Genomic DNA, 54826 nt, shown 5'->3' on the forward strand with positions numbered 1-54826 from the left:
GCCGGCGAGATCCTTGAGATCGGTCATGGTCTGTTCGTCAGCCATTATGCACCCACCTTGTTCTTGCGGTTCATCGACGCGACGTCGATCACTTCGGGGTTCTGCCCGGCGTGCGGATGCTCGCTGCCGGCGAAGACGCGCAGGTTGCGCATCTGCTGGCGCCCGAGGGGGCCGCGCGGGATCATGCGCTCGACGGCCTTTTCGAGCACGCGCTCGGGAAAGCGGCCCTCGAGCACCTTCTGCGCCGAGATTTCCTTGATGCCACCGGCATAGCCGGTGTGCTTGTAATAATTCTTGTCGGTCAGCTTCTTGCCGGTGAACTTCACTTTTTCGGCGTTGATGACGATGACATTGTCACCGCAATCGACGTGCGGGGTGAAGCTCGGCTTGTGCTTGCCGCGCAGGATGTTGGCGATGATCGTCGCGACGCGGCCCACGACCAGGCCGTCGGCATCGATCAGCACCCATTTCTTTTCGACCGTCGCGGCGTTCGCCGACTGGGTCGTCTTGGTCAGCGCCTTCATGGCACGCTCCTTGACAGAGATGGAACCGGGCGACGGAACCGGCCGCCGCCCCGAAACAAGCCGCGCCGCCTGCCCGCAAGGGGCGAAGCGGCGCTTCGGAGCGGGCCAATGGCGGGAACGGTGCGGAAAGTCAAGTATCGCGCGGCCTTGCCGACAGGTATCATGATACCTTGATCAGGAAACGTCGGGTTCGATCGCGCGAATCCGCTCCTCGACGAGCGTGCGGGCGCCGCCACCGTCCCCAACGATCCAGCTCTGCCGCTGCTCGCGCAGGACCAGTCCCGTCGTCCGGTCGATGGTCCACAGGCTCTCGACGGTGAGCGGCTGCGCCGCGGCGGTCGCAGCCTCGACCTTTGCCGCCGTTTCGCGCGTGCTGTCGCCGTCCGGAGACACGGTGCCGCCGATCCGGCTGGCGGCGTTGGCGGGCGCGAGCAGCGCGCGGATGTCCGCGCTCGCGAGCGCCGCGCGCTCATCGGGCGAGAGCGCCGCGACCAGCGCCGCCAGTTGCTTCGCCTCGGGCTGGTCCGCAGCGGCGGCAAGCGCTGCGGTGCGCGCCATCGCGCGATCCCACAGCCGTTCGGCGTCGATCAGGTCGATCCGGCCGCCATCGGGCGCGACGAGATAGGTCATCGCCTCGCCGACCAGCGGCTGGAGCACCGCGGTCAGCGCGCGCACGGCGCGGGGCGGCGCGTCCGAATCTATCCGGCGCAGCGTCGCGACCAGCCGGTAGCCGCGCCCCGCGCGCTGCCATTGCAGGTCGTAGAGCAACGAGAAGCCGAGCAGCCCGCCGTCGCGCCCCAGGCGGCGGGTCGTCACGCGATAGCGCATCGGCCGGTCGAGCGGCGGCGCAAAGACGACCGATGCCGCAGGCGCCGGGACGACGACGGGCGGCGGCGCGGATGCCGGGCCGGCGAGCCACAGCAACGCGGCGGCGAACATCATGCGGTGCGGCGGCCGAGCCGATGCAGCGCCGCCGCCGTCACCGCGACCAGCAGCGCGCCCGTCAACTGGTGCAGCACCGCGATCCACATCGAAATGCCGCTGACGACGGTGAGGATGCCGAGCGTCATCTGCGCCGCGACGACGAGCAGCAGCAGCGCCGGCTCGACCCGCGCGCCGCGCCGCGCCAGCACACGCGCCAGCAGCAACAGCGCAAGCGCGGCAACCCAGGACCACCAGCGATGCAGGAAATGCAGCAGAAAGGGGTCGTTGGTGATGGCGAACCAGACACCGTTCGACCAATCGATGCCGCGCGGCACGAAATGATCGTTCATCATCGGCCAGTCGCTCGCCACATAGCCGGCGTTGAGCCCCGCGACCCAGGCGCCAAGCAGAAGTTGGACGGTCAGGATCAGCGCGACGGCGATCCCCGGCCCGGTCAACGGCGCGGGCCGGGCAGCGGGATCGCGCGCGAGGGTGCCGAGATCGCGCGCGGTCCAGACCAGCGCGGCGAGCAGGAAGAGCGCGGTCAGCAGATGGGTCGCCAGACGGTAATGGCTGACGTCGGTGCGATCGACGAGTCCCGAGGCGACCATCCACCAGCCGATCGCGCCCTGCAATCCGACGAGCGCGGCCAGCGCCAGCAACCGCCAGCCATAGCCCGCGGGAACCGCGCGGCGCCACGCATACCAGGCAAGCGGGACGAGCAGCGCCAGCCCGACGAGCCGGCCGAGGATGCGGTGCAGCCATTCCCAGAAGAAGATCGCCTTGAACGCGGCGAGCGACATGCCGAAGTTGATCTCCCGATATTCGGGTATCTGCTTGTATTTCTCGAACTCCGCCAGCCAGGCGGCGTCGGTCAGCGGCGGCAACACGCCCGACACCGGCTTCCATTCGGTGATCGAGAGCCCCGATTCGGTGAGGCGGGTGATGCCGCCGACGGCGACCACGGCGATCACCAGCAGCGCAACGGCCCACAGCCAGCGCGCGAGCGCCGCCGGGCGGGGATGAACGGGAGCCTGCGTCATCGCCCGCCCTATCGCCGCTTGCGATGCGATAGGCAAGGGCCCGAAGGGAGGAGGGTGGCGCCATCTGGCCTTGAGAGGCGCACTTGTCTTCCTCGGCCGGGTCTCCCTCTCGCTAGAGCATCGTGCGTTAAATCTGAACCATTTGTCCTGAGCCTGTCGAAGCCTGTCCTGAGCGCCTGCAAGGCAGTCGAAGGGGGCCGTCCTTTCTCTTGGCGCCGCAAGAAGAACGACGGTGCTTCGACAAGCTCAGCACGAACGGCAGAAAGGATGATGCAGGTTTAACGCACGATGCTCTAGCGAGAGAGATCGGGCGGGCCAGCGGCATGGCCAAGGCCCACCCCGCTGCGCGTAGCGAGCAAGCTCGCAACGCTCGCTGCCCCCTCCCGCGAGCAGGAGGGGAGCGATTCTGAAATTCATGGCTGCGACAGGCGAGGATTGATAGGGCGGACCGATGCCGCGCGTCCGTCTCCTCCTGCCCATCCTGACCGCCTTCGCCGCCAGCACCGCCACGCCCGCGGTCGCGGCGACACCCGGGCCAGCCGGTCTTTACGACCAGCTCGCGGGCCTCGAGGCGCGGGTCGCGGCGATCGGCTTTCGTCTGACCACCGCCAATGCGGCGTGGTGCACCGCGCAGCAACCGCAGTTCGGCTGGATCTGGGGCGATCCGCGCCTCTATGACGCGAACCGGCGCCCCGCCGCACTCGCCGCCTATGCCGCACCCGACGCCGACACGCCCTATCTGGCCGCCGTCGCGCCCGACTCGCCCGCCGCGCGCGCCGGACTGCATCGCGGAACGCCGGTGTTCGCGATCGACGGCATCCCCGTGCCGCCCGCCGATGACGCGGACCCTTTTGCCCGTATCGCCGTTTTGGAGACGCAAGCCGCCGCGCTGCCTGTCGAGGCGCCCGCGGCGCTCACGATCGCCGACGGACGGGATGCGGAGGTCATCCCCATCGTCGGCTGTGCGAGCGATTTCCGCGTCGAGGCGGCCGACCGGCCTGCCGGCGGCGCCGACGGCCGGCTGGTGCGGATCAGTGCCGGGCTGGCGAGCTTCGCGACCGACGATGCCGAACTGGCGGCGGCGGTCGCGCACGAACTGGCGCACAATATCCTGCGCCACCGCGCGCGGCTCGACGCGGCGGGGGTCGATCGCGGCCTGTTCAAGGAACTCGGCCGCAGCGCCCGCCTGTTCCGCCAGACCGAGGCCGAGGCCGACCGGCTGTCGGTCTGGCTGCTCGCCGGTGCGGGTTACGATCCCGAAGCCGCGGCGCGCTTCTGGCGCAAGTTCGGCGGACGCAAGGGGCGCCCGCTCTTTCCGGCGCTGACCCATCCGGGGTGGCGCGACAGGGTCGCTTCGGTCGAGCGCGAAGCGGCGGCGATCGCGGCCGCGCGCGCCGCCGGCGAACCGCTCCATCCGCCGCTGATCGACGACATGCCGCCCTTGGAATAGCGGGCGCGGCCTCCTATCTGAAGGGCCTCCTCCCACTCTTCGCAAGGATGCCCGCCATGCCCCACGACACCGCCGTCTTCGCCGGAGGCTGTTTCTGGTGCACCGAAGCGGTTTTCCAATCGCTCGCGGGGGTCGAGCGCGTCGAGAGCGGCTATACCGGGGGCAGCGTCGCCAACCCGACCTACAAGCAGGTGTGCAACGGCGACACGGGCCATGCCGAGGCGATCCGCATCACCTATGATCCCGCCGTCATCGCCTACGACGATCTGCTCGACGTGCTTTTCGCGACGCACGACCCGACGCAGCTCAACCGTCAGGGCAACGACATCGGCACGCAGTATCGCAGCGCCGTCTTTCCGCTGAACGACCAGCAGGCCGCCGCAGCGCGCGCCGCGATCGACCGTGCACAGCCCAACTGGCCGCAACCGATCGTCACCGCGATCGAGCCGGTGTCTCCATGGTATCCGGCGGAGGATTATCACCAGGCCTATTGGAACGGCGAGGGACAGAGCAGCCCCTATTGCCTTGCCTCCATCCCGCCGAAGCTCGCCAAGCTGCGCAAGGGCTTCGCCGACCGCCTGCGCGAAGACTGAGGCCGCGCGCGACCGGCCCAGTGTTGCATTCGAGTCGCATAAGGTTAATTTTCATTGACTTTACCGCCGTCCGGACTAGCGGACCCGGTTCTGCGCGGGCAGGATGACCCCGAAGCGCAGTTATAGGGTCGCGACAGGGTGCTGGCATCATTGTTCCTGATAGGAGCGGCGGTCACGACGCCGCAGATGTCGGTCCAGGCCGCCAGCCAGACCATCGTGGAGGATGGCGCCGCAGGCGTGGCGCGCGCGGTCGACCGCATGATCGGCGGTATCATCAGTTATACGCGCTGGCCGGGGAACACGCCGGACGCGCCGCGGACGATGTGCGTCGTCGGCGCGCCGCGGCTCACTGTCCGGCCTGTCCCGGTCCTGCCCGGCGGCGGGGCCGTCGTGGTGCGGAGGACAACCACGGCAGCCGCGACCGGCGGCGGCGACTGCGACATCCTCTATCTGGGCCGCATGCCCGCCGAAGACCGCCGCCGCCTGATCGCCTGGGTGCGCGACCGTCCGGTGCTGACGATCAGCGACGACGACCCCGACTGCCTTTACGGCGCGATGTTCTGCCTCGCCGCAAAGCCGGGAGGCATCGGCTTTTCGGTCAATCTCGACGCTATTGGCCGGGGACCGCTGCGCATCGACCCGCGCGTGCTCAAGATCGGCCGATCCGACGGAGGCGCCCCATGACCGCTCCGACCCGGACGACCCTGCAGAAGCTGCTGTCGCGCTTCCACTTCGGCGTCACCCTGTTCGCAGTGGCGCTGTCGGGCCTCACCATCCTGCTCGCCGGCGTCGCCGCGCTGCGCGGCTATGCCGACCGCAACCTCGAACTGGCGGCGCAGCTCGGCGCCTATGGCGTCGAACCGGCGCTGGTCTTCAACGATCCCGAGGCGGCGCGCGAGGGTCTCGATCCGCTCACCCATATTCCGGGGATCGCCCGGCTGCTCGTGCTCGACGACCGAGGCCGGCCGCTGACCGAATGGACGTCGCCCCACGCCGACCCGGCGCCGCTGCTGACCGATCTCTTCTTCGGCAAACCGTCCACGATGACGGTCCGCCGCAACGGGTCGGCGATCGGGACGATCGAGGTGTGGGGCGATTCGTCGACGCTGACCGCCTATGTCCGGATCGGGCTGCTTGCGGGGCTCGGCTGCCTGCTGGTCACCGCACTCGGCACGATCATCCTCGCCCGCCGCTTCGAATATGAGCTGGTCAAGCCGCTCGGCGAGATCGCGACCGTCGCCCACGACGTGCGGCTGCACCGCCGCTTCGACAAGCGCGTCCAGCCGCTCGGCATCGCCGAGCTCGACCGGCTGGGCGGCGACATCAACGCGCTGCTCGACGAATTGCAGGGGTGGCAGGGGCATATGGAAAGCGAGCATCGCATGCTGGCGCACCGCGCGTCGCACGATCCGCTGACCGCGATGCCCAACCGCGCCGCCTTCGACGAACAGCTCGCGCAGCGCATCGGCAAGGCGGGGGCCGACGGCACGCGCTTTGCCCTGCTGTTCGTCGATGCCGACAATTTCAAGCTCGCCAACGACAGCTTCGGGCACGCCGCCGGCGACGCCCTGCTCGTCGCACTGTCCGAACGGATCAAGGCGACGCTGCGGCCCGGCGATTTCGCGGCGCGGATCGGCGGCGACGAATTCATCGTGCTCGTCGATCCGCTCGACATCGCCACCGATCCGGAAACGCTCGCCGGCCCGATCCGCACGGGCATGGCCGATCCGGTCGTTCTGCCGGGCGGCGACACCTATCGCCTCGCGGTCAGTATCGGCGTCGCCGCCTTCCCGACCGACGGCGCCGATCCCGCCGCGCTGCTGACCGCGGCCGACGCCGCCATGTATGCCGAAAAGCTCGCCAAACGTTCGCAGACATGATCATGGAGGTCCGATCATGACCCTTTCTCTCCCCATCGTCCGCCGCACCATCCTGGCCGCCGGCATCGCCGGCCTGCTCGCCGCCTGTCAGAGCGTTCCGGTGAAGTCCGGCTTCACCCCCGAACAGATCGCCGTCCTGCAATCCGAAGGCTTCGTCGACACCGGGCCCGACTGGGAGCTGACGCTCAACGAACGGCTGCTCTTCGGCGTCAACGAAAGCGCGCTCCGCCCCGAGCAGATCGAGCGGATTTCGACCATGGCGCATCGCCTGCAGTCGGTCGGCATCGCCACCGCGCGGGTCGAAGGCCACACCGATTCCACCGGCAGCGACGCCTATAACCTGACCCTGTCGCAGGCGCGGGCGGAAGCGGTCGCCGCGCCGATGCAGGCGAACGGCATGCGCTTCACCCCCGCCCAGATCGTCGGGCGTGGCGAAAGCCTGCCGATCTCGCCCAACGACACGCCCGAGGGGCGGCAGGACAATCGGCGCGTGGTGGTGATCGTCGAACCCCAATAAGGCCTTTCGCGCGGCCTTTTCCCGGCGGGCTTTCGCCGCTAAGGCTGCCGCGCATGAAACCGATCCGCAAAGCCGTTTTCCCCGTCGCCGGCCTCGGCACCCGCTTCCTGCCCGCGACCAAGGCAATCCCCAAGGAGATGCTGCCGGTGGTCGACCGGCCGCTGATCCAATATGCCGTCGACGAGGCACGCGAGGCGGGGATCGAGCAGATGATCTTCGTCACCGGGCGCGGCAAGAGCGCGATCGAGGATCATTTCGACATCGCCTTCGAACTGGAGAAGACGATGGCCGAGCGCGGCAAGGACCTGTCGGTGCTCGAACCGACGCGCCTCGGACCCGGCAATTGCGCCTATGTCCGGCAGCAGGAACCGATGGGGCTGGGCCACGCGATCTGGTGCGCGCGCGACATCGTCGGCGACGAGCCGTTCGCCATCTTCCTGCCCGACGAATTCATGCACGGCTCGCCCGGCTGCATGAAGCAGATGGTCGATGCGTATCGCAAGGTCGGCGGCAACCTGATCTCAGTGCTCGAAGTGCCGCGCGAGCAGGTTTCGAGCTATGGCGTGATCGCCCCCGGCTCCCGCGACGACGCGCTGACCGAGGTTCGGGGGCTGGTCGAGAAGCCGGCGGTCGAGGCCGCGCCGTCGAACCTGATCATCTCGGGCCGCTACATCCTCCAGCCGGAGGTGATGCGCGTGCTAGAACGGCAGGAAAAGGGCGCCGGGGGTGAAATCCAGCTCACCGACGCGATGGCGGCGATGATCGGCACGCAGCCCTTCCACGCCGTGACCTTCGACGGCGCGCGCTACGACTGCGGGTCGAAGGCCGGCTATATCCAGGCCAATCTCGCGCTCGCGCTCGAACGCCCCGATATCGCCGCCGACGTTCGGGCCTTCGCTGTCGATCTTCTGACCTGACGCGCGCCGGCGGCCGGAGCCGCCGGCACCGCCGTCATTCGCCCTCGATATTGGGCTTGGGGAAGCTGTCGGCCCCCACCGTTCGGTAAAGCCAGCCGCCCACGAGCCCGCCGAGCAGCGGCGCGACCCAGAACAGCCAGAGCTGCTGGAGCGCGAGGCCGCCGACGACCAGCGCTGGGCCGGTGCTGCGCGCCGGGTTGACCGAGGTGTTCGTCACCGGGATCGCGATCAGGTGGATCAGCGTCAGCGCGAGGCCGATCGCGAGCGGCGCAAAGCCCGCGGGGGCGCGGCCGTCGGTCGACCCCATGACGATCCACAGGAAGAAGGCGGTGAGCACGATCTCGATCGTGAAGCCCGATATCAGGTCGTAGCCGCCCGGCGACCCCTCTCCGAAACCATTGGCGGCGAGGCCGTTGGTCGCCAGATCATAGCCCGGATTGCCGCTCGCGATATAATAGAGCAGGAAGGCCGCGGCGATCGCGCCGACGACCTGCGAGACCACATAGAGCGGGATGTCGCGCGCGTCGAAGCGCCCGCCCGCCCACAGCCCGACGGTGATCGCGGGATTGAGATGGCAGCCCGAGATATGGCCGATCGCATAGGCCATCGTCACCACCGTCAGACCGAAGGCCAGCGCCACGCCGGCGAAGCCGATCCCGAGATCGGGAAAGGCCGCCGCGAGCACCGCGCTGCCGCAGCCGCCGAACACCAGCCAGAAGGTGCCGATGCCCTCGGCCAGACCCTTTTGCATATTCGTCATATGACCCTCCTCCCCGCCGGCGGTCATCGCGCTGCCGGCGCGCGGATCAGCCTAACACAGGGAAAGGGCGCGGCAAGACCTTGTAAACCATGTGTCCCGCGGCGGGATTCGGGGCGAAGGGCGGCCGGGCAATGGCGCGGCCCGTCGCAATCCTCTGGCCCCGGCCGCACGGCCGTGCGATGATACCGGCCGATCCGCCCTCCCCGGAGACCTGTCGATGCGTGCAATGCTTCTCGCCCTTTCGGCCGCCCCGCTGCTTGCCGGCTGCGTGAGCGCGGTGAAGACGGTGGTGACCGCCCCCGTCAAGGCGGTCGGCCAGGTCGCCGACTGGTCGACGACCAGCCAGGAGGAAGCCGACCGCAACCGCGGCCGCGCCCTGCGCCAGCGCGAGGAACGCGTCGGCAAGCTGACGCGCCAGCGCGACAAGGCGGCGCAGAAATGCCGCGACGGCCGACAGGACCAGTGTCAGCGCGCCGAGGTGCTGAGCCACGAAATCGAAGCGGTGATGGCCGAGCCGATGTAGTCGGACCGGCCGGCCCGAGGGGGATGTCTTCGCGGATAGGGCGCTAGCGCACCCGGCGCCCGGTCCATACCACACGGCCGACGAGTTGCACCGCGGTCATCGGCAGATCGTCCCAGCTGCGATAGTGGGGATTGTCGCTGATCACCGAAATCCGCCCTTCCCCCGGCGCGCGCGCGACGCGCTTCACCATCAGCGCATCGTCCATCCGCAGGACATAGATGCCGTCGCGCAGCAGCGTCGCCGCGTCGCTGCCGTCGACCAATATATCGTCGCCGTCGCCCAGCGTCGGCGCCATCGAATCGCCCGCGACGCGGATGATGCTGAGCGCGCGCGGGTCGGCGCCCAGGTCGCGCAGCCAGCGTGGGTCGAACGCCACCGCGCCTTCGACCGGCTCGCCGTCGATGCTCGCGCCCGCGCCGGCCGAGGCGCCGATCGCCAGTTTGGGCACCAGCACCATGTCGCCCGCGCCGCGTTGCAACGCCGGTGCGGCGACGCGGCGCGCCGGGCCGCCCAGCAGCGCTTCGGCCACGCCCAGATAGGCGGCGATCCGCGCCCGGTCCTCCTCCGCCAGCCGGCGCGGCGAACCGCGTTTGATATATTGCTGGATATAGGCGGGATTGCGCCCGATGCGCGCCGAAAGCTGCGCATAGTCGATCCCCCTTTCCTGCAGCAGGCGATCGAGCGCGGCACGCGGATCGTCGTCGAAATCGGTCATCGGCCAGCGGGCTCCTTCCTATTTCGCATGTAGCAACAGGAATTTTCCTAGACAAGTAGGAAATCCTATCTCAAATAGGAAAAATCCTATTAAAGGCGACTCGCCCGCTACCGGATGTCGATAGGGAGGAACGGAATGGAAAAGACGCTGCTGCAACGGATCGAGGCCTTTCTGACCGAATCGCGGATGCCGCCGAGCGTTCTCGGTCGGGACGCCGTCCACGACCCGCGGCTGATCAGCGACCTGCGCGGCGGGCGCGCAGTGGGGCGCAGCGTCGAATGCCGCGTGGAACATTTCATGAACAAATGGCGCGCCGAGCGGCATGCCGGGCGCATCGGCCCGAGCGGCGACCGCCGCACCCGCGCGATGCGCGCCGCCACGATGGAGGCCCGGCCATGATCCACACGTCCCTCGCCACACCGCGTCCCCATGCATGCCCGCACGGCCGGCTGGGCCGTCTGATCGCGCGCGAGCTGCCGCCCGGCCTCGCGCTCGGCCCATCGACGTGGCGGCCGTGGGCAAGCGCCAGCTTCGTCGGCGCGCGCCATGCGTTCCCCTGTCAGGCGGCAGTCGGCGACCTCGAAGCGATCCGCCGCTCGCTACGCGCGCGGCTGAGCGCCGTCGAATGGCGGCTGCCGGGGCATATCGTCGCCGACATCGCGGTCGAATTCGACGAAGCCGCACGCGGCCTTCGCATCGAGGTGCTGACGGTGGAGGATTGATCGGCCTTGAACGAAACAACGCCGTGTCCCGCAGAGGCGGGAACCCAGAGCGTCCTGACGCCAACGCAGGCTTTGTGCCGCTCTGGGCTCCCGCCTCCGCGGGAGCACGCGGCTGTTCAATCAAAGACGATGATCGATCAGCCGACGGCGCGGCCGGTCATGCGCTGGAGGGTGCTGAGCGCCGCTTCGAGCGCGAAATCGACGGGCGGCTCGGCATCTTCGTTCGCCGGCGGCGTCTCGACCGGAATCGCGGCGGTCGATGCCGGTGCGCCGCGCGCCTGGCGCCGTCGCGCCAGCCCCGCCTCGAAGCGGGCGACCATCGCGCCGAGCGACGCGTCGGCCGGATCGGGCATCGCGGGGCCCGCCGCCTCGACCGGTTGCAGCCAGGGTTCCGCGCCTTCGACGAAGGCGTCGTCGGGCGCGAGGTCGGCAAGGATCAGCGTATCGTCGGCCTCTGCCGCTTCGGCGGGAAGCGGCTCCGCAGGCATGGCGGTTTCGGCCTCGGCAGGCAGCGGCCCCAGCCCCAGCGCCGGCAGGTCGCGCCCGGCGCGGATCGGCGGGCGCGGCGGCGCGTCGGGATGGAGATCGGCGCGGCGGCGCGGCAGCGCGTCGTCGACCGCGCCCCGACGGCGGCGGCGCAGCGCGCCGAGTCCCGCCGCATCGGGGCTGGCAGCGATCAACGCGACCAGCCCGGCGATCAGCGCCGCGACCGCCGCCATGCCGAGCGCGAGCGCAAGCCGGCCGGCATCGCCGACCGGCGGCACGAACAGCTCCGACAGTCGGTCGAGATAGAGGTTCCAGCTGATCCCCATGACCCAGCCCGACGGCATCACCGCGCCGAACAGGAAGGTCAGCGCCGCCGCTCCGATGATCGCGGGCATCGCGGGGCGCAGCGCGCGCCACAATGCGGCCGCGGGGGCTTTGGCAGGCTTTTCGCTGGCGTCGTCCATATCGCTCCAGATCCGCATGATCGCTAAAGGCGCAGCAATCGCTGGTAAACCGGTTCGTAACGTAGAATGTTTGACGACCAGTTACGATGGGTTTCGACGAAGGCGCGCGCCGTCCGCCGCCGCGCGTCCCAGCCCGCCCGGTCGGCGAGCAGCGCGGCGAGCGCCCCGGCGACCGCCGCCGGATCGTCGGGGGCGAACAGCGTGCCGGTCACCCCATCCTCGATCAGCTCGCGGTGCCCGCCGACATCGGACGCGGCGACGAGACGCCCCTGCGCCATCGCCTCGAGCGGCTTGAGCGGCGTGACGAGGTCGGTGAGCCGCATCTTCTTGCGCGGATAGGCGAGGACGTCGGCCAGCGAATAATAATGCTCGACCCGCTCGTGCGGCACGCGGCCGACGAAATGGATGCGGCCGGCGACCGGCGAGGCCGCCGCCTGCGCTTTCAGCGCCGCCTCCCGCGGGCCGCCGCCGACGAGCAGCAGCCGCGCGCGGGGCTGATGCACGGCAAGCGCAGGCATCGCCGCGATCAGGTCGTCGATCCCCTCATAGTCGTAGAAGCTGCCGATGAAGGCGATCACCGCGTCGTCGGCCGCGATGCCGAGCTCGGCGGCGAGCGCGTCGTCGCGCGGGGGTGGGTCGCCGAACAGGTCGAGATCGACGCCGTTGGGCGAGACGATGATCTTCGCCGGATCGACCCCGCGCGCGATCAGGTCGCCGCGCAGCCCTTCGCAGATCACCGCGACCGCGTCGGCGGCCTTGACGACATGGGTTTCGATGCGCCGCGTCAGGCGGTAGCGCGCGCTTCCCTCGCGCCCGGTGCCGTTGCCGACCGCCGCATCCTCCCAGAAGGCGCGGATTTCATAGAGGACGGGGATGCCGAGCCGCCGGCCCGCGCGCAGCGCCGCGAGCCCGTCGAGCACCGGCGAATGGGCGTGGAGCAGGTCCGCGCGCCATTCGCGCGCCAGCGCCTCGACCCGCGCCGCGAGCGCGCCGATCTCGCGCCATTCGCGGATCGGCGACGGCGCCGTGGCGATCGGAGCGGTGCGGTGGAAGGTCAGCCCGTCGACGACCTCGCACGCGGGTCCGGGCAGCGGATGGCGCACGGCGGTGACGCCCGCGACCTCCCACCCCTTCGCCGCCTGCGCCTTCATGATCGCGCGGGTGCGAAAGGTATAACCGCTGTGCGCGGGCAGGCTGTGATCGAGGACGTGGAGGATGCGGGTCATTGCGGTCGCCTATGCCCGACAAGCCTTAACGCCGCGTCAACCCCGATGCTATAGCACCGCCGCATCCGCAGGCGCACAGCAAGGCCCAGCCGTCCATGATCGACAATCTCTCGATTGGCCTCACCCATGCGCTGATGGCGATCGCACTGTGGCGCCTGCTCTATCGCGACGACCTCGACAACGAGGTGAGCCCGCGGATGCTGTGGCAGCGCCGCCGCGACGCGGAGGCGGCGGCCGAGGCCGCGCAGGGGCCGCGCGATGCGTGACATCGCCTTCGTGGCCTTCCTGTTTGCCTTCATCGGGGTCGGTTTCCGCAAGCCGTTCCTGTTCATCCTCTGCTTCTGCTACATCGACATCGTCGCGCCGCAGCGGCTCAGCTATTTCCTGATCAATTCGATCCCGATCTCGCTGATCGTCTTCATTCTCGCGATCGGCGGCTGGCTCGTTCTCGACGACAAGCGCGACACGCGCTGGTCGGGCCGGCAGGTGCTGCTGGTCCTGCTGCTGATCTATTGCGGCGTGACGACGATGTACGCCGATTTCCCGGTCGAGGCGCAGGACAAATGGAGCTGGGTGTGGAAGGCGCTGGTGTGGGCGATCTTCCTGCCGCTGACGCTGCGCACGCGGCTTCGCATCGAATCGCTGATCCTGATCATGCTGCTGTCGGCCGGGTCGATCGCGATCGCGGGCGGCCTCAAGACCGCGGCGGGCGGCGGCGGCTATGGCGAACTGCAACTGCTGCTCAACGAGAATTTCGGGCTTTACGAAGGCTCGATCATGTCGACGGTGGGGATCGCGATCATCCCGCTGATCCTCTGGTACCGCCGCCACGGCACCGTCTTTCCACCCGATTGGCGCGTGTCGCTCTTCTGCTTCGCGCTCTGCTTCGCCTGCATGCTGCTGCCGGTGGGGACGCAGGCGCGCACCGGGCTCGTGTGCCTGGTCGTCCTCGCGGTGCTGTCGCTGCGCGCGGTGCGGCACCGGCTTCTCTATGTCGCCGGCATCGGGATGCTGACGCTCGCCGCGATCCCCTTCCTGCCGCAAAGCTATACCGAGCGGATGGAGACGATCCAGGGCTACAAGGCCGATTCGTCCGCATCCACCCGCGTCGCGGTATGGAAATGGACCTGGGACTATGCGAAGGACCATCCGTTCGGGGGCGGCTTCAACGCCTTCCTCCAGAATCAACTCCGCGTCGAGCGCCAGGCCGGCGCCAATGACGAAGGCGCGCAGGGCGGGCCGATCGTCTACGAGGACAAGGGGCGCGCCTATCATTCGAGCTATTTCGAGATGCTGGGCGAACAGGGCTATCCGGGGCTGGCGCTGTGGCTGCTGCTCCAGGCCGCCGGGCTTGTCCAGATGGAGCGATTGCGCCGCCGCTATCTGAAGACCCGGCGCGCTGAGGAGCAATGGATCGCCCCGCTCGCGACCGCGCTCCAGCACGGGCACATCGTCTACATGGTCGGATCGCTGTTCGTCGGCATCGCCTTCCAGCCCTTCATCTACATGATGCTGGCGCTGGAGATCGGGCTTTCGACCTATTGCCGCCGCCGCGAGCGCGAGGCGGGGTGGCGGCCGCTGATGGCGCGCCCGGCACAGGTCCCGGCCCGCCAGTCCTTTTCGAACGTGCGATCGTAGCGCGCACGTCTCACCCCGGGACCGGGAACCATCGGGCGCCGCCGGACGCTATGCCATCATGCCCCGCGCCCGCCTGATCCATGTCGACGACAGCCTGCCCGGCATCCGCCGCGAACGCTCCGGCGACGGCTGGCGCTATCGCGACGCGAAGGGCCGGCTGATCCGCGATCGCGCCGAAATCGCGCGGCTCGACGCCGTCGCGCTGCCGCCCGCCTATGAGGATGCCTGGTTCTGCCCGGCGCCGAACGGCCATATCCTCGCCACCGGCTATGACGCGCGCGGGCGCAAGCAATATCGCTATCATCCCGATTTCCGGCTGGCGCGCGACGCGGGCAAATACGACCGCTGCGCCGCCTTCGGCCAGGCGCTGCCGCTGCTGCGCGCGCGGCTTCAGGACGATCTTTCCCGCCGCACGCTCTGCCAGGAGCGCGTCGTCGCGGCGGTCGTCCGGCTGCTCGACCTCGCCGCGCTGCGCGTCGGGAACGAGGAATATGCCGCCGCGAACAACAGCTTCGGCGCCACCACGTTGCGCCAGCGCCATGCACGGCTGTCGGGCGCGACGCTGCGCCTCAGCTATCGCGCCAAGGGTGGCGCGAGGCGCGAGGTGACGATCAGCGACCGGAATCTGGCGACCCTCGTCCGTCGGCTGCAGGACCTGCCCGGCCAGCATCTGTTCCAGTATCGCGACGCCGACGGCACCCACGCGGTCGCGTCCGACGACGTCAACGCCTATATCCGCGAGGCGATGGGGGAGGATTTCAGCGCCAAGCATTTCCGCACCTGGTGGGGCAGCGTCGAGGCCTTCGCCTTCCTGTACGAGGCGCCCGAGCCGCCGTCGCTCAAGGCGGTGCTCGGCCATGTCGCCCAGCGGCTCGGCAACACCCCCGCGGTCGCGCGGCGCGCCTATGTCCATCCGGCGATGATCGCCGCCGCACAGGCCCGCGGCGACTTCGCGCAGGCGGCGGGGCGGCTGCCGCGCTCGACCCGCTATCTTTCGCGTTACGAACGCGGATTTTTGACCTATCTGGAGCAGGCGCCCGATGCCGCGACGCTGCTCCGGTCCGCCTGACCCTTTGACCGATTTCGAGGACCGACGTGACCCTGCCGATTTCCGCCGCCACGCCGCCGCCCGCCATGCAGGGGCCGTTCGCCGACCTGCGCGACATGTGGAACGGCTCCATCGCCTGGGTGAACAGCCACTGGCTGCAGATCGCGATCGCGATCGGCGCGGGGCTCGTCATCTATGTCCTGCTGTCGCTGGTGCGCACCTTCGCGCTGAAGCGCGCGCAGGCGGCGCCGGGGCAGTTCACGCTGACCGACATCGTCGGGCGCGTGATCCACAAGACCAAGTCGACGGTGCTCGCGATCGTCGCGATCCGCATGGTCGCGGGCTATGCCCAGCCGCCGGCGACGATCCTGCAGATCATCCAGTTCGTCTTCAGCATCGCCGTCGCGCTGCAGGTCGCGATCTGGGCGCGCGAGATCGCGATCGGGCTGATCCAGCGGCGCGCCGCCGACGGGCACAACGAAACGCTGACCAATGCGATGGGCATCATCCGCCTGCTGATCAGCGTCGCGCTGTTCGCGATCGCGGCGATCGTCATCCTCGACAACATGGGGGTGAACGTCACCGGGCTGGTCGCCGGGCTCGGCATCGGCGGCATCGCGATCGGCCTCGCGGCGCAGGGCATATTTTCCGACCTCTTCGCCTCGCTGTCGATCATCTTCGACCGGCCGTTCCGCGTCGGCGAGACGATCAAATACGACACCAGCACCGCGACGGTCGAGCGCATCGGGCTGAAGAGCACGCGGCTGCGTTCGGTCAACGGCGAGCTGCTCGTCATCTCGAACACCAACCTGCTGTCGAAGGAGATCACCAACTACGCGCATCTCCACCGCCGCCGCGTCCAGTTCTCGATCGGGGTGATCTATCAGACCAGCCCCGCGATGCTGCGCGCGCTGCCCGCGCTGCTGGAGGAGCAGGTAAAGGCGGCGGGCCATGACTTCATCCGGTCGAGCTTCACCGGCTTCGGCCCGTCGAGCCTCGATTTCGAATTGCTGTTCGACGTGCATGCGGACGATTACAACATTGTCGCGGCGGCGCGCGGCGATGTCGCGGTGCGGCTGTTCGAGGCGATGACCGCGGCGGGCTACGATTTCGCCTATCCGACGCAGACGACCTTCACCGCCGCACCCGACGGCACGATGATTCTGCCCTTTGCCGAAGACACGGCAACGCCGAAGGCGAAGCGCACGAAAGAGTGACGCTACGGCGCCGCAGCGTCGAGCCAAGGCTCTTGTGCAATGCGGCATGAACGGCCTAGAACCGCGCCTTCAACAAGCTCGAGAGGATGAGACATGGGCGCGATTCCGCCGCAGGAGATGCAGAAGCTGGTCGGGCAGACGCTCGGCAGTTCCGAATGGGTGCTCGTCGATCAGGAGATGATCAACAAGTTCGCCGACGCGACGGGCGACCACCAGTTCATCCATATCGACGAGGAAAAGGCGAAGCTGACGCCGTTCGGCGGGACCATCGCGCACGGGTTCCTGACGCTGTCGCTGTTCCCGCTGCTGATGGCCAAGTCCGACTGTCCGCGCCCCGAAGGCGTGAAGATGGGCGTCAACTATGGCGGCAACAAGGTCCGCTTCCTCGCCCCCGTCCGCTCGGGCAAGCGCGTGCGCGGCCATTTCAAGCTGCTCGAGCTCGAAGAGAAGCGCCCCGGCCAGTGGCAGCAGACGCTCGAATTCTCGGTCGAGATCGAGGGCGAGGACAAGCCCGCGCTGATCGCCGAATGGATCAGCCAGTTCTTCGTCTGATCCCGTTCAACCGGCCGCCCTCCCCCGAAAGATCCACCGGACCCAAACAAGAGGATTATCGACATGCGTGACGCCGTCATCGTTTCCACCGCCCGTACGCCGCTGACCAAGGCGGCGCGCGGATCGTTCAACAACACACCGTCGCCGACGCTCGGCGCCCATTCGGTCAGGGCCGCAGTCGAGCGCGCCGGGCTCGAAGGCGGAGAGATCGACGACGTCCTCTTCGGCGCCGCGATGCAGCAGGGTTCGCAGTCGCCGAACGTCGCGCGCCTGATCGCACTGCGCGCCGGCCTGCCCGTCACCGTTCCCGGCATGTCGATCGACCGTCAATGCTCGTCGGGGCTGATGACGATCGCGACCGCCGCGAAGCAGATCATCGTCGACCGCCAGGACATTGTCGTCGCCGGCGGCGTCGAATCGATCTCGAAGGTCAGCGGCAGCGGCAAGGTGTTCATCGAGCCCGACGCCGAACTGATCGCGATGCACAAGGACACCTATATGCCGATGATCGGCACGGCAGAGGTGGTCGCGAAGCGCTACAACATCAGCCGCGAAGCGCAGGACGAATATTCGCTCCAGTCGCAGCAGCGCACCGCCGCCGCGCAGGCCGCGGGCAAGTTCGCCGACGAGATCGTCCCGTGCAAGGCGACGATGGCCGTGGTCGACAAGGAGACCAAGGAAGTCTCCTACAAGGAGGTCGTCGCCGACAAGGACGAGTGCAACCGTCCCGACACGACGCTGGAAGGGTTGGCCAGCCTGAAGCCGGTGATGGGCGAAGGCCACACGATCACCGCGGGCAACGCCAGCCAGCTTTCGGACGGGTCGTCGGCCGCGGTGCTGATGGAGGCCAAGGTCGCCGAAAAGCGCGGCCTGACCCCGCTCGGCCGCTATGTCGGCATGGCGGTCGCGGGCACCGAGCCCGACGAGATGGGCATCGGCCCCGTCTTCGCCATCCCCAAGCTGCTCGAACGCTTCGAGCTGAAGATGGACGACATCGGTCTGTGGGAACTGAACGAGGCGTTCGCCGTGCAGGTCCTGTATTGCCGCGACAAGCTGGGGATTCCGGGCGACCGCCTCAACGTCAATGGCGGCTCGATCTCGATCGGCCACCCGTTCGGCATGACCGGCGCGCGCTGCGTCGGCCACGCGCTGATCGAGGGCAAGCGCCGCGGCGTCAAATATGCCGTCGTCACCATGTGCATCGGCGGCGGCCAGGGCGCGGCGGGACTGTTCGAGATCCTCTGATGCGCCTCGACGCGCCCCGGATCGAGCCGGTCGACCTCGACCGGCTCGATGCCGACCAGCGCGCCGCGCTCGAACCCTTCCTTGCCCCCGATACCGGAGCGGTTGGCGGCAAGGTCGGGGGCGGCCGGGTGCTCAACATCTTCCGCACCCTCGCCCACGCGCCGAAGGCGCTGACCGCCTTCCTCGGCTGGGGCAGCTATATCCTGTCGAAGCGCAACGCGCTGTCGGCGCGCGACCGCGAAATCGTGATCCTGCGCACCGGCTACAACTGCCGCTCGGGCTACGAATGGACGCAGCACAAGCGCATCGGCCTCGACAGCGGCCTGTCCGAAAGCCAGATCGAACGCATCAAGGCCGGCCCCGACGCGGACGGCTGGACCGATATCGAGCGCGCGATGCTGCGCGCGACCGACGAACTCACCGGCCGCCATTTCGTCACCGACGCGACCTGGGCGGCGCTCGCGCCGCTCGGCGACAAGGGGCGCATGGATCTGGTGTTCACCGTCGGCCAATATACGCAGGTGTCGATGATCCTGAACAGCTTCGGCATTCAGGTCGAAGAGGGGTGGGAGGTCGATCCCGACCTTCGCGCCTGATCAACAAAGGGAGAAGAATATGAGTGCCATCGGCGTGATCGCGACGCTGCGCGTGCAGCCCGGCAAGGAAGCCGATTTCGAGGCGGCCTTCGCCGAACTTGCCGCCGCGGTGAATGCGGACGAACCCGGCAACAGCTTCTACCGCCTGTTCCGCACCGACGAGACCGGGACCTACAAGGTGCTCGAATGCTATGACGATGCCGCGGCAGTCGAGGCCCATCGCGCTTCGACGCACTTCCGCGAGATCGGCGCCCGTTTCGGCCCCTGGCTTGCCGGCGCACCCGATGTCGAACGGTTGAGCGCGGCCTGACTGCGGCCGTTCTTCTCCCTTCCCGCAGGCGGGAAGGGAAATCGGCGCTATCCTTCAAAGGCCGCCCCCCGGGGCGGACGCGTTGGCGTCACGGCACCTCCGCAATCTCGCCCGCCCGGTCGCCGAGCACGTAGCGCGGCCCCGCGCCGCGTTGCGCCGCCTTGTCCTCGCGGTTGTAGAGCCCGCATTTCTTGAGGCTCAGGCAGCCGCAGCCGATGCACTGGTCGAGCAGTTCGCGCGTACGGCTCAGCGCCGCGATGCGGGCGTCGATGCGTGCGCGCAGCCCGGTGCTGATCCGCGTCCAGTCGGCGGCATTGGGGGTGCGCCCCGCCGGCAGGCGCGCGAGTTCGTCCGCGACCTCGTCAAGGCTCAGCCCCATCTGCTGCGCGATCAGGATGAAGGAGACGCGGCGGATGTCGGCGCGCAGGAACCGCCGCTGCCCGCCGCCGGTTCGCAGCGCGGCGAGCAGCCCCTTCGCCTCGTAGAAGCGAATCGCCGACACCGCGACGCCGGTGCGCGCCGCCAGCTCGCCGATCGCGATCAGGTCGGTCCGGTGCATCTGCTTTCTCCCGTCATTGCGAGCGGCAAAGCCGCGCGGCAATCTCCAGCCACCGGCCTTGCGCCGCATCGGCAGCCGGAGAGCCTGATGACGTCGGATTGACCCGCTTCGTCATTGCGAGCGGAGCGAAGCAATCCAGAGCAGTCTACGCTCACTCTGGATTGCCGCGCGGCTTTGCCGCTCGCAATGACGAACCCAACCGATGTCATCATGCTCCAGCGCCCGCCTCCCGCCCCGCTCGCGGGGGCAAATAAAAGCCTTGATCTAAACCTCACTTTAACTTTCATATTGGTGCGCGTCAACCCGAATCAGGAGAAAATCCGTGACGCGCCCCTTCATCGAGCATGTGAACGTCACCGTCAGCGATCCCGAGCGCAGCGCCGCGCTGATGGCGGCGATCTTCGGCTGGCGCGAGCGCTGGCGCGGCCCGGCACGCGACGGCGGCACGACGATCCACGTCGGATCGGACAGCGCCTATGTCGCGCTCTACACCGGCCCGGGCGGCGCGCATGCCGCGCAGCGCTATCCGAAAGGCGAACCGCTCAACCATGTCGGAATCCAGGTCGACGACCTGGACGCGATCGAGGCGGAGGTGATCGCGGCGGGCCTGGTGCCCTTCGCGCACGCCGATTACGACCCCGGCCGCCGCTTCTATTTCCTCGATCCCGACGGCATCGAATATGAGGTGGTGAGCTATGCCGCGGTGCAGCCCGCGACGGGATGAGCAACATTGCCGCCGCTGCCGCGTTGATCGGTCATCGGGGTGTTTTGGGGGAGGCCGAAAAGGAGTCTCTACCGATGAGCGATATCAAGCAGGATTTCTGGAAGGCGCTCGACGCCAGCCCCTATGTGATGGTCGGCATGACCGGCGAGCACGCGCATCATATCCCGATGAATGCGCAACTCGACAAGGATGCCGACGGCGCCTTCTGGTTCTTCACCGCGACCGACAACCGCCTTGCGGGCGGCGGCGCGGCGATGGTGCAATTCGCGTCGAAGGGCCACGACCTCTTCGCCTGCCTCGCCGGCACGCTGCGTCCGGAAACGGATCGCGCGGTGCTCGACAAGCTCTGGAACAACGGCGTCGCCGCCTGGTACCCCGGCGGGAAGGATGACCCGAAGCTCGTCCTGCTGCGCTTCGACATCGGCGATGCCGAAATCTGGACCGCCGAACCGGGCCTCAAGGGCATGTTCAAGCTCGCGACCGGCATGACGATGAAGGAAGGCGAACTCGGGCAGCACGCAAGGGTATCGCTTTAGGACGCCGTCGCTGATCCGGACAGGCGGGGCCGATTACCCCACCGGCGGCCCGATCCGCCCGTCGCGAAACGCGAACCCGCCTTCGCGGTCGCGCGCGAGCAGCGCCGGGCCGTCGAGATCGACCCAGCGCGCCCGTTGCGCGAGGACGAAGGCAGGGGCGATCGCCAGGCTGGTGCCCAGCATGCAGCCGACCATGATCGACAGCCCCGCCGCATCGGCGGCGTCGGCGATGCGTAGCGCCTCGGTCAGCCCACCCGCCTTGTCGAGCTTGATGTTCACCCCGTCGTAGAAGGGACCGATGCGCGCGACGTCGGCGGCGGTGTGGCAGCTTTCGTCGGCGACGAAGGGGATGGGCGCATAGATGGGATCGAGCAATGCGTCGGCGCCCGCGGGCACCGGCTGCTCGATCATCTCGACCCCCATGTCGGCGAGCGCTTCGGCCTCGCTCAATATGTCGACCTGTCCCCAGCTTTCGTTGGCGTCGGCGATCAGCCGGGCATGCGGCGCGCCTCTGCGCACCCCGGCGACGCGCAGCCGATCGTTCTCGCCGGTCAGCTTGATCTTGAGCAGCCGGTAACCGTCGGCCTCGGCAGTCGCCGCCCGCTCGGCCATCGCGCCGGGGGTGCTGAGCGAGATGGTGAAGGCGGTGACGCGCGCGGTCGGCGCCCCGTCGCAGCCGGCAAGCTGCCAGAGCCGAAGCCCGCGCTGCCGTGCCTCGAGATTCCACAGCGCGCAGTCGAGCGCATTGCGCGCCGCGCCCGGCGGCATCAGTTCCTGCACCGCCGCCCGCGCATCGGCCGCGCCCATCGCGGCGATATGTGGCGCCGCGCGCAATATCCGGTCGCGGCATCCCACCGCATCCTCGCCCAGATAATCGACGGGGGTTCCCTCGCCGCGCCCGACGCAGCCGTCCGCCGCGACCTCGGCGACCACGACATCGACATGAATCTTCGCGCCGCGGCTGATCACGAACGGCTCGGCGACCGGCCAGCGTTCGACGCGCGCGCTTTTCAGTTGGATGGCCATCGAAGAACAGTAATGCTGTGCGCCATGACCGGCAAATCCCTATCCGAACGCATCGGCGACCTCGGCCACCGACTCGCCGTCGAGGCGCACGCCGCGTGGCTCGCGGCGCGCGATCCGCGCACGCCGTGGCTCGCGCGCCTCCTCGCGGTCGCGGTCGCCGCCTATGCGCTGTCGCCGATCGATCTGATCCCCGATTTCATCCCTTTGCTCGGCTGGATCGACGATCTGCTGATCGTTCCGATCGGCCTGTGGGCAGTGCGCCGGCTGATTCCCGATCCGCTATGGACCGAACTCCACGCCGCCGCCGAAGCTGCAAGCGACCGTCCGTCGAGCCGCGCCGGCATGGTCGCCATCCTGCTGATCTGGGCGGGGCTGCTCTATCTCGTCTATTGGAGCGTGCGGACGTCGCCCTGGCATTGAAGCGCCGCTGGGAACAGGCGGCGCCGAAGGTCGTCGGGTGGGAAGCGGATGTTTGAGCCATGCCCTGGTTTCCCCTCCCGCAAGCGGGAGGGGCAGCGAGACTTACGAACTTGTTCGTTAGTCGCAGCGGGGTGGGCCTCTGCGAGGCCGCTGCCCCTCCCGCTTGCGGGAGGGGGGACAAACGTCAACTCTCGACCGAAAGCCGCCCTCACTCCCCGTTGGCGCGTATCCACTGCTCAACCACCGGCGCAATCTCCTCGCGCCACTTGCGGCCGTTGAAGATGCCGTAGTGGCCGACGCCCTTCGCCATCAGATATTTCTTGCGCTCCGCGGGCAGCGATTTCGCGAGCGTCAGCGCCGCCCTGGTCTGGCCGATCCCCGAAATATCGTCGCGCTCACCCTCGATCGCCAGCATCGCAATATCCTCGATCGCGGTCAAGTCGACCTTGCGTCCGCGATGCTCCATCTCGCCCTTGGGCAGCAGGTGGCGCTGGAACACGGCGTCGACGGTCTGGAGGTAGAATTCGGCCGTCATATCGCAGACCGATCGATATTCGTCATAGAATTCCTTGGTCTTGTCCGCGCTCTCGCCATCGCCGTCGACCAGATGCTTGAACATCTCCCAATGGCTCATCATGTGGTTGCCGAGGTTCATCGACATGAAGCCCGCAAGCTGGAGGAAGCCCGGATAGACGCGGCGCCCAGCGCCCGGATAATAGGCGGGCACCGTCGCGATGACATTTTCCTGGAACCAGGCATGAGGGCGCGTCGTCGCATGCTGGTTGACCGCGGTCGGCGCCTTGCGGGTGTCGATCGGTCCGCCCATCATCGTCAGTGTCTTCGGCCGGCACTTGTGTCCGTCGGCCGCCATGACGGCCGCGGCGGCGAGGCACGGCACCGACGGCTGGCATACCGCGAGCATATGCGCGCCCGGCCCGATATGGCCGAGCCAGTCGATCAGATAGTCGACATAATCGTCGAGGTCGAAGCGCCCCGCCGTCAACGGCACGTTGCGCGCGTCGCGCCAGTCGGTGATCCACACGTCATGATCGGGCAGCATCCGCTCGACCGTGCCGCGCAGCAATGTCGCATAATGGCCCGACATCGGGGCGACGATCAGCAGCTTCGGCGCCCCCTTCGCGCCCTTGTGCTTGAAATGCTTGAGTTGCCCGAACGGCTTGCGCGCCTCGATCGCCTCGGACATCCGCACCGCTTCGCCGTCCACGACCGTCTCGTACAGATCGAAGGCGGGCTTGCCGCGCGGCGCCGCCGCATGCGCGAACACCTCGAGCGCGGAGGCGAACATCGGACTACCGCCGAAATAGCCGAGCGGGTTGGCGGGATGCTGGATCGCCTGCGCCCCCGCGGTGGCCAATGCGCTCGCCCCGGCGAGCCAGCTCTTCTGTAAGTCAAAGGCTTGATACAGCATCGTGCAGTCGTTCCTCGCGTCCGTTCCGGCGCGTGTTGCGCCCCCTGTTTTCGCGCCAGTCTTACGCCTTCGGTTCCATTGTGCAATGCATCAAAGCCACCAACGACGGCGCAAGCGCGAGATTATCGGGAAAAAGTGCCGGTCGCGGGCGATCCTGTCGTGCCGCTTCAAGCCTTGTGAAGCGCAGCGCCATTCTCAGACATTGAGCGTCCCCACCGCGGCTGCTAGGGCCGTCGGCGATGGCGACCGCATCCGATCAATCCGCCCCGCCCGCCCCCGCCGACCCGTCCGAGCCGCGGCGACGCAAGCTCGGCAGCCTGCGCATGGTCTGGCGCTATGCCAGCCGCTATCCGCTCGCGCTGCTCGTGGCGGCGGTGGCGCTCGGCGTCGCGGCGCTCGCGACGCTCGCCATCCCCTGGCAGTTCAAGGAGATGATCGACAGCGGCTTTGTCGCCGGCGGCGGCGATGTCGCGCCGCATTTCCGCCTCTTCTACCTGATCGTGCTGATGCTCGCCGCGGCGACGGCGCTGCGCTTCTATTTCGTGAGTTGGCTCGGCGAACGCACCGTCGCCGACATCCGCGAGGCGGTGCAGCAAAACCTGCTGCGGCTCGCGCCCGGCTTCTTCGAGGAGAACAGGCCGTCCGAAATCGCCTCGCGCATGACGTCGGACACCGCGATCATCGAACAGATCGTCGGCACGACGGTGTCGGTGGCGCTGCGCAACCTGGTGATGGGCATCGGCGGCATCGCCTATCTGTTCACCCTGTCGCCCGCGCTCACCAGCGGCATCCTCGTCGGCATTCCGGTGATCATCATGCCGATCGTGCTGCTCGGCCGCCGCCTCCAGAAAGTGTCGCGCACCAGCCAGGACCGCGTCGCCGACATCGGGGCGACCACCGCCGAACAGCTGGGAGCGATGAAGATCGTCCAGGCGTTCGGCCAGGAACCGCGCGAGGCGGACCGCTTCACCGCCGCGGTCGAGGCCAATTTCGCGACCGCCAAGCGCCGCATCCGTCTGCGCGCCTTCATTACCGCAACGGTGATCGGCCTGCTGTTCGGCGCGATCACCACCCTGCTCTGGTATGGGGCAGAGGGCGTGGCGGCGGGGACGATCACTGGCGGCACCATCGCCGCCTTCGTCCTGACCGGCGGCCTCGTCGCGGGCGCCTTCGGCGCGCTGACCGAGGTCTATGGCGACCTGCTGCGCGCGGCGGGCGCCGCCGAGCGGCTCGGCGAGCTGCTCGAGGCGGAACCGGACATAGCTCCGCCCGCGCATCCGCGCCCGCTTCCCGAACCGCCGGTCGGCACGCTCGCCTTCGAGCATGTGACCTTCCGCTATCCGACGCGGCCCGACATGCCCGCGCTCCACGATTTCTCGCTGACCGTCCGCCCGAACGAGACGGTCGCCATCGTCGGGCCTTCGGGCGCGGGCAAGTCGACGCTGTTCCAGCTCGCCGAGCGCTTCTACGATCCGCAGCACGGCCGGGTGCTGCTCGACGGCGTCCCGCTTCCCGAGGCCGATCCCGCCGCGATCCGCGCGCGCATCGCGATGGTGCCGCAGGAAACGGTGATCTTCGCCGCGTCGGCGCGCGACAATCTGCGCTACGGCAACTGGGCCGCTACCGACGAGCAATTGTGGGAGGCCGCGCGCGCCGCCAACGCCGAGGATTTCCTGCGCCGCCTGCCGCAGGGGCTCGATACCTTCATGGGAGAGGGCGGCGCGCGCCTGTCGGGCGGCCAGCGCCAGCGCGTCGCGATTGCGCGCGCGCTGCTTCGCCGCGCGCCGCTGCTGCTGCTCGACGAAGCCACCTCGGCGCTCGACGCCGAGTCCGAACGGCTCGTGCAGGACGCGCTCGAGGCGCTGATGCACGACCGGACGACAATCGTCATCGCGCACCGCCTCGCGACGGTGCGCGCTGCCGACCGGATCGTCGTAATGGACGAGGGGCGCATCGTCGAGGAAGGGCGCCATGACGATCTCGTCGCCGCCGACGGGCTCTATGCCCGCCTCGCGCGCCTGCAATTTCAGGACAATATGGCCGCGGTCTGACCCCGCGATCCCCTCCAGCGCTCGAAGGATGCCCGTCATGCTGTACGATCTCACCGTCCCCGCCTACGCCAACGGACTGCGCGCCCTCTCGGCCCAGCTCGAAAAGGCGCTCGCCTGGGGTGCCGCGAACAATGTCGGCGAGTTACAGTTCATCGCGGCACGGCTGGCGCCCGACATGTTCCCGCTCGCGGCGCAGGTCCGCTTCACCTGCCTTCAGGCGGTCCAGCCGCTTGCGCGCCTCGGCGCCGCGAGCGCGCCCGCGCTTGCGGAAGACGCCGCCGATTTCGCCGGGCTTCAGGAGCAGATCGCGGCGACCCTCGCCTGGCTCGACACCGTCGATGCCGCGACGGTTGACGCCGACCCTGCGCGGCCGGTCAGCTTCGACCTGCCCAACGGCATGGCCTTCGACATGGACGCGAAAAGCTACATCCGCGACTGGGCGCAGCCGCAATATTATTTCCACCTCGTCGCCGCCTATGCGGTGATGCGCCACATGGGCGTCCCGCTCGGCAAGGCCGACTATGTCGGCTACATGATGCAATATCTGCGTCCCGGCACCGCCCCGACCACCTGACCGCCCGGCGGAACCGGGCATTCAGCGTGCAGCAACACGATGCCTGAGGCCATGAAATTCGCGCAGAGGCGCAGAGATCGCAGAGACTTCCACTTCACGCGATGGTGTGGAGTCATGGGATCGTCAGAACCCTTCGATCTCGCAGACTTCACCCTCCCGGGAAGAAGGGTGGCCCATCCGCGGTGAATACTATTCCGCTTGCCGGGTAAACTCGGAACGGCGCCCGATAAATTCGAGCCACCGTCTCTTCCGCTCGCGCTGAGCTTGTCGAAGCGCCGCTTTTCCTTGAGCCGTGCAGAGGCGATTAATTCTCGCAAATGCCTCGCGGATCCTCGGGATGGATTCCGACACGCTCAAAGCAAGCAACAGCGATTCGAGCGCACCGCTCCCAGGTTTCCGTTCCGCGCCCCTGTGCAAAGCTCCCGGTCCGAGCATAAAGTGCCGCCACCAGCCCAAAAAGAAAGGGCGGCACCTTTCGATGCCGCCCTTCGCTTTTCGTCCGAGCCCTTTCGGGCTGGAAATCGATCTTACATGCCCGAACCCGGACCGTAGGTGATTTCCACGCGACGGTTCTGGTCGTTGCGGACCCCGTCGGCGGTCGCAACCGCCGGGCGGGTTTCGCCGAACGCCTGCGTCGTGATCGAGCCGTCCGAGACGCCACGCGCGGTCAGATACGCCTTGACCGCGTCGGCACGGCGCTGCGACAGGCCGACGTTGTACTTGGCCGAACCCGAACGGTCGGCGTGACCGGCGAGCATGACCTGCTGACCGCTGCAGCCCTGGTTGTAGGCGCTGATCGCGTTGTCCAGCGTCGAAGCCGCTTCGGGCGTGATCGCCGACTGATCCCAGTCGAAGTACACGATATACGGTCCCGGTGCGCACACGACCGGCGGAGGCGGCGGAGGCGGCGGCGGGGGAGGCGGCGGCGGGGGAGGCGGCGGCGGCGGGGGAGGCGGCGGCGGGGGCGCCTCGGCTCCACCGAAGTTGTAGGTCAGCGTCCCGAGCAGCGAGTGCGAACGGAAACGGCCCGACACGTCGCGGCCGAGCTGGTCGACCAGGTCGAGACCATCGGCGTTGAAGAAGCGATACTTCAGGCCGACATCCCAGTTGTTGCTGATCGGCGCGCGGACGCCCGCGATCGCCTGCCAGGCGAAACCGGTATCCGAATCGTCAAGCCAGGCACCCGCGAAGACGGGTTGGACCGAAACGCGAGCGACACCCGCGCCACCGCCGATGAAGCCCTGGATGCCGTCATCGTCACCGAAGTCGAACATACCGTTGACCATGAAGCTCAGCGCATTGCTGTCGCCGTTCATGGGGTAGTTGCCGGTCACGAGAGGACCACCGTTGGCCAAGGCGGGAACGCCCGGCGCATTGACGGATGCGTTGCGGATATCGGCTTCGCGATAGCCCACTTCCACTTCCGCGCGGAAGCCGCCGAAGTCGTAGCCGACGACGCCTTCAAAATCATATCCCTTGCGGTGATCCAGACTGACAGCATTGGCTGCGGTGCCGATATCGAGGTCGATGTCCTCGACGATCGTGACACCACCACCGACACCAACATACCAAGAGTTGTCGCGCGCCACGGCGGGCGACGCGAGGGCAGTGGAGGCCAACGCCACGGCGACGGCTAGCTTCCTCATAACAGATTCCCCTTTCAATTGAGATATACGTCTCGACAGACGTCCTACTCGCGGCTTTGGTTCCACGCAAGATAACAAATCGCTAATCTGTTGCCAAAAAGTCGCAGTTGAGCCCCGAATGCAACGAAAAAACCCCTCTAAATCAGCATGCCATGCGCTTTGAGCGCGGTCATCAGCGCCTCGATCGCCGCCCGCGCCTCGGAATCGACCGTCGCTCCACCCACCGGCTGGGCGACCGCGCCAGGTTCGACCCACGCGCCGTCCGCGAATCGCAGCCACGCCCCGTCCCGCGACCGCACGACCCGCATCCCGGGCCGAGGCTCGGCGAAGCGCCAGCCGCCGGCCGTCCATACCGCCAGCGCCGCCTCGCGCCCCGCCCACGCGCCGCTCGCCGGAGCACCGACGATCCAGCATTGTCCCGCATCCGGCGCCGCCGGCGGCGCGGCGAGCGGCCCATCCTCGACGCTCGCCTGCAGCAGCGCGTCGATCAGTACGAGCGCCTCGTTATGCGTGATCTCCTTCTGCGCCTGCGCCTGCACGAGCAGGGGCAGCGCGAACCGCGCGGTGACGGGCAGGTCGGTCATGCCGAATATCCTTTCTATTTAAGAGTTAGAAGAAGCGGTGCCGACGACAGAGCATCGCCGATCTGACGGATCGCGATCAGGCTGCCGGGTGCCAGCGCGGCCGCATCCGCCGCCGTCAGGCGCAGCGTCGGAACCTCCAGGTCCCACGGCCCGATCCCGGCCACCGCCGGCTCGATTGAAGCGCGATACAACTCGCGAGTCTCGCCGAGCGGCAGGTCGACATGGTCGCGCCAGCCGCCATCGGCCCGGCTCCGCCGCGCCCAGCCGATGACCAGTCCGCCTTCCCCATCGGGCCGGACCCGGCCATGCACTGGCGCAAGCGGGCGCAGTGCGCGCAGGCCCGCCGGGACGGGCAGGTCGGAAAGGCTCGTGTCGTTCCACGCCGCCCATTGCAGGCGCGCGCCGCCGCCCGCCACCCACTCGCCATGGTCGGCCGGGATCGGCAGCAGCGCGGGATCGTCGAGCAGCAGGAAGGGCGTTCCCGCCGCATGCGCCACCGCGCTTTCGGTGCCCGCGCGGCCGCGCAGCATCCGCGTCAGCCGCCATCGCCCCGGCGCCAGCAACTCGGCACCGCCGAACTGCACCAACTCGTCGCCGATCATCGCGCGATTCGCCCCGCCGAGCATCAGCGCGTCGCTCACCGCCTCCAGTTCCATCGCCGGATCGATCAGCGCGACGATCGCCGCGCCCGCATCGTCGAACAGCAGCGCGCCGCCCGGCGCCAGCGGCTCCGCCAGCACGCCCAGCGCTGCCGCCGGGCGCAGCGTGCCCAGCGGCATCGGCGCGGCATCGGGCATCGGCACGAACCAGGTGTCGGCACCGCGCCACCCCGCATTGCTTCCTGCGCCCGCGATCACGACCTGCGGCGCGGTCGCCGCCGCCGGGCCCAGATTCGGCAGGTCGAAGGCGCGGACCAGCGCCGTCGCTTCCGGCCAGTCGGGTGCGCGCACCGGCGCGCCGGAATCGGCGGGCAGCATGTCGAGGTCGAGCGGCTGGTGCCGCCGCAGTTCGACTTCGACCTGCGTATCGCGAACCGTCCGCGCGGCAATCCGCCATCGGCTGCCGTCGCCCGCGATCGCCACCGCCCCCACCGGCAGCGCGAGCGCCGCCAGGTCCATCCGCCAGACACAGCTTTCGCGCCCGTCCGCCGCCGCGGCAGCCAGCCGCTGCGCCAGCGCCCGTGCCGCCGCGGCGGACAGGACGGCGGGCAGATCGATCCGCTGCTCCGCCGCGCCGCCGCCCGCCACCGGACCGGTCTGCTGGCCGAGCTGATAGTCGCGCTCGCGATCATAATGGCGCAGGCGGATGCTTCCCGGCACATCGGCCAGCGGCGCGCGGCGGCGCTCGACCCGGTCGCGTGCCGCCTCTTCGCGGCGCGCTTCGCGGAAATCGGCCAGCGGCACCGGCGCGCGCGCGCCGTCCGCGGGCGCCAGCCGCCAGCCGCCGGGGTCGCTGGCCAGCCGCACCGCATCGGCATCGAACAAGGGCGCCAGCGCCTCGCGCAACCGGTCGCCGGACGCCGCATAGCCCACGAAGCGCGTCCCGCCCAGGCAGCGCCCCGCTTCGCCGAACAGCGTATCGCCGACCAGCCCGGCGTCGATGGCCCCGACATCGGCCTCGACCTCGAAGGTCAGCGACGGGATGCGATTGCCGAAGGCGCCGAGTTCCAGCTCCTCGAACACGGCATAGGCGATGCCGCGAAAGCCGCTGACCGAAGCCGGACCGAGCGCCGAGGCGATCAGCGGATCGGCGGGCTGGTCCTCGCCGCCGTCATACCAGCGAAAGGTGCAGCGCTGCTGAAAGCCGCCGCTCGCCCCGCGCAGCAGATTACCGTCGGCCCAGATGCGCCGGATGGCGCGGATCGGCCGCGACGACAGCGCCACCGCCAGCGACACGGCATAGCTATATTCGGTGACCGACGCCCGCCCCTTGCCGCCGCCGCGCTTGCTGCGCCGCTCGATCAGGTCGGTCGCCCAGATCACGCTGCCCGCGACGCGCATCGTCCCGAACAGCTGCGGTATCTGCTGGCCATAGGTCGATGCCTGCACCTTCAGGTCGGCGAGGCGTGGCCCCTCGCGGCCCTTGGGGCGAAAGATCGCCGCGTCGGCCTGCTGCCCGATCGCCGCGCCGATCGCGGCGCCGACCGGGCCGCCCACGATCCCGCCGACCACCGTCAGCACCAGCGTTGCCATGTCCGTCCCTCCTCAATCCAGCCGCCATCGCGACGCCGTCCGCGCCGCATCGTCCAGCGGCGTCTCGACCACACGCCGCAGCCCGGCATGCGCGTGAACCATCGTTTCGCCGCCCAGCAGCCCCAGATGAAATTGCTGCGCGGGCAGCGCGATCACCGCGACATCGCCCATCGCGACGCGGCCTTCATCGCGCGCGAACCCCGCCGCCCGCAGCGCCGCGACGATCCGCGCATCGCTCCACCCGCGCAGCGGATAGGCGCGCGGCCGCGGCAGCCGCCGCCCCGCCGCGGCATAGGCCGCCCATACCAGCCCGACGCAGTCGAGCCCGGTCGCGGGGTCGCACCCCTGCGGCCGGAACCGCGCGCCGATCATCCCCCGCGCCGCCGCAAGGGCGCGCGCGCCGATCTCATCCACCGGGGTATCGCGTCATCAGGTCGTTGCCCGGCAGATGCGCCTCGCCGCGAAAGTTGACTGCATTGGCAAAGCGGTCGCGGCAGGTCGAAAGCTGCTTGTCGCACCCTTCGGTCAGCCGCACCCGCACCGGCAGGTCCAGAGGCACGCCCGGCGTTTCCGCCAGCATCAGCACCGCGCCGTCGGCCGCGATCACCGGGCTCGCCAGCCCGCAGGCCGCCCCTTCCATCCAGACGAGTTCGCCAAAGGCCATCGCCCCGCCCCCCACCGCCGCATCGAGCGTCACCGACCGCCCGGCGACAGCGACGACGCGGCGCCGGTGCGTCCGCGGCGCCAAATCGACCCGGCACGCCCGGTCGCCGAGCGACGCGCGGCACGAAGGAGAGGTCGCGGGGCACGCCGGCCGGTCGAGCAGCCGGGTCACCCCCTGCAACTCGGCCGAAAAGGCGGCGCCGCGCCGCTCGATCGCACCCAGCATCCCGCGCGCCACCGTCACCGGCGCCACCTCGGGATGCTCCCAGTCGGTCACGAACAGCCCCAACGCCGCGCCGTCCCAGCGCCCGGTGTCGAGGTCGTCCGCCGCGATCGCGTCGCTCGCCACCGCGCCTTGCAGGTCGAGCGTCTCGGCATCGAGGCTGTCGCGCGTCTCGATCGCTGACGGTTTCATTCCCGGCGCGGCCCGATAGAGCAGCCCGCCGACGAACAGGTCGCGGTCGTGCGAGGTCAGCCCGATCGTCACCCCGTCGCGTCGCGACAGGCGCCAGCACCAGGCGAGCGTCGCGACTTCGGCGCGCAGCCACGCGGGCGCCCCCGTCATCGCGCCGAAATCATCGTCCGCGCTCACCATCGCACTCACCATGGCGCACGCACCTCGATCAGCGGCACGCTCGCCACTTCACCCGCAAGGAAAGTCGCGCGGCTGACCTCCAGCCGATCCTCGGCAAAGCGCACCGGCACGTCGAACAGAAAGCCCGCGCGCACCGCCGCGCCATCCGCCGGCGCGACATCGAACGCGACCTCGCCATCGCCCGTCAAGGTAAAGGCTGCCGTCTCGACCCCGCCCACCGACGCGCGGACGCTGCCCGCGACCGGCAGCCGGATCGCGCGCGCTTGCGCCGCCTCGCCACTGCCATAGCGCTTGACGAGCGCGAACTGCCGCCGCGCCCCGTCGCCGATGCCCAGCCATTGGTCGGCAAAGCCCGGCGGCCCGCCGTCCGCCGCCGAGCTGTGATCGAACGGATCGCGGAAACGAAAGCCGCGCGCCGCGCCGGGCGCGGAAGAAATCGGCGAGCCGCCGCACATCCGCCTCCGACCGGATTCCCGGCCCCGCGTCGTAGCGCATCCGCGCATCGGCCCATTCGCTCGCGCGCTGCTCGTGCCCGGAGGGCGAAGCGACGATCTGGGTGGAGAATTCGGTCGCGACCATCGCCTCGCGCCCGATCGCGAGCGGAAAATCCACCGCGTCGAAAGCCTGCATCTCTTCCTCCCCGTCAAAGGCCACGAAACCGTCGCGCGCGGCCTGCGGCAGCGCCCAGACGAAGGCGCGCGTCACCCCGGCGCGGCGCGCCCGCGCCGCCGCCTCGGCGATCGCGCGCCATTGCCCGCGATCCTCGCCGCGCAGCACGAAGCCCGCGAAATAATGCTGATCCGCGACGGGATAGCCGAGCCGCGCGACCATCGCGGCGCGCGCCGCATCGGTCTCGGCCCCGCGCCCGCCCGTCACCCAGTCGTAATCCTCGAGTTGCAGCACGTCGAACGCCGGCGCCGCCCAGCCCATGGGTACATTGGCGCGCCGCAATTCGGGCGCCGCCGGGTCGAGTACCGTCGGCAGATAGACGAGCAGATGGCTCGTGAAGGGCGCCGCCCCCGCCTCGTCGCGCGCCGCCGCGACGAGCGCGGCGGTCGATCCCGCCAATATCGCGCCCAGCGCGTCGAGCATCGCGCGCTGCCCGCTGTCCAGCGCGCCGCGCACATCGGGAATCGCGACGCTCGCCGCGCCCAGCATCGCCGTCGTCGCGGCATCATAGGCGCAGAGCCGCCCGTCCGCCGCGACCCACCACCACGGCTCGCCGACCTGGAACTTCACCGGCAGGCCCGCGTCGCGCCCGATCGCCGCGAACGCCCGCGCGACGAGTTGCAGCCACCCCATCGCCTCGGTATGCGCGGGCGACAGCAGGGTCGACGGCGGCTCCCACCCGGTCAGCGCCGGCGCGCCGTCGGCGTCGCGCTGCTTCCAGCCCTCGGGGCAATAGGCGTCGAACAATTCGTAGGAGAGCGACCAGACCAGCCCCAGCCCCGCGCCCGCACAGGCGCTCGCCAGCGCCCGGTGCCACGCCGCGGCGGGCGCGTTCAGCACCCCGCCCGCCGCCTGCACGCGATAGCCGCCGCCCTCGGCCGCCAGCCGCATATAATGGCTCATCCCGACATAATGGACGACGTCGCCGCGATAGCCGAGCTGCTCCACCTGCCGCACCACCCGCGCCGGGGTCAGGTGATAGCAGTCGTCATAGCCGTTCGCGATCCCCAGCCGCTGTTCGGGCAGCACCGCGTCGCCGATCGCCAGCACCGACCCCGATCCCGAACAGGCGATGTCGCTCACCTCGACCCAGCCCTGCGCCGGCGCCGCAAGCGCGCCCGCGCCGCCGTCATAGCCCGGCGCGACCAGCGAGACGAACAATCGGTCGACGTCGCCCGCCCACACCGGGTCGCTTTCCCCCGGCAACAGAAAGCCGCCGGTCAGCGCGTCGAAATCGAGCGTCACCACCGCATCCTCGGCGCTGCCCTCGGCATAGTTCCACAGCCGCACATACCAGGCGCGCGGGTTGCCCGCCGCGTCACGCCCCTCGATCGTCAGCGTCGGCCCGTGCAGCGCGTCGAGCGGCTTCACCCCACCCGATCGCCAGCGGAACCGCAGCCGCACGTGCCGGAAATCGCGCCGCGTCTCATAGGCGAGCAGCGGGTGGTCCCAGCGGTCTTCCGCCTCCCAGATCAGCCCGGCCAGGTCCGCCTTGTCGTAAAAGACCGCCTCGACGCGCAGCGCCGTCGGCGCGGTCGTCACCACGCTCGCCATCATCGGCCGCGCGAAATCGACGGTCCAGAATCGCGGGTCGAAACGCTTGATCCAGCCCCTGCGGTGATGCGGCTCGGCCGCGACGAGCGCCCAGCCCATCAGCCTTCGCCTTCCGCCACCGCGCGCCGCACCGCGCGCGCCAGCTGCCGCCCGGTCTGCGCTAGCCGCCCCGGCTCGCTCCCCGCCGCTCCGCGCACGTTCACCGTGATCGCGATATTGCGCACCGCCGCGCCCGCCGCGGGCTCGATGCGCCCGCTCGCGCCCGGCACGAACAGCTCCGGCCCACGCTCGCCGACGCGATAGGCACGCCCCGCGCTCACCGGTCCGCCGGTCGCGCGGCCCGGCGCGCCGAGCAGCCCGAGCGCCAGGCTCTGCCCGACCGCGAGCAGCCCCCCGCCGCCGCGCGCCGCGCCCAGCACCGTGCCGACCCCGCCCGACACCGCCGCGCGCGCGATGTCGGCCATCACCGATAGCGCCAGCCGCTTCAGATCCTCGAACCCCAGCTTGCCCGACACCACCGCCCGGCCCAGCGCGCGCTCGATCCCGCGCGCGCCCGCATCGGCGGCATCGGCCAGCGGCGCGCCCAGTTCGGCGCGCAGCGCCGCCATGTCGCGGCGAAAGGCGCCGGTGTCGGCGCGCACCGCGACGACCATCTCATCGATCTCGTCATCCATCGGGATATTGCTCCATCATCGCCGCCAGCGCCGCGCGATCGACGCCGTCCGCGCCATCGTCTGTCGCCCAGCCCGCCAGCACCGCCGCCACATCGGCCGGCGTCGCCGCCCAGAACTCCCCCGGCCGCCACCCGCTCAGCCGCGCCATCACACCCGACAATCGCATCGCGCCCTCACCGAAACGCCCCTCCCGCTCGCGGGAGGGGCAGCGAGGCTTGGCGGCTTGCCGGCCAGCCGTAGCGGGGTGGGCAGCCTTCTCCGTCACCGATCACCGCCCCTGCAAGATCTGCCCCAGCAGCATCCGCAGCGCGGGCGTCACCGCCGCCAGCCCCTGCGCGACCACCGCTTCGCCGACCGTCTCGCGCGTCAGCTCCGCCGGCCGGTCGCGCACGCAATGCCAGAACAGCCCGGCCAGCTCGCCCAGCGCCAGCCGCCCGTCGGCGGCGCGCTCGACCAGCGCGAACAGCGGCCCCAGCTCGGCCTCCGCCGCAACCAGCGCGCCGAAGCTCGGGCGCAGCACATGCGCGGTGCCGCCGATCCGCAGCACCGCCTCGCCGCGCAGCGGGTTCGCGACCGCGCTCACAGGCTGACCACCGCGCCGCTCGACTCGAGCGCCAGCACATATTGGCGCTCGCCATTGTAATCGCCGGCATAATCGAGCCGCGTCACCAGGAAGCGCCCGCGCAGCCGCTCGCCGCTTTCGAAGCTCAGCTCATAATCGTCGATCGTGCCCGCCAGCGCATGGCCGCGCAGCCGCACCTCGGCCGCCGACCCGGTGAACAGGCCCGCCGCGCTCACCGAAACCGACCGTACCCCCGCGCCCGACAGCAACTCGCGCCAGCCGCCCGAATCCTTGGTCGTGACGTTCACCGCCTCGCCGTTCACCGACAATTGCGTCGTGCGCAGCCCGGCGACGGTGCCGAAGGCGGGCGGCGTCGCGCCATCGCCGACCTTCAGCAGAAAAGCGCTCCCATTTTCGATCCCCATGGTTTAATTCTCCTTCGCAAATCATCTGCAAACGGGGAGTCGCAGGATGTTGATCACAAGCTTGCTCCTGGCCTTGGCGGCACCATCGCCCACCGCCGCGGTCGACACGTCGCGCGCCGCCTTCACCAAATGCCTGCGCGACCACCTCAAGAAGTCGCTCGAGGGCAAGATGGGCGACGCCGAATATGAAATGGCGATCAAGGGTGCCTGCACCGCGGAGCGCACCGCCTTTCGTCAGGCGGTGATCGCGCTCGACCGCGCGAGCGGCGATTCGGAGGCCGACGCCACCGAGAATGCCGACATGCAGATCGACGATTATCACGTGAACTTCATCGAGAAGTTCAAGGATTATTCCTCGACCAACACCCTCCCCGGCGATTCCTGATCGCCCCTGTCCCGGTCGTCCCTGAGCGAAGCGTTCCCGTGTCCCCGCAAAGGCGGGGACCCAGAGCGGCATGACGCCGAAGCGGGTCACGCCTCCTCCCGCACCCCCGCCAGGCACCGGCACCGCACGACCAGATCGTGCCGCCAGCCGCCCTCGCGCCGGAACGCCAGCCGGCTGCGCAGCGCCCTGACCGCGACGACCGTCCAGCCGCCCGCCGGGCCGCGCAGCGCGCCCGCCGCCGCCTCCATCCGCGCCGCCGCCCCGCCCGCGTCGGCCGGCAACCCGGCACCGGTCAGGCTCAGCGTCAGCCGCACCTCGCACCCGGGCCGGTCCTTCGTCCCCCAGTCTCGGCCCTCGGCAGCGCCGACCGAGACATAGGGCGCGCTCGCGCGCGGCGGCACGCCGTCGAACACGCCGTGCACCAGCCCGGCCAGCGCGTCGTCCGCGCCCAGCACCGTCAGCGCCTTCGCGCGCACCGCCTGTTCCGCGCCCGTCATCATGCGCCTCCCAGCGTGCGCCGCCGCCACGGCTGCCACAGCGCCGCGATCATCGCCGGCGGCGTCTCGTCCGCACCGTCGCGCGCGGCGTGGAGGTGCTGGATCATGCGCAGCAGGCCCTGGCGGATCGCCTCGGGCACCGCATTGGGGCCCGCGGCCATGCCGGCGCGGAACGCAATGCGCGCATATCCGGCATCGCCGGCGGCGTGGATCGCCACCCGTGCCGACCCGTCGCGCGCGATCGTCACGCGGTAGCGGTCGGCGCCCAGCACCGTTTCCGCGCCATCGGGCCGCAGCAGCGTCACCGCATCGACAGCGACGACCGGCCGCGCGGCAAGCCGCAGGGCGCCGCCGCGCAGGACAAGGCTTTCCTCGCCCGCGCGCACGATCAGCCACTGGCCGACAAAGGCCTCGCAGATGCTCGCCGCGGCACGGACCAGCCCGGCGACGACCGCATCGTCGATCGTCGCCCCCATCCGCAGCCAGCCGCGCGCCTCGTCCAGGCTCACCGGGACCTCGCCCGGCAACAGGCTCTCCACCATCATCGTTCCTCCACCCGCACCGCCATCGACCGCTCCTCGACCTGGCCATCGGTCATCGTCACCCGGTTGGTGACGCGATAGACGCGCCCGGCGATCCCGCCCGCCAGCGTCACGGTCGCGCGCGCCAGGCCGTGCGTCATCGCCGCCACCGCGACCCCCTCGGACTCGTCGGGCCACACCGTCCAGTCGCTCGCCGCCACCGCCTGCCCGGCGGGACAGGCCGCCGCCCAGTCGAATTCGAAGTCGATCCGCGTCCCCGGATCCTTCACCATCATCGCCATCGTCGATCCTTTCCGGTCAGCGTCCGGCCACCGCGATCCGGCGCGCCGGATCGGGCGCCAGGCGAACGCGCGCGCGCGGCGGCGCCGCCCGGTCGGGACCGCGCCACTCGATCGCGAGGACGCGGCCGCTGGCGTCGCCGATCGCACGCGAACCCAGCGCCGCGCCGCCGGTCATGCCGCCGCCTCCAGCGCCGCGAGCCGCGCCTCCTGCGCCGCGATCAGGAACAGCGCGAGCTGGTCGGGGCGGATGCCGAACCGCTCGCCCGCCGCGCGGACGATCCGTCCCTCGGCGTCGCGCTCCTCCGCCCAGCGGTCCCAGCACAGAAAGGCATGGCGGCTGGTCGGATCGGCCCCGATGCCGACCGGATCGGCCAGCCCTTCGTCGGCCATGATCGCCCACACCGCCTGCGCCCGCACCCCGAAATGCAGCCGCGCGCCGTCCTCGCCCTTTTCGGCGACCGCGTCGTTCCATTGATAAAATCCGAGTTCGGCCGCGATGCGCTTCGCCGCCGCCATCTCGGCCGGGGACGGCGCGCCGCGCCAGGTCTTGTCCCGCGCATCCGACGTGTTGATGGCGCCGGTCCCGGCATAGACGACGGACCAGCGGTGGGCAGCAGCCCCCAGCGGTTGGCCATTGTCCGCGCCGGGGGACACGATGCCGCTCTGAAGGACGCGGAGATGCACATTGCCCCCGGTGACGATCCACGCGCCGCCATGGCCCGCCAGGATAGCGTGGGGGTTGCTCTCGCTGGCGGGTTTTGCCCATTTCAGGCCATAGACAGGGACTCTCACGCCGTCGATGGTCGCCGGATAGAACTCCGAATATCCCAGCAGGGCGCCCGCTGTATCGGTTGACATGGGGAGCAATATGTTGCCGTTTGCAATCGTCAATTTTTCGGCTGGCGCGTCCGTTCCGATACCGAGGCTACCTGCGGCGGTCAGCCGCATCCTTTCGCTCGTGTCCGTGATGAAGCGGATGCTCCCGCCCCACCCGGGCGAACGTCCGACCGAGATGTTCAGCTCGCCCGTCGATCCGCGAGCGGTGAACGACGCATCGTGCGCGCCGTTGGTGACGATCTCGATCCCGCCCATCTGCTCCGAAGCGGCGGGCGCGATCCGCATCCTCGGCGATCCGCCGGCCAGTTCCAGCAGTTGTGCCGGACTGGCGGCGCCGATGCCGACACGGCCGTCCGCGCCGCGCCGGACGAGCGCGGCGAGCGGCAGGTTCACCCACCCCGCGCCGCGCCGCACGGTCAGCAGGTCGTCATCCGCGCCGGTCGCCGCCGCGGGGTGCGCCGTCGACAGCGGCTGCTTCGCGGCGATCGCGGCGGCCAGGGCGTCGTCGGCCGCATCCAGCGCCGCGACCGCCGTGTCGTGCGCCGCGAACCAGCCGGCGCCGACGGTCAGCGCCAATGTCTTCAGTCCCGGCGCGAAATCGACGCGGCCGCCCCCGTCCGAAGAAGCGGCGACCGCCTCGCGCACCAGCCGGCCGGCGGTGTCGAGGCGGCCGGTGCCGACCTCCCACTCGCCGGACTGCGCGATGCCCGCGATGGCATAGTGGAACTCGGTATCGGCGGGCACCGCGTCCGCGAAGCGGCGGTGTCCGGGCACCGCGCCGGTCGGCGTCAGCGGGCCGGTGCCGCCCTCGTGGCACAGCTCGCGCACCAGGTCGGCGAAAAAGGGGGTCGGCATGGCAGCGCCATCCTTTCCATTCTGGGAAGATGTCAGGTTGCGCCCGGCCCCGCCCCGAAAGGGTTGGAGGGCAGGAACCGGGCGCCCCTCGCGCGCGCGCCGATCAGCTCGCGGCGAATTTCATCAGCTTGATGGCGTTCGAATCGATGATCGCGCCGCCGACCCGCTTGGTTGCATAGAAATGCACGAAGGGCTTGTTGCTGAAGGGATCGCGCAGGATATGCGTCTCGCCACGGTCGGCGATCAGATAGCCGGCGCGGAAATTGCCGAAGGCGATCGACAGGCTGTTCGCCGCGACGTCGGGCATGTCCTCGGCCTCGACGACCGGATAGCCGAGCAGGCTCGCCGCCTGGCCCTCGACCAGCCCCGGCTGCCACAGGAAGGCGCCGTCGGTGGTCTTGAACTTGCGGATGCGCGCCAGCGTGTCCGAATTCATCACCCAGCAGGCGCCGCCGCGATAGGGCGCGCGCAGGCTGTGGACCAGTTCGACCAGCTTGTCCTGCGGGTTCGACGCCGCAAAGCCGCCCGCCGCGCCGGAGGCGACGAACTGCAGCGTCCCGAACGCCCGCGCGCTGTCCGCCTCGTTCGTCGCCGCGTAGGACAGGAAGCCCTTGGGCCGGTTCGTCCCGTTGCCGGACACGAAGGCCGCACCCTCGGCGACCGCGAACTCACGCGCGATCTCGTCGGCCAGCCAGTCCTCGACATTGAACATCGCATCGTCGAGCATCGCCTGGCTCGCCGCCGGATTGGCGTAAAGCTCGCCCGACGGCGGCGCGATCTCGGCGAAGCTGCGCGTCCCGGTCCCGGGCCGCGCGTCGGTTTCGCCGACCCATCCCGCGCCGGTCGATCCGGTCGCGATCAGCTTGCGATAGCCGCTCGTCCCCGTCTGCACGACCGTCGCGATGCCGCGGATCGGCGACAGCGATTTCAGCGTCGCCGCGATCGCCCCGTCGATCTCGCGCGGCACGGCATAGCCGCCCTCGCCGCCCGACGCCCCCGACAGGCTCTTCATCCCGGTCCCCGCGTCGATCCCGCGCCGCAGATAGCGGTCGACGAAGGCGTCGCGCGCCGGATCGGCCGCCTTCGCCCCGTCGAGCGGCAGCCGCGCCGCCGCGACCGCCTGCGCGTCGACCTGCGCCTTGAGCGCCGCGACCGACGCCTTCAACTCGTCGACCGCTTCCGCCGCCAGCACCGCATCGAACGCTCCCTCGAGCGCGTCCGCCTTCATCTCCATCTCGTCCATGCGTTTCACTCCTTCCATGAATCCACCGCGATCACCCGCGCCAGCGGCTGCATCGGCTGCGCGACGAGGCTGATCTCGGCCAGGTCGAGCGCCAGCAGTTCGCGCGGGTTCGCGCCCCGCGCGCCGCGCACCCGATATCCGAACGACAGCCCGGTCAGCGCCCCGCGCGCGACCAGCGCCGCCGCGGTCGGGTGCGTCACCCTCGCGACGACGCGCAGCCCGCGCGCATCCTCCGCCAGCATCTCGATCGTGCCGACGAGCGCGCCCGGCCGGTGCTGCCACAGTAGCGGCACCGCGCGCCCCGCGCGCAGGCTCGCCGCGAAGGCCCCGGCGCGCACCACGTCACCGCCGCGGTCGACGCGGTCGAACACCGACGCATAGCCCGCGAACCGTATCCCCCCCTCCCGCAGGCGGGAGGCGGCCGGGGGGGGGGCCTGTCGAACGATCGCACCCCTCACCGCAGCAGCCCCGGCAGCCCCAGCTTCATCGCCAGCCCCACCAGCAGCAGCGCCAGCAGGCCGCGCGCCGCCCAGTCGACCGCCGCCTTCCACGCACTCGTCTTGGCGTCGCGCCACGCGCCGAGCAGCTGGCGCAGGTCGCCGATGTCGTCGCGCGCCGCCGCGTCGGCGAGCCCCAGCCGCGCCAGCGCCCGCCGCGCGCCCAGTTCGCTCGCCTCCTCGACCACCGCGCGCAGCAGCGCCGCGTCGGGCGCGCGCGTCCCAGCCAGCGCGATCAGCCGCGCCAGCGCCTCTTCCTCGTCCATGTCGTATCTCCGGCTAGTCGACGCCCAACAGCGCCTTCTTCTCGGCCGCGGTCAGCCAGTCGGCCCCCGACACCTCGCGCCACAGCGCCATGCGGTCGGCGGCCAGCGCCGGCACCCGGTCCATGTCGACGCGCAGCTCGGCGCCGCCGAACCAGCCCGCCAGCCCCTGCGACACCGCGCCCAATATCTTCGCGCACAGCGGCAGCACGGTCAGCCGCCACAGCGCGCGATTGGCCTCGCGATAATTGGCATAGGTCGCATCGCCGGGCAGCCCGAGCAGCATCGGCGGCACCCCGAACGCCATCGCGATCTCGCGCGCCGCGCTGTGCTTCAGCTCCAGGAAATCCATGTCGGCGGGCGACAGCGACAGCGCCTGCCACTTCAGCCCGCCCTCGAGCAACAGCGGCCGCCCGGCGTTCGTCCCGCCGGCAAAGCTTTCGGCCAGCTCCTCGCGCAGCCGGTCGACCTGCTCGGCCGACAGCGGCATCCCCTTGTCGCCCGGATCGTGGATCAGCGCCCCCGACGGCCGCGCCGCATTGCCCAGCAGCGCCGCATTCCATTTCGCCGCCGCATTATGCGCCGCGATCGCCCCCTGCGCCGCTGCCAGGCAGCCCGCGCCATAATGATCGTCGAGCGGGTGCAGCGCCTTGACATGCACCACCGCCGGCCGCCCCGCGCCGTCCTCGGCGGGCAGCACCGCGGCGCATCCGCCCGCCTTGTAGCGATAGGCGACCGGCCAGCCGCGCCCGTCGGCCTCGACCGTCACCCGGTCGGGGCGCAGCGCGAACAGCTCGGCGGGCGCGCCCGCGCCGTCGGTCAATATCTGCACATAGCCGTTGCCGTGGAGCAGTAGCTGCGACGCCAGCGTCTCGACCAGCCCCTGCCCGCCCGATGTCGCGGTGACCAGCGCCAGCAGCGCCGGGTCGCCCGCCGCGATCGGCGCCGCCCCCGCCGCCTCGGCGACCAGCCGCACCGACCGCTGGACGATCGCATTGCCCAGATAGCCTTCGCGCACCTGCGCCTCCCACGACAGCGGCGCCGGCGCGCTCCACGTCCCATACACACGCGACAAGGCGGGCCGCACCGTCGACGATGCGGCCTTGCGGCCAAACCAGTTCATGCTTGTCTCCTCGATGGGCCAGCCGCCACACCGCAAGCCCCACTCTCTCCCCTTCAGGGGAGAGATACGCAGGCTTGCGAGCTTGCTCGCTAGCCGAAGTTGAGAGGGGCCGGCGTGCGTGACTCCCCCTCTCCCAACCCTCTCCCCTGAAGAGGAGAGGGCTTTGATCAAACCCTGCGCACCCCCGGCGCGCGCCCTTTCCTCATCCGTTCCAGCAGTTCCGCCAGCGCCCACACGCACGCATCGGCCCGGTCCGGCGAACCGCCCGGCCCGGCGTAGCCGCCACCGGTCTGGAACCCGCAAAGCTGGTCCTCCAGCGCCGGGAACGCCCCCGCATGCACCACCTGCCCGCGCTCATAGGCGAGCGCGACCGGCTCCGCGCGGCGCGCCTTGCCGATGCTCGCGTGGACCGTGGCGACCGGCAGCGCGACATCGGCCTGCGCCAGCGTCGCCGCGACCATCTCGCCGCCCATATTGCTTTCCGCGACCACCCGGTCGGCGCCCCAGCGCGCCGCCACGGCGGCCACCGCCTGCGCCCAGACATGCGGCGGCGGGGTCTCGACGCTCGCATCCTCGACCACCGCCAGCCGCCCGTCGCGCAGCAGCGCCGCGACGACGATCCCGCACGCATCGCCGGTCGACGTCGCGGGCGGATCGACGCCGATCACGACGCGCCGCGGCTTGCCCAGTCCATCCGGATCGACGCGGCAGCGTTCGATCAGCGCGCGCGTCCACAGCGCGCCCTCGACATCCTCGACCAGCTCGCCGTCCAGTTGCTGCCGCCCCAGCCGCGTTCCGCCATAGACCGCCTGCATCGCCTCGACGAAATTCGACGGCAGATAGGCGTTCTGGTGCGTGCCGCCGACCGTTTCGGCGAACCCCGGCAGCGCACGGATCGTCCGCATCAGCGCGGTCGGGCGCGGCGTCGTGGTGATCAGGATGCGCGGCCGGTCGCCCAGCCGCATCCCCAGCACCAGATTGTCCCACGCGGTCGCGCCCCGGTGCCATTTCGCCAGCTCGTCGCACCACGCGACATGATGCTCGGGCCCGCGCAGATTCTCCGGCGCCGCCGCCGAATAGAGCGTCGCGACCGCGCCGTTGCCGAAATGCAGCTCGCGAACCCCGTCGCGCCAGTCGGGGCTTTCATGCCCGCGCGCGACCGCCAGCAGCCCGCTCGCCCCCTCGATCATCACGCGCCGTCCGTCGATCTCGTTCGCCGCGACCAGCGCGATGCGCGCGCCCGGCATCGTGCGCGCGCACTCGCTGATCCATTCCGCCCCGGCGCGCGTCTTGCCGAAGCCGCGCCCGGCGCGGATCATCCAGATGCGCCAGTCGCCCGGCGGCTCGCATTGCCCCTCCTGCGCCCAGCCGTGCCAGCGCTCGAGCAGTTCGCGGCGCTGGCCCCAGGTCAATCCCCGCATCACGAAGCGCAGGTCGCGCGGCGACAGCGCGGACAATTTCTCGAGCACGTCGCCGACGACGTCGCGATGCGCCTGCCCCATCCGCCGATCCTCCCTCACCGCTCCCCGACAGGGAAAGAAATGACCCGCCATGAAACGCGATCCCCTCCCGCCAACGAGAGGAGAAACCGGGCGGCAAGACGCCTGCCCGTTCCGTTCTGCCCCGACAGAAGGGAGATCATGGCGATTGCAAACAGGCGCCGGCCTTGGGTCGAAGCCCCCTGCTTCCGCACTTCGTCATGCTGGAACGCGTTGGCAATCATCCCTTTCCGGCAACGAACCGTTCCCCGGCGGAAGCCGGGGCCCACGCGGGGCAGCATCCAGCCATCCGGACCCCGGCGTCCGCCGGGGACCAGGCCCCTATCCCTCCGGCGCCAGCCCGCGCTGTCGGCGCAGGATGGCGAGCCGCTTCAGGATCGCGGCGTCGGTTTCCTCGGACGTCGGCATCCGCTTGTCGGGCCGCAGCGTCCGCGCCCGGCCGCCGCGGACCGACGCCTGGTGCCGGCCGAGCAGGCTGATCGCCTGGTCGACCGTCATCGGCGCGATCACGCGCCCTTCGTCCCCGCCTTTCGCGGTGTCCGGTTCCGTCGCGGCGCCCTCCTTCGCCGCGCGCGCCGCCCTTGCGCCTTTTTCGTCCGCGCTGCCCCGACCGGGCTCGCCGCCTTCGCGGCTCCCGGCAACGGCCGCGCCCGGCCTGCCCTCGACAAGCGCCAGCGCCGCCTGCACCAGCCCCATTTCCAGACGCTGATATCCGGCCGTCAACGCCTCCTGCCACGCCGCGGCGAACGCCTCGTCGCGCGCGCGCAGCCGATAGACCGTCGAACAGACCAGCCCCGCCTGCGCGGCCGACCATGTCACGTTGCAGCTTTCCGCCAGATGGGAAAGGAACGTCTCGCACTGGCGCGTCGAAAGGGCCGTGCGCGGCGCCTTCGCCCGCATCAGCCGGCGACGATTGCCGGCCCGCACCACCTGTTCCATTCGGTCGCTCCCCAAAAGGATCGGGCCGGATCGCCCGAAGGCGCCGGCCCGAATCGCAATTCTCGATGATGAGATGCTTGTGCCATATCAGCGTTACGATGTCAATAGAAAATAACCTATATGGTTTTATACTACTTCCCCTGCACGCGCGGCCCCGCCGCCGCCATCGGCGACGCAGCCCGGTTCCGGAAAGCGCTTTCCCCTCCCCGTCACCCCGGACTTGATCGGCAATCTTCCCTCTTCGACAAGTCACTGTTCCCCGGCGAAAGCCGGGGTCCATGCGAGGCAGCGCCGTGCCATCTGGACCCCGGCTTTCGCCGGGGAACAGCGCCTGACTTGCCTGAGGGGAATATATACCGACTCGATCCGGGGTCCCGCTTGTCCGGCGTGACAAGGCAGGCGAAACCGCACGCCGTTTTCAAACGATGCGCACCCGCTCCGCCACCCGCTTGACCGCCCCGGTCGAAAGGTTCAGACCGCTGCGATTCAAAGGGAAACAGGGGTCGAAAATCCATGCGCAAACTCGTCATCCTCGGCGTCAGCCTCTTCGCGTTCCAGGCTTCGCTCGCCGCCGCGCAGGATCAGCCGGCGGCGCCGGAGCCCGAACCCGCCGCGATGACGGCGTCCGCGAGCGGCAGCGCGCGCACCGCGCCCGAACGGCATTTCACCGGCGCCGACATCTTCGACCTCGCGATCGCCGCCGATCCGCAGATCAGTCCCGACGGGCGCCGCATCGCCTATGTCCGGCGACAGAATGACATCATGACCGACCGCGCGATCGGCAGCATCTGGCTGATCGACACCGCGACCGGGCAGGAAACCCCCGTCACCGGCGGCAACGGCGGCGGCAGCGCCTTCACGCCGCGCTGGTCGCCCGACGGCAAGCGCCTCGCCTATGCCTCGACCGAGGGCGGCGGCGCGCAGCTGTGGGTGCGCTGGATCGACGGCGGAGAGGCGGTGCGGCTGACCGGCCTGCCGACCAGCCCGTCGAGCATCGCCTGGTCGCCCGACGGGCGCTCGATCGCCTATACGATGCTGGTCAAGGACGCGGCACCGACCTTCGGCTCGGCCCCCGCCAACAAGCCCGAAGGCGCCAAATGGGCCGAACCGCTGGAGGTTCACGACCTCCTCACCTATCGCGCCGACGGCGCGGGCTATATCGAGCCGGGGTTCGAGAAGATCTTTCTCGTCCCCGCGACCGGCGGCGCGCCGCGCCAGCTCACCTTCGGCCCCTATCACGACGGCGGACCGCTCAGCTGGTCGCGCGACGGGCGCACCCTCTATTTCGGCGCCAACCGCAAGCCCGACTGGGAAAACGACGCGCGCGAGAGCGAGATTTTCGCGCTCGATGTCGCGAGCGGCCGCATCACCCAGCTCACCGACCGCGACGGCCCCGACGCCAATCCCGTCGTCTCGCCCGACGGCCGGCTGATCGCCTATGTCGGTTTCGACGACAAGCTGCGCGCCTATGAGAATAGCGAGCTTTACGTGATGAACCCCGACGGTTCGGGCCGCCGCAGCCTGACCGCCGGCTGGGATTACAGCGTCGACGACGTCGCCTGGGCCGCCGACGGGCGCAGCCTCTATGTCCAGTACGACGACCATGGCGAGACGAAGGTCGCGCGCATCGGGCTCGACGGCTCGGCGCGCACCGTCGTCACCGGCCTGTCGGGCGGCGGGCTCGACCGGCCCTACACCGGCGGCAGCTTCTCGGTCGCCGACACCGGCGCGATCGCCTTCACCGGCGGCACCCCGACGCGCCCGGCGGAGGTTCAGCTCGCCGCGGGCGGCAAGACGCGGATGCTGACCGACCTCAACCGCAGCCTGCGCGAGACCAAGGCGCTGGGCGAGGTGCGCAAAATCACCGTCGCCTCCAGCCTCGACGGGCTGGAGATCGAGGGCTGGCTGACCCTGCCCCCCGGCTATGTCGAGGGCCGGCGGGTACCGCTGATCCTCGAGATTCACGGCGGCCCCTTCTCGGCCTATGGCCCGCATTTCGCGACCGACAACCAGCTCTACGCCGCCGCGGGCTACGCGGTGCTGTCGTCGAACCCGCGCGGTTCGACGAGCTATGGCGAGGCGTTCGCGAACACGATCGACAAGGCCTATCCGGGCAATGATTATTTCGACCTGATCAGCATCGTCGACCGCGCGATCGAACTCGGCATCGCCGATCCCGACGCGCTGTTCGTCACCGGCGGCTCGGGCGGCGGCGTGCTGACCAGCTGGATCGTCGGCAACACCGACCGCTTCAAGGCGGCGGTGACGCAAAAGCCGGTGATCAACTGGACGTCGCAGGCGCTGACCGCCGACGGCCCCGCCTTCTTCGGCCGCTACTGGCTCGGCGCGATGCCGTGGGAGAATCCCGAGACCTTCTGGAAGCACTCGCCGCTTTCGCTCGTCGGCCAGGTGAAGACCCCGACGATGGTCGTCGTCGGCAGCGAGGATTACCGCACCCCGGTCAGCGAGTCGGAGCAATATTATACCGCGCTGCGGCTGCGCGGCGTCCCGACCGCGCTCGTCAAGGTGCCCGGCGCCAGCCACGGCGGCATCGCCGCGCGGCCGTCGCAGTCGGCGGCCAAGGCCTCGGCGATCCTCGCCTGGTTCGCCAAATACCGCCACGGCTGGGCCCCGCCGGCTGCGGCGGCACCCTGATCTAGGGCGCCAGCGGCGGCAGCCCGTCCATGATTGCGGTCAGCGCCAGCGCATTCTCGCGCTCCATCGCGCTGTGCCCGGCGTTGGTGACGACATAGGTCGCGGGCTCCGCCCCGGCGCCGCGCAGCGCCGCGACCAGCCGCGACGCCTGCGTCAGCGGGCACACCTCGTCGAACCGCCCATGGACGATATGCACCGGAATCGCCGCCAGCGTGTCGATATGCCGAAAGAAATGCCCCGGCTCCAGAAACAGGTCATGGGCAAAATAATGCGCCTCGATCTGGGCAAAGCACAAAGCAAACCCCGCCTCCCCGAACTTTCCGGTATCGCCCGCCTCGGGGATCAGGTTCGAAATCGTTCCTTCCCATAGGGACCATGTCACCGCCGCGGCGAGTTGGCGTTCCTTCTCCTCGGCGGTCGCGGGCACCATGTCGAAGATCGCCTTGTACGACCGCATCACGTCGCGCCGTTCCTCGACGCTCAGCACTTCCAGCAGCGCGCGCCATTCGTCGGGATAGTGGATATAGGCGCCCGGCGCGGTCAGCCCGAACGGGTCTTCGTGCCACGTCGCGGCATTGCCCTGATACAGGTAGAGCAGATCCTCCGCCGCGCCCAGGAAGATGCCGCGCAGGATCAGGTTCGCGCAATGATCGGGATGCGCGATCGCATAGGCCATCGATAGCGTGCTGCCCCAGCTTCCACCGAAGACATGCATCCGCCCCGCGATGCCCAGATGATCGCGCAGCTTCTCGATATCGCCGATCAGGTCGGCGGTGGTGTTGCGCGCGAGCGCCGTCGCTGGTCCCGCCGTGGCGACGTTGGGCTCGCTCTTGCCGCATCCGCGCTGGTCGAACAGGATGATGCGATAGCGGTCCGGGTCGAAATAGCGCGCCATCGCAGGCGAACAGGCGCCGCCGGGGCCGCCGTGCAGCACCATCACCGGTTCGCCCGCCGAATTGCCGTACTCCTCCCAATACAGGCGATGCTCGGGGTCGCTGTCGACCGTCAGCCACCCGCTGCGCCGCGCCTCCGCCTCGGGATAGACCCAGTCGTCGCCGATCTTGCTCGATGTCTGCAGCCGCGAGAAATCCATCCTGTCTTCCTTTCGTTGCGCGCGCCGCCGCTCGGGGGGTGGCCGCGCGCCACGCCCCCATGCTAGGGCGACTCCGATGCCATGTCTGAATCGTCCTTGCGGCGAAAGCCGCAGCGACGCAATTGCGGTGGCATCGCCAGTCCCAGAAGGCGACCGGCCCCGGCCCGGTCGCGCCGCATCGATCGGAAATGACCGCCCTATGACCTTGCGCCTTGCCGCTTCCACCGCCGCCCTGCTGCTTGCCGTTCCGGCGCTTGCCCAGACCGCGGCGCCCGCGATCGACCCCGCGAACATCACCGAAACCGTCCGCACCATGGCCTCCGACCAGTTTCAGGGCCGTGCGCCGGGAACCGTCGGCGAGGAACGCACCGTCGGCTATCTGATCGGTCGGCTGCAGGCGCTCGGGCTCGAACCCGCCGGATCGGACGGCGGCTGGACGCAGCGCGTGCCGCTGCTCCACACCCGGCTCGGCACCCCCGAAACGCTCGCCTTCGACCGCGGCGGCACGACCACCCCGCTCGCCTTCGGCACCGACATCTATCTATCGACGCTTCAGCCGAACGACCGCGCCGTGGTCGCCAGCGCGCCGATGGTGTTCGTCGGCTATGGCGTCGACGCACCCGAACGCGGCTGGGACGATTTCAAGGGCGTCGACCTCAAGGGCAAGGTCGCGGTCTTCCTGATCAACGACCCCGATTTCGCCGCAAAGAAGGGCGAGCCCGCCTTCGGCAAGTTCAAGGGCCGGACGATGACCTACTATGGCCGCTGGACCTACAAGTTCGAGGAAGCGGCGCGCCGGGGCGCGGTCGCGGCGCTGATCGTCCACGATACAGAGGGCGTGGGTTACGGCTGGAACGTCGTCAACAGCCCCGGCGGCGAGAATTACGGCCTCGTCGTCCCGCCCGAAAAGATGACCAGCCTCGCGCTGCAGGGCTGGATTTCGGGAGACACCGCGACGAAGCTGTTCGCCGCCGCCGGTCAGGACCTCGCGAAGCTGCGCGTCGCCGCGCGCCGCGCCGATTTCCGCCCCGTCGACCTCGGCACGAATTTCGACGCCGCCATTCCCTCGGCGCACGAAGAGGTGCAGAGCCAGAACGTCCTCGCGAAGATCACCGGCACGCAGCGCCCCGACGAGGTGGTGATTATCGGCGCGCACTGGGATGCCTATGGCGAGGGTGAACCCGATGCGCAGGGCCGCATCTATCGCGCCGGCGCCAACGACGACGCGCTCGGCGTCGCCGGCATGTTCGAGATGGCGCGCCTGTTCAAGGCCGCGCCGCCGCCCGAGCGCAGCATCGTCTTCGCCTTCTGGACCGCGGAGGAACGCGGTCTGCTCGGCTCCGAACATTATGCCGCCAATCCGCTCTTCCCGGTCGAGAAGACCGTCGCCAACCTCGGCCTCGACATCCTCCAGACCGCGGGCCGCGCGAAGGACGTGATCCTCGTCGGCAAGGGCCAGAGCACGCTGGAAGACGACCTTGCCCGCTTCGCGGCGGCGCAGGGGCGCAGCGTCAGCGAGGAAAGCCTGCCAGAGCGCGGACTCTTCTTCCGCGCCGACCATTTCAGCCTCGCCAAGCGCGGCGTTCCCGTTCTGCTGATGATGGGCATCGCGGGCGCCTCCGACCTCATCGAAGGCGGCAAGGCCGCCGGACAGGCATGGGTCGATGCCTATACCGGCCAATGCTATCATCAGGCGTGCGACGCCTGGGACCCCAGCTGGAACCTCGACGGCGCGGTTCAGGATATTCAGATTTTTTACCAGATCGGTGATGAACTCGCTCGCTCGACCCGCTGGCCCGGCTGGCAGCCGACGAGCGAGTTCGGCGCCATCCGCGCCGAAAGCTCGGCTGCGCGGCAATAGCGCGAAGGGGAAGGCGCGGCCAAGCCACCGCCAAAGGCATGGGTCCCTCCCCGCCCGGGGGAAGGACTTGATGCATCTAGAACTTCCCGCGCACCGAAAAGGCGAAGACCGGTCCGATCAGCCGGTCGCGCTGCTCGACGAAGGCGATCGGGCTTTCGCCGCGCACGCCGGTGTAGACGGTCCGGTCGCGGCGCGAACGGGCGTTGAACATATTGGCGACCTGCGCCCGCACCGTCATCCCGAACACATCCTTGTTCTCGACGAAGAGGCTGGCGAACACCGGCCCCTCCCACGTCCGGTCGACCTGGTTGCGCCGATAGTTGGGCTGAATGTGGCTGTGGTTGGCGTTGAAGCCCCATGCCCAGTCGCTGCCGGGGATATCGTGCCGCAGGTCGATCTCGATCTGCCGGTCGGTGAAGCCGCTCCACTGGCGCGTCTCGCCGGTGAAGGGATCGCGGATTGACGAGGTCTGGAGCAGCAGGCGCGTGTCGACCTTGACGCCCTTCAGCCCCGCCGGGTCGAGGTTGATCGTCGTCGTCCAGTCGATCGCCGCGGCCCAGCTTCGGTCGATATTGCCGACCGCCTCGCCGCTCGCGCCGACCGGGATGACGTCGACGCGATCCTCGACATCGCGGTAGATGAGGTTCAGCTTCGTCGACCCCCAGACGCCGAGCGTCTTGTTCGCCTCGAACTCGAAACTCCAGTCCTGCTGCGGCCTCAGGTCGTTGTTGACCTCGTTCTGATTGTCGTCGTTCAGGAACGCCCGCGCGAGGAAGTCATAGAAGGACAGCTGCAGCACGCGCCGCCGGATCTTCAACGACATGTCGAGATCGGCCGACGGTGCCCAGGCGAGCGTCAGCGATCCCTTGGGACGAAAGAAGCTGCGCTCCTGTCCGCCGATGCCCGTCTGGGTGATCTTCGAATGCTCGGCACCCGCGACGAGCTGGAACGACAGCGTGTCCGTCAGCTTGCGTCCGAAGCTGAGCAGTCCTTCGTAACGATCCTCGCTGACGCCGCCGATCCCGCCCGGAAACGGCTGATCGACGAAGACGCCGGCGGCGGGGTCGAGCACCGCGATCGACGCGACATTGTCGAGCGTATTGAACGCCGCCTCGCCCGACAATTCCCAGTCGCCGCCCAGCATCTTCCACTGATATTCGCCGCGCGCGATCGTCTCGCCCAGATTGCCGCGCTGCGCGAACCGGTCGCCCTCGGGCGGCGTCGCGTCGGCGAAGCGGGTGACGATCTCCTGCGAATAGGGTTCGTGACTGAACCGCCGCAGGCCGATCAGCTTCAGCTTTCCGGGGCCGAGGCCGAACTGGTAATCGCCGCTCAGCTCGTAATTCCAGCTGTCGTTCTTCTCGCGCACGGTGCGGAAGCGGTCGGGGTCGCCGACGCTCGTCCGCAGCCCGTCCTCGACATAGCGGTCGTATTTGCGCTGATAATGGGCGCCGAGATGCGCGATCGGATCTCCGGGGCCGTCCCATGTCAGATGCCCCGACAGCTTGGGCGTGTCATAGGGACTGCGCCAGACGTCGTGCCGCTGCTCGACGATGCGCCCCGCGCCGTCGAGGATCAGCGTCGGGCCGCCGGCGGCACTGCGCGCGCCCTCGTTGTTGTAGAGGCCGAGTTCATATTCGATCGCGCCGGTCCGCCCGCGCACCGAGATATCGCCGCGGGTGTAGAGCGGATGCGCATAATGCGCGCGGAACTCGGGCTTCCAGGCGAACTGCCCCGAAAAATCGTCGGCGCGATAGACGATGTTCGCGACCTGCCCCGACAACCCCGGAATATCGAGCGAAGCGCCGTCGACGATCTCGATCCGCTCGACATTGCCCGCCGGGATACGCGACAGCAGCGTCGCCATGTCGTCGGACTTGGTCGACGGGCGCACGCCGTTGAACAGCACATTGCCCGTCGCCTGCCCCAGCCCGCGCCGCTCCTCATTGTCGCGGATCGAAAAGCCGGGGACCTGCGCCAGCATGTCATAGGCGTTCTTGGGCGCATAGCGCGCGAAGTCGGCAGGGGCATAGACCTGCCGCGCCGCGTCGGACGGCGCGGGAGCGGGAGCGATCGCCGGAACGGCAGGCGCCTCCTGTGCCTGCACCGCGCCCGCGCCCAGCGCCGCGGTCAGCGCGGCAATGCTCGTCCAGCGGCTCATTTCGCCGCCCTCGCGGCCGCATTCATCGACCGCGCATAGTCGGGCGTCACCCCCAGCGCTTTCAGGCTCACCACCTCGTCGGACGACAGCGAGGCATAGCCCGCCGCGGCGAGCCCGCGCACATAGGCGCCGTCGACCCCCAGTGCCTTGCACGCGATCGCGTCGTCGATCGCCGTCAGCCGCAGCGCGCCCGACTGGAGTTCGTGGACATAGGCGCCCGTGACCCCAAGCGCCGCGGCGGCGATCAGGTCGCTGCCGTCCTTCGGCCGCACGCCCTCTCCGATCAGCCCGTCGGCAAGGGCGGTGGTGGCATCGACCATCAGCATAGCGAGCTGCTGGTCGCGCGACGGCGTTCCGATTCCGCGATCGGACAGCGCCCGCGCAAATCCCGCATCGGGCTGGAACTGGCAATGGCCCGCGCCGTCGAACGCGGCATTCAGGCGGCCACTGCAATCGAGCCGCCCCGCCTCGTGCACGACGCTGAACGACACCGGCCCCGCCGCACCGCCCAGCGCAGACCGCGCCGCGCCGAACTCGGCGCGGCGCCCATCGAGTTGCAGGTCGCTGGTCGACTTGCGCTGGCTGAGCCGCAGGCGCGGCGCGTGGGCTCCGCTATCCTGCACCGACACCTCCCAGCGGATGGCGTCGCTCGCGGGCGCGGCGGCCTGGCTCTGCTGCGCCGGCGCCGTGCACGCGATGACCGGCAAGACCGCGGCGCCCGCGGCGACGAACAGGGCGTTGATTCTGGCTTTCATGGGGATACTCCTCCTCCCTGCGCCGGCCGAGCGTCTCCGCTCGCCGCCGCAACGGCGTTTCCAAACTTCGGTTCGATGATCGGCGGTGTCGCTTCGGCCAGTGGCCGGGCGTCAGTCCTTCGGTACTACGGGCGGCCTTGGCGGTCCCGGCGGGCTCGGCGCCGCGACCCGCACCACAGCTCCGTCGGCGCTGCGCACTTCGACGCTGCCGCTGGCTTCGGCCCGAACGGTCGCCCCCAACCGCGACCGGACGACGCTGTGCCGCCCGCTGTCCCAGCTTCCGACCGTCCGCGCCTCGATCGCATCGTCGGGATCGGACAGCGACTGGCCGGCGCGGCGCATCCGCGCGACGTAATCGGGCGTCACCCCCACCGCCCGCATCGCGGTCAGATCGTCGAGATCGACGTCGGGGAACTGCGCCTGCATCGCACGGGCGTAATCGGGCGAGACGCCCAATGCTCTGGCGCCGATCAGGTCGTCGAGCGCCGCGTGCGGAAACAGACGGCGCATCGCGGCGATATAGTCGGGATCGACCCCGCTCGCCTTCGCGGCGATGATGTCGTCCGAATCGACCGACCCATGACGGCGCATCGCGCGCACATCCTCGGGCGTCACCCCCACCGCGCGCATCCCCACCAGTTCGTCGACGGTCAATGGACCGGCCTGCGGCTTCGCGACCGGGGCGGCTGGCGTCGCGGCCTCCGGGGCGCCGCCCGCGACCGCGGCGGACTGCGGTGCCGCGGTCGGGGCGGGGGCGGCGACGGCGTGGACTGCCGCCGCCGCCCTTTGCCCGGTGGTGGCCGAAAAGGCGGCGAGCGGCGCGGTGATCCCGGCGAGCAGCACCAGGCTCATCAGCATCCAGCTCGCGCTCGCCGGACCGCGCTTCAGGCTCGCGTCGAGGACGCGCGTGATCCGGCGCTTGAGGCTGCCCTTGCCCGGCGCGACGCCGTGCGCGGCAAGCAGCGCGCCCTGATTGTCGTGCCGCGCCGCGCCTACGAGCAGCGTCGCATAATCGGGTCCGTCGATGTCGGCCATCAGCACGGCGTCGTCGGCAGCTTCCTCGCGCAGCTGGTGGCTTTCGCGCGCCAGCATCCAGACCAGCGGATT

The 54826-nt window shown here is 69.8% G+C and carries 59 protein-coding genes and 1 pseudogene (1 of these 60 cut by a window edge); 25 read left to right on the forward strand and 35 right to left on the reverse strand.

From position 1 onward, the window contains the following. Nucleotides 1-44: 44 nt before the first annotated feature. From rplM to ABS88_RS07650, 3 genes are all read right to left on the reverse strand, one after another. Entirely contained in the window at nt 45-524 is a 480-nt protein-coding gene (gene rplM / locus ABS88_RS07640) for a 50S ribosomal protein L13 (protein WP_067107115.1), read from the reverse strand. A 174-nt stretch (nt 525-698) separates the two neighbouring features. Then, nucleotides 699-1466 carry a hypothetical protein gene (locus ABS88_RS07645; RefSeq protein WP_076073819.1) on the reverse strand — a complete coding sequence of 256 codons (768 nt, stop codon included), beginning with the start codon at nt 1464-1466 and terminating at the stop codon, nt 699-701. Further along, nucleotides 1463-2491, reverse strand: coding sequence for a COX15/CtaA family protein (locus ABS88_RS07650; protein WP_076073816.1), 1029 nt, complete (start codon nt 2489-2491; stop codon nt 1463-1465). The genes ABS88_RS07645 and ABS88_RS07650 overlap by 4 nt, the downstream gene beginning before the upstream one ends. A gap of 451 nt (nt 2492-2942) precedes the next feature. Here ABS88_RS07650 and ABS88_RS07655 point away from each other — a divergent pair, with 451 nt between their 5' ends. From ABS88_RS07655 to galU, 6 genes are all read left to right on the forward strand, one after another. After that, complete coding sequence (locus ABS88_RS07655) at nt 2943-3941, forward strand: M48 family metallopeptidase (protein ID WP_104959303.1); 999 nt, start codon at nt 2943-2945, stop codon at nt 3939-3941. A gap of 56 nt (nt 3942-3997) precedes the next feature. Beyond that, a complete protein-coding gene (msrA, locus tag ABS88_RS07660) occupies nt 3998-4534 on the forward strand; it encodes a peptide-methionine (S)-S-oxide reductase MsrA (protein ID WP_067107219.1) in 537 nt (178 codons plus the stop codon). A gap of 138 nt (nt 4535-4672) precedes the next feature. Then, nucleotides 4673-5218, forward strand: a complete 546-nt coding sequence (gene yfiR, locus ABS88_RS07665) for a regulatory sequestration protein YfiR (protein WP_286749558.1) — start codon at nt 4673-4675, stop codon at nt 5216-5218. Further along, entirely contained in the window at nt 5215-6414 is a 1200-nt protein-coding gene (gene dgcN, locus ABS88_RS07670) for a diguanylate cyclase DgcN/YfiN (RefSeq protein WP_067107099.1), read from the forward strand. The genes yfiR and dgcN overlap by 4 nt, the downstream gene beginning before the upstream one ends. 16 nt (nt 6415-6430) lie before the next feature. Next, nucleotides 6431-6931 carry an outer membrane lipoprotein YfiB gene (gene yfiB / locus ABS88_RS07675; protein WP_076073807.1) on the forward strand — a complete coding sequence of 167 codons (501 nt, stop codon included), beginning with the start codon at nt 6431-6433 and terminating at the stop codon, nt 6929-6931. Between the two features lie 53 nt (nt 6932-6984). Next, nucleotides 6985-7848 carry a UTP--glucose-1-phosphate uridylyltransferase GalU gene (gene galU / locus ABS88_RS07680; RefSeq protein ID WP_076073804.1) on the forward strand — a complete coding sequence of 288 codons (864 nt, stop codon included), beginning with the start codon at nt 6985-6987 and terminating at the stop codon, nt 7846-7848. A 34-nt stretch (nt 7849-7882) separates the two neighbouring features. Here galU and aqpZ read toward each other — a convergent pair whose 3' ends face one another. Next, a complete protein-coding gene (gene aqpZ / locus ABS88_RS07685; RefSeq protein ID WP_067107091.1) occupies nt 7883-8608 on the reverse strand; it encodes an aquaporin Z in 726 nt (241 codons plus the stop codon). Nucleotides 8609-8825: 217 nt separating this feature from the next. On the opposite strand from aqpZ, the gene ABS88_RS07690 reads away from it, so the two are divergent. Next, nucleotides 8826-9131, forward strand: coding sequence for a hypothetical protein (locus ABS88_RS07690; protein WP_067107089.1), 306 nt, complete (start codon nt 8826-8828; stop codon nt 9129-9131). A 43-nt stretch (nt 9132-9174) separates the two neighbouring features. Here the strand turns inward: ABS88_RS07690 and ABS88_RS07695 are convergent, their stop codons facing one another. Further along, entirely contained in the window at nt 9175-9846 is a 672-nt protein-coding gene (locus tag ABS88_RS07695) for a S24 family peptidase (RefSeq protein WP_067107086.1), read from the reverse strand. Between the two features lie 135 nt (nt 9847-9981). On the opposite strand from ABS88_RS07695, the gene ABS88_RS07700 reads away from it, so the two are divergent. Beyond that, nucleotides 9982-10245 (forward strand): hypothetical protein, encoded by a 264-nt coding sequence (locus ABS88_RS07700; protein WP_076073801.1) that lies wholly within the window; start codon nt 9982-9984, stop codon nt 10243-10245. Beyond that, nucleotides 10242-10568 (forward strand): hypothetical protein, encoded by a 327-nt coding sequence (locus tag ABS88_RS07705; RefSeq protein ID WP_234002551.1) that lies wholly within the window; start codon nt 10242-10244, stop codon nt 10566-10568. The genes ABS88_RS07700 and ABS88_RS07705 overlap by 4 nt, the downstream gene beginning before the upstream one ends. Nucleotides 10569-10705: 137 nt before the next feature. On the opposite strand, the gene ABS88_RS07710 is transcribed toward ABS88_RS07705, so the two are convergent. Continuing rightward, entirely contained in the window at nt 10706-11518 is an 813-nt protein-coding gene (locus ABS88_RS07710; protein WP_104959301.1) for a hypothetical protein, read from the reverse strand. 23 nt (nt 11519-11541) lie between these two features. Then, nucleotides 11542-12744, reverse strand: coding sequence for a TIGR04063 family PEP-CTERM/XrtA system glycosyltransferase (locus tag ABS88_RS07715; RefSeq protein WP_076073799.1), 1203 nt, complete (start codon nt 12742-12744; stop codon nt 11542-11544). 95 nt (nt 12745-12839) lie between these two features. On the opposite strand from ABS88_RS07715, the gene ABS88_RS07720 reads away from it, so the two are divergent. From ABS88_RS07720 to ABS88_RS07755, 8 genes are all read left to right on the forward strand, one after another. Continuing rightward, nucleotides 12840-13010, forward strand: a complete 171-nt coding sequence (locus tag ABS88_RS07720) for a hypothetical protein (protein ID WP_199775049.1) — start codon at nt 12840-12842, stop codon at nt 13008-13010. Next, complete coding sequence (locus ABS88_RS07725; protein ID WP_076073796.1) at nt 13003-14382, forward strand: putative O-glycosylation ligase, exosortase A system-associated; 1380 nt, start codon at nt 13003-13005, stop codon at nt 14380-14382. Before ABS88_RS07720 ends, ABS88_RS07725 begins: the two co-directional genes overlap by 8 nt. A 58-nt stretch (nt 14383-14440) precedes the next feature. Next, a complete protein-coding gene (locus tag ABS88_RS07730; RefSeq protein ID WP_076073793.1) occupies nt 14441-15451 on the forward strand; it encodes a DNA topoisomerase IB in 1011 nt (336 codons plus the stop codon). Between the two features lie 65 nt (nt 15452-15516). Further along, nucleotides 15517-16647 carry a mechanosensitive ion channel family protein gene (locus tag ABS88_RS07735; RefSeq protein WP_286749598.1) on the forward strand — a complete coding sequence of 377 codons (1131 nt, stop codon included), beginning with the start codon at nt 15517-15519 and terminating at the stop codon, nt 16645-16647. Between the two features lie 93 nt (nt 16648-16740). Continuing rightward, on the forward strand, nt 16741-17199 hold the full coding sequence (locus tag ABS88_RS07740) for a MaoC family dehydratase (protein WP_067111056.1): 459 nt from the start codon (nt 16741-16743) through the stop codon (nt 17197-17199). A 63-nt stretch (nt 17200-17262) separates the two neighbouring features. Continuing rightward, the gene (locus ABS88_RS07745) at nt 17263-18444 is read left to right on the forward strand and encodes an acetyl-CoA C-acyltransferase (RefSeq protein ID WP_067111058.1); all 1182 of its coding nucleotides are present in this window, start codon (nt 17263-17265) and stop codon (nt 18442-18444) included. After that, nucleotides 18444-19040, forward strand: coding sequence for a carboxymuconolactone decarboxylase family protein (locus ABS88_RS07750; protein ID WP_067111060.1), 597 nt, complete (start codon nt 18444-18446; stop codon nt 19038-19040). The genes ABS88_RS07745 and ABS88_RS07750 overlap by 1 nt, the downstream gene beginning before the upstream one ends. Before the next feature lie 19 nt (nt 19041-19059). Beyond that, nucleotides 19060-19350: a putative quinol monooxygenase gene (locus ABS88_RS07755; RefSeq protein WP_067111062.1), complete on the forward strand. Its 291-nt coding sequence runs from the start codon at nt 19060-19062 to the stop codon at nt 19348-19350. A gap of 88 nt (nt 19351-19438) precedes the next feature. Here the strand turns inward: ABS88_RS07755 and soxR are convergent, their stop codons facing one another. Further along, nucleotides 19439-19909, reverse strand: coding sequence for a redox-sensitive transcriptional activator SoxR (gene soxR / locus ABS88_RS07760; protein ID WP_067111065.1), 471 nt, complete (start codon nt 19907-19909; stop codon nt 19439-19441). A 322-nt stretch (nt 19910-20231) separates the two neighbouring features. Here soxR and ABS88_RS07765 point away from each other — a divergent pair, with 322 nt between their 5' ends. Both ABS88_RS07765 and ABS88_RS07770 read left to right on the forward strand, forming a co-directional pair. Then, complete coding sequence (locus ABS88_RS07765) at nt 20232-20633, forward strand: VOC family protein (protein ID WP_076073791.1); 402 nt, start codon at nt 20232-20234, stop codon at nt 20631-20633. A 74-nt stretch (nt 20634-20707) separates the two neighbouring features. Then, nucleotides 20708-21169, forward strand: coding sequence for a pyridoxamine 5'-phosphate oxidase family protein (locus ABS88_RS07770; RefSeq protein ID WP_076073789.1), 462 nt, complete (start codon nt 20708-20710; stop codon nt 21167-21169). 33 nt (nt 21170-21202) lie between these two features. Here ABS88_RS07770 and ABS88_RS07775 read toward each other — a convergent pair whose 3' ends face one another. Continuing rightward, nucleotides 21203-22195, reverse strand: a complete 993-nt coding sequence (locus ABS88_RS07775; RefSeq protein ID WP_076073787.1) for a dipeptide epimerase — start codon at nt 22193-22195, stop codon at nt 21203-21205. A 24-nt stretch (nt 22196-22219) separates the two neighbouring features. Between ABS88_RS07775 and ABS88_RS07780 the strand changes: the two genes are divergently transcribed. Continuing rightward, nucleotides 22220-22615: a YkvA family protein gene (locus ABS88_RS07780; protein WP_234002550.1), complete on the forward strand. Its 396-nt coding sequence runs from the start codon at nt 22220-22222 to the stop codon at nt 22613-22615. Between the two features lie 208 nt (nt 22616-22823). On the opposite strand, the gene ABS88_RS07785 is transcribed toward ABS88_RS07780, so the two are convergent. Next, nucleotides 22824-24044, reverse strand: a complete 1221-nt coding sequence (locus ABS88_RS07785; RefSeq protein ID WP_286749576.1) for a polyhydroxyalkanoate depolymerase — start codon at nt 24042-24044, stop codon at nt 22824-22826. A gap of 239 nt (nt 24045-24283) precedes the next feature. Here ABS88_RS07785 and ABS88_RS07790 point away from each other — a divergent pair, with 239 nt between their 5' ends. Then, complete coding sequence (locus tag ABS88_RS07790) at nt 24284-26095, forward strand: ABC transporter transmembrane domain-containing protein (RefSeq protein ID WP_076073780.1); 1812 nt, start codon at nt 24284-24286, stop codon at nt 26093-26095. Between the two features lie 37 nt (nt 26096-26132). Further along, complete coding sequence (locus ABS88_RS07795; protein WP_104960274.1) at nt 26133-26669, forward strand: DUF1993 domain-containing protein; 537 nt, start codon at nt 26133-26135, stop codon at nt 26667-26669. 527 nt (nt 26670-27196) lie between these two features. On the opposite strand, the gene ABS88_RS07800 is transcribed toward ABS88_RS07795, so the two are convergent. From ABS88_RS07800 to ABS88_RS07845, 10 genes and pseudogenes are all read right to left on the reverse strand, one after another. After that, nucleotides 27197-28315 (reverse strand): OmpA family protein, encoded by a 1119-nt coding sequence (locus tag ABS88_RS07800; RefSeq protein ID WP_067111084.1) that lies wholly within the window; start codon nt 28313-28315, stop codon nt 27197-27199. A gap of 137 nt (nt 28316-28452) precedes the next feature. Further along, nucleotides 28453-28899, reverse strand: coding sequence for a DUF2793 domain-containing protein (locus ABS88_RS07805; protein WP_104959300.1), 447 nt, complete (start codon nt 28897-28899; stop codon nt 28453-28455). Between the two features lie 14 nt (nt 28900-28913). Further along, nucleotides 28914-31091: a phage tail protein gene (locus ABS88_RS07810; protein ID WP_076073774.1), complete on the reverse strand. Its 2178-nt coding sequence runs from the start codon at nt 31089-31091 to the stop codon at nt 28914-28916. 12 nt (nt 31092-31103) lie between these two features. Further along, complete coding sequence (locus ABS88_RS07815; RefSeq protein WP_234002549.1) at nt 31104-31505, reverse strand: NlpC/P60 family protein; 402 nt, start codon at nt 31503-31505, stop codon at nt 31104-31106. Continuing rightward, entirely contained in the window at nt 31498-32361 is an 864-nt protein-coding gene (locus ABS88_RS07820) for a phage/gene transfer agent baseplate hub protein (protein ID WP_234002548.1), read from the reverse strand. Before ABS88_RS07820 ends, ABS88_RS07815 begins: the two co-directional genes overlap by 8 nt. Continuing rightward, nucleotides 32355-34671 (reverse strand): annotated as a pseudogene (locus ABS88_RS07825) (phage distal tail protein, Rcc01695 family). The gene ABS88_RS07820 and the pseudogene ABS88_RS07825 overlap by 7 nt, the downstream one beginning before the upstream one ends. Further along, nucleotides 34671-35246 carry a tail tape measure protein gene (locus tag ABS88_RS07830; protein WP_076073771.1) on the reverse strand — a complete coding sequence of 192 codons (576 nt, stop codon included), beginning with the start codon at nt 35244-35246 and terminating at the stop codon, nt 34671-34673. The pseudogene ABS88_RS07825 and the gene ABS88_RS07830 overlap by 1 nt, the downstream one beginning before the upstream one ends. Then, nucleotides 35239-35412 (reverse strand): phage tail assembly chaperone, encoded by a 174-nt coding sequence (locus ABS88_RS07835; protein ID WP_104959299.1) that lies wholly within the window; start codon nt 35410-35412, stop codon nt 35239-35241. Before ABS88_RS07835 ends, ABS88_RS07830 begins: the two co-directional genes overlap by 8 nt. A gap of 102 nt (nt 35413-35514) precedes the next feature. After that, complete coding sequence (locus ABS88_RS07840; protein ID WP_076073770.1) at nt 35515-35829, reverse strand: gene transfer agent family protein; 315 nt, start codon at nt 35827-35829, stop codon at nt 35515-35517. Further along, nucleotides 35826-36233, reverse strand: coding sequence for a phage tail tube protein (locus tag ABS88_RS07845; RefSeq protein ID WP_067112902.1), 408 nt, complete (start codon nt 36231-36233; stop codon nt 35826-35828). Before ABS88_RS07845 ends, ABS88_RS07840 begins: the two co-directional genes overlap by 4 nt. 46 nt (nt 36234-36279) lie before the next feature. On the opposite strand from ABS88_RS07845, the gene ABS88_RS07850 reads away from it, so the two are divergent. Next, nucleotides 36280-36618: a hypothetical protein gene (locus ABS88_RS07850; protein ID WP_067112904.1), complete on the forward strand. Its 339-nt coding sequence runs from the start codon at nt 36280-36282 to the stop codon at nt 36616-36618. A gap of 86 nt (nt 36619-36704) precedes the next feature. On the opposite strand, the gene gp17 is transcribed toward ABS88_RS07850, so the two are convergent. From gp17 to ABS88_RS07905, 11 genes are all read right to left on the reverse strand, one after another. Further along, nucleotides 36705-37115, reverse strand: coding sequence for a tail completion protein gp17 (gene gp17 / locus ABS88_RS07855; RefSeq protein ID WP_076073768.1), 411 nt, complete (start codon nt 37113-37115; stop codon nt 36705-36707). Continuing rightward, nucleotides 37115-37660, reverse strand: a complete 546-nt coding sequence (locus ABS88_RS07860) for a head-tail connector protein (protein ID WP_076073767.1) — start codon at nt 37658-37660, stop codon at nt 37115-37117. The genes gp17 and ABS88_RS07860 overlap by 1 nt, the downstream gene beginning before the upstream one ends. Continuing rightward, entirely contained in the window at nt 37657-37938 is a 282-nt protein-coding gene (locus tag ABS88_RS07865; protein WP_076073764.1) for a phage fiber-tail adaptor protein, read from the reverse strand. The genes ABS88_RS07860 and ABS88_RS07865 overlap by 4 nt, the downstream gene beginning before the upstream one ends. 16 nt (nt 37939-37954) lie before the next feature. Beyond that, entirely contained in the window at nt 37955-38113 is a 159-nt protein-coding gene (locus ABS88_RS07870) for a hypothetical protein (protein WP_156483119.1), read from the reverse strand. Continuing rightward, a complete protein-coding gene (locus tag ABS88_RS07875) occupies nt 38110-39630 on the reverse strand; it encodes a tail fiber domain-containing protein (RefSeq protein WP_104959298.1) in 1521 nt (506 codons plus the stop codon). Before ABS88_RS07875 ends, ABS88_RS07870 begins: the two co-directional genes overlap by 4 nt. Before the next feature lie 103 nt (nt 39631-39733). Continuing rightward, entirely contained in the window at nt 39734-40873 is a 1140-nt protein-coding gene (locus ABS88_RS07880; protein WP_083674967.1) for a phage major capsid protein, read from the reverse strand. Nucleotides 40874-40878: 5 nt separating this feature from the next. Next, nucleotides 40879-41268: an HK97 family phage prohead protease gene (locus tag ABS88_RS07885; RefSeq protein WP_076077496.1), complete on the reverse strand. Its 390-nt coding sequence runs from the start codon at nt 41266-41268 to the stop codon at nt 40879-40881. Between the two features lie 59 nt (nt 41269-41327). Beyond that, nucleotides 41328-41636 carry a DUF6127 family protein gene (locus ABS88_RS07890; RefSeq protein ID WP_104959297.1) on the reverse strand — a complete coding sequence of 103 codons (309 nt, stop codon included), beginning with the start codon at nt 41634-41636 and terminating at the stop codon, nt 41328-41330. Between the two features lie 13 nt (nt 41637-41649). Then, complete coding sequence (locus tag ABS88_RS07895) at nt 41650-42756, reverse strand: phage portal protein (protein ID WP_076073759.1); 1107 nt, start codon at nt 42754-42756, stop codon at nt 41650-41652. A 167-nt stretch (nt 42757-42923) separates the two neighbouring features. Continuing rightward, nucleotides 42924-44258: a DNA-packaging protein gene (locus ABS88_RS07900; RefSeq protein WP_286749583.1), complete on the reverse strand. Its 1335-nt coding sequence runs from the start codon at nt 44256-44258 to the stop codon at nt 42924-42926. Nucleotides 44259-44576: 318 nt separating this feature from the next. Further along, nucleotides 44577-45194: a hypothetical protein gene (locus tag ABS88_RS07905; protein WP_076073754.1), complete on the reverse strand. Its 618-nt coding sequence runs from the start codon at nt 45192-45194 to the stop codon at nt 44577-44579. A 513-nt stretch (nt 45195-45707) separates the two neighbouring features. Between ABS88_RS07905 and ABS88_RS07910 the strand changes: the two genes are divergently transcribed. Then, the gene (locus ABS88_RS07910) at nt 45708-47849 is read left to right on the forward strand and encodes a S9 family peptidase (protein ID WP_104959295.1); all 2142 of its coding nucleotides are present in this window, start codon (nt 45708-45710) and stop codon (nt 47847-47849) included. A 1-nt stretch (nt 47850) separates the two neighbouring features. Here the strand turns inward: ABS88_RS07910 and pip are convergent, their stop codons facing one another. Continuing rightward, a complete protein-coding gene (pip, locus tag ABS88_RS07915) occupies nt 47851-48942 on the reverse strand; it encodes a prolyl aminopeptidase (RefSeq protein WP_104959294.1) in 1092 nt (363 codons plus the stop codon). A 199-nt stretch (nt 48943-49141) separates the two neighbouring features. Here pip and ABS88_RS07920 point away from each other — a divergent pair, with 199 nt between their 5' ends. Beyond that, entirely contained in the window at nt 49142-50803 is a 1662-nt protein-coding gene (locus ABS88_RS07920) for a M28 family metallopeptidase (RefSeq protein ID WP_076073751.1), read from the forward strand. A 76-nt stretch (nt 50804-50879) separates the two neighbouring features. Here the strand turns inward: ABS88_RS07920 and ABS88_RS07925 are convergent, their stop codons facing one another. From ABS88_RS07925 to ABS88_RS07935, 3 genes are all read right to left on the reverse strand, one after another. After that, nucleotides 50880-52964, reverse strand: coding sequence for a TonB-dependent receptor plug domain-containing protein (locus ABS88_RS07925; protein WP_076073749.1), 2085 nt, complete (start codon nt 52962-52964; stop codon nt 50880-50882). Next, a complete protein-coding gene (locus ABS88_RS07930; RefSeq protein ID WP_076073746.1) occupies nt 52961-53719 on the reverse strand; it encodes a hypothetical protein in 759 nt (252 codons plus the stop codon). The genes ABS88_RS07925 and ABS88_RS07930 overlap by 4 nt, the downstream gene beginning before the upstream one ends. 111 nt (nt 53720-53830) lie before the next feature. Beyond that, nucleotides 53831-54826, reverse strand: the 3' portion of a protein-coding gene (locus ABS88_RS07935) for a M56 family metallopeptidase (protein ID WP_076073743.1). It continues 684 nt past the right edge of the window; the window shows 996 of its 1680 coding nt (coding positions 685-1680); its start codon lies off the right edge, out of view; it ends in the stop codon at nt 53831-53833.

This window comes from Sphingopyxis sp. SCN 67-31, from assembly GCF_001725095.1.

Coding starts and splice junctions, on each gene's coding strand:
- rplM (WP_067107115.1), bottom strand. CDS start 524: ATGAAGGCGCTGACCAAGACGACCCAGTCGGCGAACGCCGCGACGGTC.
- ABS88_RS07645 (WP_076073819.1), bottom strand. CDS start 1,466: ATGATGTTCGCCGCCGCGTTGCTGTGGCTCGCCGGCCCGGCATCCGCG.
- ABS88_RS07650 (WP_076073816.1), bottom strand. CDS start 2,491: ATGACGCAGGCTCCCGTTCATCCCCGCCCGGCGGCGCTCGCGCGCTGG.
- ABS88_RS07655 (WP_104959303.1), top strand. CDS start 2,943: ATGCCGCGCGTCCGTCTCCTCCTGCCCATCCTGACCGCCTTCGCCGCC.
- msrA (WP_067107219.1), top strand. CDS start 3,998: ATGCCCCACGACACCGCCGTCTTCGCCGGAGGCTGTTTCTGGTGCACC.
- dgcN (WP_067107099.1), top strand. CDS start 5,215: ATGACCGCTCCGACCCGGACGACCCTGCAGAAGCTGCTGTCGCGCTTC.
- yfiB (WP_076073807.1), top strand. CDS start 6,431: ATGACCCTTTCTCTCCCCATCGTCCGCCGCACCATCCTGGCCGCCGGC.
- galU (WP_076073804.1), top strand. CDS start 6,985: ATGAAACCGATCCGCAAAGCCGTTTTCCCCGTCGCCGGCCTCGGCACC.
- aqpZ (WP_067107091.1), bottom strand. CDS start 8,608: ATGACGAATATGCAAAAGGGTCTGGCCGAGGGCATCGGCACCTTCTGG.
- ABS88_RS07690 (WP_067107089.1), top strand. CDS start 8,826: ATGCGTGCAATGCTTCTCGCCCTTTCGGCCGCCCCGCTGCTTGCCGGC.
- ABS88_RS07695 (WP_067107086.1), bottom strand. CDS start 9,846: ATGACCGATTTCGACGACGATCCGCGTGCCGCGCTCGATCGCCTGCTG.
- ABS88_RS07700 (WP_076073801.1), top strand. CDS start 9,982: ATGGAAAAGACGCTGCTGCAACGGATCGAGGCCTTTCTGACCGAATCG.
- ABS88_RS07705 (WP_234002551.1), top strand. CDS start 10,242: ATGATCCACACGTCCCTCGCCACACCGCGTCCCCATGCATGCCCGCAC.
- ABS88_RS07710 (WP_104959301.1), bottom strand. CDS start 11,518: ATGGACGACGCCAGCGAAAAGCCTGCCAAAGCCCCCGCGGCCGCATTG.
- ABS88_RS07715 (WP_076073799.1), bottom strand. CDS start 12,744: ATGACCCGCATCCTCCACGTCCTCGATCACAGCCTGCCCGCGCACAGC.
- ABS88_RS07720 (WP_199775049.1), top strand. CDS start 12,840: ATGATCGACAATCTCTCGATTGGCCTCACCCATGCGCTGATGGCGATC.
- ABS88_RS07725 (WP_076073796.1), top strand. CDS start 13,003: ATGCGTGACATCGCCTTCGTGGCCTTCCTGTTTGCCTTCATCGGGGTC.
- ABS88_RS07730 (WP_076073793.1), top strand. CDS start 14,441: ATGCCCCGCGCCCGCCTGATCCATGTCGACGACAGCCTGCCCGGCATC.
- ABS88_RS07735 (WP_286749598.1), top strand. CDS start 15,517: ATGCAGGGGCCGTTCGCCGACCTGCGCGACATGTGGAACGGCTCCATC.
- ABS88_RS07740 (WP_067111056.1), top strand. CDS start 16,741: ATGGGCGCGATTCCGCCGCAGGAGATGCAGAAGCTGGTCGGGCAGACG.
- ABS88_RS07745 (WP_067111058.1), top strand. CDS start 17,263: ATGCGTGACGCCGTCATCGTTTCCACCGCCCGTACGCCGCTGACCAAG.
- ABS88_RS07750 (WP_067111060.1), top strand. CDS start 18,444: ATGCGCCTCGACGCGCCCCGGATCGAGCCGGTCGACCTCGACCGGCTC.
- ABS88_RS07755 (WP_067111062.1), top strand. CDS start 19,060: ATGAGTGCCATCGGCGTGATCGCGACGCTGCGCGTGCAGCCCGGCAAG.
- soxR (WP_067111065.1), bottom strand. CDS start 19,909: ATGCACCGGACCGACCTGATCGCGATCGGCGAGCTGGCGGCGCGCACC.
- ABS88_RS07770 (WP_076073789.1), top strand. CDS start 20,708: ATGAGCGATATCAAGCAGGATTTCTGGAAGGCGCTCGACGCCAGCCCC.
- ABS88_RS07775 (WP_076073787.1), bottom strand. CDS start 22,195: ATGGCCATCCAACTGAAAAGCGCGCGCGTCGAACGCTGGCCGGTCGCC.
- ABS88_RS07780 (WP_234002550.1), top strand. CDS start 22,220: ATGACCGGCAAATCCCTATCCGAACGCATCGGCGACCTCGGCCACCGA.
- ABS88_RS07785 (WP_286749576.1), bottom strand. CDS start 24,044: ATGCTGTATCAAGCCTTTGACTTACAGAAGAGCTGGCTCGCCGGGGCG.
- ABS88_RS07790 (WP_076073780.1), top strand. CDS start 24,284: ATGGCGACCGCATCCGATCAATCCGCCCCGCCCGCCCCCGCCGACCCG.
- ABS88_RS07795 (WP_104960274.1), top strand. CDS start 26,133: ATGCTGTACGATCTCACCGTCCCCGCCTACGCCAACGGACTGCGCGCC.
- ABS88_RS07800 (WP_067111084.1), bottom strand. CDS start 28,315: ATGAGGAAGCTAGCCGTCGCCGTGGCGTTGGCCTCCACTGCCCTCGCG.
- ABS88_RS07805 (WP_104959300.1), bottom strand. CDS start 28,899: ATGACCGACCTGCCCGTCACCGCGCGGTTCGCGCTGCCCCTGCTCGTG.
- ABS88_RS07810 (WP_076073774.1), bottom strand. CDS start 31,091: ATGGCAACGCTGGTGCTGACGGTGGTCGGCGGGATCGTGGGCGGCCCG.
- ABS88_RS07820 (WP_234002548.1), bottom strand. CDS start 32,361: ATGGTGAGTGCGATGGTGAGCGCGGACGATGATTTCGGCGCGATGACG.
- ABS88_RS07830 (WP_076073771.1), bottom strand. CDS start 35,246: ATGGATGACGAGATCGATGAGATGGTCGTCGCGGTGCGCGCCGACACC.
- ABS88_RS07835 (WP_104959299.1), bottom strand. CDS start 35,412: ATGCGATTGTCGGGTGTGATGGCGCGGCTGAGCGGGTGGCGGCCGGGG.
- ABS88_RS07845 (WP_067112902.1), bottom strand. CDS start 36,233: ATGGGGATCGAAAATGGGAGCGCTTTTCTGCTGAAGGTCGGCGATGGC.
- ABS88_RS07850 (WP_067112904.1), top strand. CDS start 36,280: ATGTTGATCACAAGCTTGCTCCTGGCCTTGGCGGCACCATCGCCCACC.
- gp17 (WP_076073768.1), bottom strand. CDS start 37,115: ATGACGGGCGCGGAACAGGCGGTGCGCGCGAAGGCGCTGACGGTGCTG.
- ABS88_RS07860 (WP_076073767.1), bottom strand. CDS start 37,660: ATGATGGTGGAGAGCCTGTTGCCGGGCGAGGTCCCGGTGAGCCTGGAC.
- ABS88_RS07865 (WP_076073764.1), bottom strand. CDS start 37,938: ATGGCGATGATGGTGAAGGATCCGGGGACGCGGATCGACTTCGAATTC.
- ABS88_RS07870 (WP_156483119.1), bottom strand. CDS start 38,113: ATGACCGGCGGCGCGGCGCTGGGTTCGCGTGCGATCGGCGACGCCAGC.
- ABS88_RS07875 (WP_104959298.1), bottom strand. CDS start 39,630: ATGCCGACCCCCTTTTTCGCCGACCTGGTGCGCGAGCTGTGCCACGAG.
- ABS88_RS07880 (WP_083674967.1), bottom strand. CDS start 40,873: ATGGACGAGATGGAGATGAAGGCGGACGCGCTCGAGGGAGCGTTCGAT.
- ABS88_RS07890 (WP_104959297.1), bottom strand. CDS start 41,636: ATGGACGAGGAAGAGGCGCTGGCGCGGCTGATCGCGCTGGCTGGGACG.
- ABS88_RS07895 (WP_076073759.1), bottom strand. CDS start 42,756: ATGAACTGGTTTGGCCGCAAGGCCGCATCGTCGACGGTGCGGCCCGCC.
- ABS88_RS07900 (WP_286749583.1), bottom strand. CDS start 44,258: ATGGGGCAGGCGCATCGCGACGTCGTCGGCGACGTGCTCGAGAAATTG.
- ABS88_RS07905 (WP_076073754.1), bottom strand. CDS start 45,194: ATGGAACAGGTGGTGCGGGCCGGCAATCGTCGCCGGCTGATGCGGGCG.
- ABS88_RS07910 (WP_104959295.1), top strand. CDS start 45,708: ATGCGCAAACTCGTCATCCTCGGCGTCAGCCTCTTCGCGTTCCAGGCT.
- pip (WP_104959294.1), bottom strand. CDS start 48,942: ATGGATTTCTCGCGGCTGCAGACATCGAGCAAGATCGGCGACGACTGG.
- ABS88_RS07920 (WP_076073751.1), top strand. CDS start 49,142: ATGACCTTGCGCCTTGCCGCTTCCACCGCCGCCCTGCTGCTTGCCGTT.
- ABS88_RS07925 (WP_076073749.1), bottom strand. CDS start 52,964: ATGAGCCGCTGGACGAGCATTGCCGCGCTGACCGCGGCGCTGGGCGCG.
- ABS88_RS07930 (WP_076073746.1), bottom strand. CDS start 53,719: ATGAAAGCCAGAATCAACGCCCTGTTCGTCGCCGCGGGCGCCGCGGTC.